The following is a 56,843-nucleotide window of genomic DNA, read 5'->3' as shown; positions in this document are numbered from 1 at the left end:
GTCTTACTTATCCTGACTGATTTTCCCCCTCTTTGCAAAAAACTGGGATGCTCCCGTGATAGTGAGTCAAATAAATTTCTTTCTACATAAACTGGATCGCTATCATCCAGGAAGAAATCTTGAACATCTTTACCTCTGATATACCGGAATTCTTCGTCTTCAACATAGTTATCTGTTGTAACAGTTGAGCCGAAAGGCCCAGCGATTAAATTGCATAACTTTCCTAGCCTGTCATGCTCCTTAGCTGTAACTAATGACTCATAAACTAGATGTAATGGATGGTAATACTCTGAATCTATGCGGAATTCTTCATTTTCGTAGCATACACGGTGGAAGTTGACTGCTGCTGCTTCCAGCCCATCCATTAACTGCTGATACCTCACAGCATCAAACGGCGTAACAGATGGGCTAGATTCAAAAAAACTGAGCTTCTCCTTTTTGGCAAACTCAATAAACGCTTCCGCAATGCCGTCTTCCGTCAGTCCTTCGTGGTTATACAAGTCATGATCTACCACTAAATGACCGTGAACATCTTGTAAAAAATCGCCCTCCACCCCCACCACTCGCTGCATCGGCGAAGGCGGCATCAATTCGCTCAGTTCATCATCAGGCGGTGAAGTAGACGATGAAATTTTGCGCCACATCTTCTCCCTAGAATTATCCTTCCCCGATTTCCGCATCGTCGCAAAAAAGATGTTGTAGTCATCCCGGCGAGGGCAGAGTGCGCCCGCCTTCGGGTCGTCATTCCACTTCTGCACAAACAGCACCGAAGTCTTTGTACCTGTGTGCGGCTTAAACGTATTGCCATGCAGCCCCACCACTGCCAAAATCCGGCAGCGTTCCGCAATGAAATCTCGAATATTCTTATCCGATGAATTGTTAAACCGTCCTTGGGGCAGCACGATCGCCATTCTACCCCCCGGTTTCAAAAAGTCCAAATTGCGCTCAATAAATAAAATATCGCGCCCTACCTTGTTTTGCCACTTACCATCCGGCTTCTTTGCCAAATCATAGCGGGCAATCATGCGCGGTTCCTTGATATCTCCGGCAAAAGGCGGATTCGCCATCAACACATCAAACTGAAACTCTCGAAAATCTTTACTGCCTTTTGGTCGCAACCGTTTCAGCCGTTTGAACCCAGCATTATAAACGTTATCCCATTCTTCTTGTTCCGTCACTTCATTCCACAGTTCATAGTCCAGCGTGTTCAAGTGCAATATATTTGTCTGCCCATCCCCCGCAATTAGGTTCAGTGTCCGCGCCACCCGCACCGCCTTCTCATCAAAGTCGATGGCAAATACCTTCTCTTCCACATATTCCTTGCAACGGGGCGGTTTGTCTTCTAGCGAAAACAAATGACTCGCCTGCAACCCCTCATCCACCAAAATCTGCCGCCATACATGAAAAATCGTATGCACCGGAAACCCAGATGATCCCGCCGCCGTATCGATCATGTACTCATCTTCTTGTGGATTGAGCATTTTTACGCACATATCAATCACATAGCGGGGCGTAAAAAACTGTCCTTTCTCACCCTTGCTGCTCTGGTTAATCAAATACTCAAAGGCTTCATCGATTACATCCAGATTGGAGTTAAACAGCTTCACATTCTCCAAGGATGACACACAGACCGACAAGTGCGAAGGCGTAAGGCTAATTTTAGCATCTTCACTAAACACCCCTTCCCACTTTTTCTTTGCCCCATCAAACAAATCCTGAATCTTGGTTTTGAGTGCCGCTTCTGTCTGTCCCGTATTGCGAAACTCTAGAGAACGGGTTTTACGGCGGTTGCCCTGCCCAGAATACCACTCATCATAGAGCTTCGTAAAAATCAGCTTAAACAGTTCCTCAAACACATCTACCCCAGCATTCGCCAGCACCTTGTCTTCCATTTCTTCGATCAGGGTTTTGAGAGATTTATTCTCCTTTATCAACTTGTCATTAGCGATCAAGTCTTCCAGCGTGAATTTGATCTGAAGAATATCTGCCAGGGTTTGATTAGCATTGGGCAAACCAGGGATATCTTCAAAATAATTGGGATCTTTGCGCTGGTAGTAAGAGATTTGATCGCAATTTGGACAAATGGCGATCGGCGCACCCGTGGCATTGCAGTAAGAGCGAAGCTGATCTTTCCCATCTTTTAGCTTTGGCTTCTTTAGCTCTACAATCATGTAGACTGTGTTTGGACGATCTTTGTCCATCACCACAATGTCTGCCCGTTTCACCTCCCGCCCAAAGTTCACCCCATACTCGACTTGAATCCGACTGAAAGGATAGTGTAGGCGTTCATTTAAAACCTGTAAATATAGCTGCCGAATTGCTTCCTCTGGCGTAAGCTTAATTGCCTTCTGACGCACTAAACAAATGATATAAGGCACTTCGTCACTTTTGGTTGTTTTCAGAGTAATGCTCTGCTCTAACTGCTCAATTTCCGCCGCAGTAAACTGAGACAGTTTGTAGTTTGAGTCTTTGAGGATATCGGCTAGGTTCATCAGGCGCTACAGGATCTACATAAAGGCTTAGTCCGTTATAGAGTGTAACGCTATTGTAGAAACCGACCTATAGGTTTTCTTAATACTAGACAACAAATTGTTGAAAATAGACTTGTGTTCTGAACGAATGGACTCGTGTTCTCAACGAAAAGACTTGTGTTCTGAACCAAAACTATCAAAATTCTTCCAGGTGCTTTGGTTCTCGTGGACGAAACTGTGGCAGAGGCGATCGCCTCTGGTCAAATATTTTGAACAGAATGAGAATGCGATGCCAACTCTTGGAGACGCTTTGCGAACGGCGGCAAGCTACGCCATTGGTTACGGTAATGAGTTGCATAGTGATGATGGCATTGGTCACTCCCCATTCTCAAACCACCAAGGGTCATTAGTAGCGTTAGTTTTAATCAAAATAGCTTTTTTTCGCATGAACCGTTTCAGCGCGGCTGCACCCATGCGTGACCCTCCCATACCGGAGAATTTGAAGGCGTTTTTCTCTCCCTCGTGCATGAGGGCGGTAAGTGCAGCATCGTTGATACTAATAGCACCTGCATCTATCTGCTGGGAAACTTCTAAGGCTTCGGCCTCCAAGGCAAAGACAGCAGCGCTTAATCCATAAATTGAGTCATTCGCTAAAGACACTGCTTCCTCTACTGTGGAAAAAGGCATGACTGGCATAATCGGGCCGAACGTCTCTTCGGTCATCACTTTCATGGAATGATTAACTTGGGTAAGCACTGTTGGACGACACCACCAACCCCCACCTAAGTCTTCAATTACACCGCCGCAGTGAATTACTGCTCCTTTTTCAACTGCATCTAGAAGATGATCGCTAATAACGGCTGCTTGTCTTTCGGCAATGATCGGGCCAATTTCTCCACTTTCAACTGTGGGATAGGCTAGCTCAAGGCGATGTGCTTTGGCTACTAATTGATGGTAAAACTTTTCAAATATCGATTCAGCAACATAAATTCGCTCAATGGAGAGGCATGACTGTCCGGTATTGACGACGGAACCCCACAATATTGCTGAGGTTGCTAATTCTAAATTGGCTGATTCTAAAACGATCGCAGGGTCTTTTCCTCCTAATTCCAAAAAAGCCGGAATAAACCGTTTAGCAGCCGCTTCTGCTACTTTTCGCCCCGTTGCTACACTGCCTGTAAAGCACACCAAATCTACATTTTCAATCAAAGCAGATCCAGTTTCGCCTGCTCCTTCGACAAAAGTTAATACGTCGCGCAATTCAGGAACGGCGCTGATTGCTGTTTTCAGTGGTGCTACGAAGCGGGGAGCAATTTCACTGGGTTTAACAATGACAGCACAACCCGCCAGTAATGCCGGAATGGTATCAATGGTCGACAGTAACAGTGGAAAATTCCACGGGCTAATTACCCCAACTAGGGGATAAGGAACGGATGTTTGTTGCAAAGCGATAAATGGAATGGCTGTATTTTTGGCAGAGTCTTGTAACAATTCCGGCGCTAACTTACACCAGCGATCAATGCTAGAGAGGAAGGAGTCTATTTCCAATACTGAGGTCGATAATCTTCCTGTATCATTTACCAAAGCCTCTGTCAAGCGATCGCGCCCTGATAATATCGCTTGCTTCCACTGCTGTAAGGCTTCAATTCTCCCCTCTAAACCCAGTTGCTGCCAGCTAACTTGCGCCCTGCGGGTGCGCTTACATTGCTGTGCCAGCAGCCTGGGAGGCGGCGGGATAACTACGTAGTCAAATTTGCCAGTTCGAGGATTGCGGACTTCTATTGGATTAGTCATTGGTCACTTGTACTGAGCGTTCGCGTAGCGTCTCGTAGAGAAGCCGAAGTATTGGTCATTTGTCATTAGTAAAGAGTTATTGATTATTTCTTGTTTATTTCCCCATGCCCAATGCTCCAATTCAAATAATTCCCAGTTTGGCTAACCGCTCAATGGTGGCTTGCTGCGTTTGCAGGAAGTGTTTGCGGTCTACTTCTCCCTCCAGCATAGTATTAGCTGGGTAAAAGTGTGATTGGCGATAACTTTCGGCGTATAGTTCAAATCGTTGGCGTGAAAGTAAATTATTTAACCCTGGTCGGCGGCGATCGCGGCGTAATGCTCCTAAATCAATCTCTGCAAATGCTGCCATACTCTCACCTGCACCTGTTTCTGCTAAAACGATTCCGCGATGGTCAATGATTTTAGAGCCACCATCAGCCGAAGCAATGGGGATAGCAATATTAGCGATGCCTGCGGTATTAGCTGAAACTACATAAGCCATATTTTCGACGGCGCGAGTGATTTTTGCCGCATCTTTGGGCGTGAGGTTTTTGTTATATACTTCCGAGGTGGAATGGACAAAAATCTCTGCTCCTCGCATCGCCAAACACCGCGCCACTTCTGGATACAAAATTTCTTCTGATGCTAAAGCCGCCAAATTACCGATCTCCGTTTTGACTACGGGGAAAACTCCCTCTAAACCATAGCAGTCAAGATATTTATCCCAAACATCATGGGGTGTAGGAGCAAATAAGGAATTCAGCCGCCGATATCGCAAAACAATTGAGCCAGAAGGGTCAAGAATAAAGCAGGTTTGGAAGTACAATCCGGGAAAGTTGGGGTCAACTTCGTAGGCGTTACCAGCCAAAAAGATTTTATGCTTTTGGGCAATTTTACCAAGTGCCTCATACTCAGCACCAGCCATTTCTATACAAGCTTTTTCTGCCCATCCTAAGAGAGAATCTCCCATCGGGAAACCAGTCAGGAAATATTCTGGCAGTACAATTAAACGACAATCGAAGCCGATGAAAGCGATACTGGCAGCAATTTGTTGTGCTAGGCGGTTGATGGAGTTTTGCATGAGCGATCGCGCTTCGTGGCGATGGCTTGTTTGGTTGACTGCATGACAGGTAACTTGCAGCGCTAAGGCACGGTATGTGTTGAGATTATCGGTGTTATTGTCCAAAATTCCCTCACCAAATTCTATAGAATGCGATGCCTACGGCGGGCTAACGCCTACGCCACCCCAGAGCGATCGGACTAATTTATCTGTCATTTCTGCTCCAAATAACCGCACAGCAATTTGGTTGTCTGGGTCGCGTTCAGCAACAGTACGGCGCACAAATAAGTCACGCTCAGATAAAGCAGCACGCTCGGATTCTGCTACTGGTTCAGCTTCATCTACCCAACCTAGCCAACGATCTATCATCTCATGCGCTACCGTGTGAACACGAGCTAGTGTCTCTTCTGTAACTGGACTGGTGTAACACAAACTAGTATGGGATTGTACCTGACGGATATACAGCGTTTTGCTAATATACTGCTGAAAACGTGAATCTTCAAGAAACCCCAGATATGTCTGGTTCACAGGTTCGTAGTAACGATCCAAATAATTTAGGTCAGTGAATAAATCAGTCCGAGGGACGTAATCTATAAAAAAGAACAGTTCTGGAACCGTGGCAAAGACAACAGCCAAATGAGGAACACGAATTTGCGACTTGAGCCAAACAGTTAGGTGCATATTGCAAAAGCCTGATTTAGGTTCGCGCAACCATGAATGCACTAGCCAATCAATTTCTGAACCAGAGAAGGTATTGAGCGAGCCGTGGGCTTCTCCAATCAAGGCAGAGTAGTTTTGAAAGTTCTTGGTAGACGGATCTGGATCTAATTCAAAACGAGCGTCTATTTTCTGGCGGAGTTCATTTGTCCAACCCCACAACTGCTTAAATAAGGCTGTACTGTCTACATTAGGTTGCTGCTCAAGCACTGTTTGTATGTATCCTTTTTAGATAATGAATGCAAACAAACATAATATAAAAGCAAAAATCCAGCATCTAGCTTCTGTCAGAGTTATTCTTAAATCTTCCACTGAGCCAGAACGACTGTAAGTAGCGTAGAATTATTGTTTGCTTCTCCTGTCTTTGGATAAACTTAATTTAAATAAAGAACTCCAGGTAGAACAGAGAATGTCAAATTTCCCCGATCGCACAGAGTCAAACACCGATAAAGTCTTACTCATCGGAGTTACTGGCGGCACAGGTGGAAATGTCGTCAAGGGATTTCTCGAACAGGGAGTTACCAACCTGCGAGTCATCACTAGAGAAATTGATCTTAATCGTCCAACTCTTGCAAAGCTCAACGATGCCAAAGTTGAACTGGTAAAAGCCAACCTCGACGATGAAGCCTCTCTCATAGCAGCCTTTGCAGGCATTTCGGCTGTTTACTGTCATGCTACTTCTGCGGACTCTCCTAAAATTGACCCCCTAGAGGTGGAGAGGGCAAAGCGAGTTGCACAAGTTGCAAAACTTGCTGACATCAAACACTTTGTCTACAATTCCGCAGGTGGGGTAGACAGGAATTCAGGAATCCCCCGCATTGAGCAAAAGTACCAAGTAGAGAAAATTCTCAAAGCAGCTGGCTTACCGACTACTATGTTGCGAGCCTGCTTGTTTATGGAGGAGTTTTGGAAGAAGTACACGCGCCCTTCTATCCTCAAAGGTAGTTTCCCATTTTCCATTCAGCCAGATAAGCCCCTTCATCTAATTACAACCAAGGACATGGGCCGCGTTGCTGCCTACGTAATTAAACATCCCACCAAGTACATCGGTCAAGAAATTGAGTTAGCTGGCGATATGTTGACTCCTCTTCAGATGGCAGAGGCATTTTCCCAAGCGCAGGGGATGAAAGTTATCCATAAAGAAACACCCGCCTGGATTTTCTTACTCCTGCTGCAAAAGGAACTATTCGATTTGATTCAGTGGTATCGCAAACAAGGTTATCAAGCCGATGTCCAGTGTTTACGAGAACAGGAATTTCCTGGACTTCTGACCACATTTAGAGAATTTCTGGCAGAAACCAACTGGGCAAACGCGGAACTCACCTACGAGAGTCTACGATTGGACTAGTACCGCAAGACGGAAGTCAAAAGTCAAAAGTCAAAAGTCAAAAGAAATACAGCGTAAACGTTTCGTTGATTTGAAATGGTGAGGCAGTCGCTCAGAGGGGGTTCCCCCCATGAGGAACTGCCGTTAGCGCAGCGTTAGCGAGCCTGCGAGCGTCACCCGTTAGCGCAGCGTTAGCGAGTCTTCGAGCGTCAGGGGTTGTTTATTTCCGCCGCGCTGTACTAGTACACTGTGGCGAAAGTTTGCCTTAAAAGTGAAGCTTGGAGTTCACAAGGGGAAGTTTCAGACTTTTTGCTTGGGTGTTGTAGTATTAATAGAAAATCCTCGACGCGTAGGTTTAATATTAGCTAACTCCACCTGAAAGCTTACTTTGTCGCTCATTTCCCCACTTCTCGCTTCCAAAGTCCAGTTACCAGGACGCAAATTCCAAAATAAAGAATTAGCTGAGTTTGTATTTAACTTTTCACCATTCAGCCACCACTCCACAGGCGCAGATTTATTTCCTGCTAATTTAAATTCGAGTTTTTGCTTCGCTTCTTCACCAGGATAAAGTAAAAATAAATCGCCATGATGCGGAGATAAAATTCTCAAATTGGTAGAAGTAAAATTTGACTGCTGTTGTTTTGCTAACCATTCATCATACTCTGGTGGCAAATTGAATTGATTGTCACGTTCGTAATTACTTTTATCTTCTGGATAGAAATATTCCTGCACGACTGAGGTACAATCTGGTGTGGGTCGTAACCCCGAAACTGCACAAACAGGTAATTGTACTAAACCTTCTGGAGATGGAAAACCTGCTGGTTCTTGATGTTCGTGCAGATGTAACATAATTCGATTCCATAAGGGTGCTGCGCCTGTCACACCTGAAACCTGTCGCATCGGTTCACCGTTGAAATTGCCTACCCAAGTAGCGACGGTGTAATCTGTAGTGAAGCCAACAGTCCAAGTATCTCGAAAATTGGAAGAAGTGCCAGTTTTAACAGCTGAAGGAAAGGGTAAATTTAACACCGAGTCTACACCAAATGCTGTTGCACGAGCATAGCTATCACTGAGTATGTTGGTGATTAATTGCCATATTGTCGTCGAATTTTGGATTGTATATTTGGGATTTTGGATTGGGGAATTGGAAAATGTGCTTACTAAAGGGGTAGCATTTCCTTGTCGTGCTATGGTTAAGTATGCACGGGCTAATTCCCAAAGGCTGACTTCGCCACTACCTAGAGTCAAACCCAAACCATAATGTTCTGGAGTTTGATTGAGGTGTTCAAATCCCAGTTTATGCAGTCGTTCTAAGAAAGTTTCCACACCGACTTTTTCTAATACGCGCACTGCGGGTACATTTAAAGAATTTGCTAAAGCGATTCGCACCCGCACAGGGCCAAGAAATCTTTCGGTGTAATCTGTGGGGCTGTAAAGTTTCGCGCCGGGAATTGCATAATGGGCGGGTACATCTGCCAAAATGGTATTTGGACGAATTAAACCTTTTTCTAAAGCTAGTTCATAGACAAAAGGCTTAAGGGTAGAACCTGGTTGACGTAGTGCTTGCACTCCATCATTGCCTCCCAGTTTGGCTTCATTAAAGTAATCAGGTGAACCGACATAAGCCAAAACTTCACCAGTGTGGTTATCAATCACCAACGCGGCTGCATCATGGACATTGTTAGAGGCTAGAGAAGAAATTACTTGTTGTACCTGTGCTTCGACAAACTGCTGCAAAAGGCGATTTATAGTCGTGCGGATGGGCGAATTTTGTTCTGTTTGCTTCTTATCAAACTGATTGGCTAACCAAAATAAAAAGTGTGGTGCAGCGATAATTCCCCCTTGGCGAGAACTGAAACACAACCTTTTCGGTGTGTGTTCGGGCTGCGATCGCCTCACTAATATACTTTTCCTGTACCATCCGATTAAGGACGTATTTTTGTCGCTGCTTCAGCCGTTCCCAATGCTCATAAGGATTAAAGTATGTGGGATTATTAGGAATAGCAGCCAATAAACTAGCTTGAGCAAGATTCAACTCATTAGCTGGGATGGAAAAATAAGTCCGCGCGGCGGCTTCCACACCATATATATTCCCTCCCATTGGCAGCCGATTGATATATGCAGAAAGAATTTCATCTTTGTTCATCCCTGCTGCTAACCGCCAAGATAGCCAAATCTCACTCAGTTTACCAGAGAAGCTGCGCGGCACTGGATCTAACATCCGCGCCAACTGCATAGTAATTGTGGAAGCGCCGGAAACAATTCTTTTGGCGTGGATGGCTTCTTTGCTAGCGCGGATAACAGCTTTCACATCCAACGCCCCATGATGGTAAAAGCTGCCATCTTCGGCGGCTAAAATCGCCTGGGTAAAATGGAGCGAAACCTGATTGAGTGGTACTACTGATGTATGCTCTTGATCGCGGGTGAGTAGTGTTCCTAATGGTAAACCATTGCGATCGCTAAATTGCATTGCCAACTTATTTTGGGCAATATCTGCGGCCCGAATGGGCGCAAAATAAGGGAGTAAGCGTACCACCAGACAGATTAGCAGCACAGCCAGGATAATCTTACTAGTGTGCTTAAGTTTGAGTAGCGATCGTAAAATTAGTTTCATCAGGGAATTCCCTGTCTAAGAAAACCTACCTTAATCTTGACGCAGCGATTACATCTACATCAGTAAATATTTCAAATCCTTAATAATTAATTTTTACTAACTTAGCAGATGTAAATTAATGTTTGCAAAATTTAAATACTTATTTATAGTTAAGAATTGTAGTCATTTTTGGAACAATAACACTAGATTAGTTATCTATGTAAATAAACATACGTTACATCCAAAGCTTGTGTAAAAATAACTAGTTATACTGCGTCCTTTATTAGTGTTGGCATTTTCGACTTCATGAGGTAATGCAAGTTTTTATTTGCTATAGTGTGTGAATTTTTTATTTTTAATTACTAGAAAGATGATTGTTAGAGTTTTACTGCGTTTCCAGCATAAAATAACCTATTGCGTTCTTAGCATTATTGGCAGTTCCTTAAAAAAAATTAGGCGTTCTTCAAGCCGGAAAAGAACAATACAGTTTCTTCTGATATTTACATTTATACTAGGGATGGCAGGGTGTAATTTTTTTGGTATCAATTCAAGTAAAGAACAACTTCCAACAGTATCCCCACTCACACCACCAAAATTACCAGGCTGGATTGAACAAATAAGTCCCATTGGAGATGCAAAACCCCTCAACCAAATCCGCATCCGTTTTAAAGAAGCTTTAATCCCAGTTGAAAGTCTTGATAGTCCAGAACAGCAAAAAATATTACAAAAATTTGCCCTTTGGCCGCCTTTACCCGGTCAATTTCGCTTTTTAACACCGCGTATGGTGGGATTTCAAGCTGAGAAAGCATTACCAATAGCGACACGATTTCAAGTCACTCTCAAAGCAGGTTTAGCCGATTTAAAAAATCATCGACTAGACAAAGATTTACCTTGGACTTTCAACACTGAATCCATAAAATTAACTAATTTACCCGGTATCAATCCCATCGAGAAGGCTGATATCGAACCAATTGATTTACAACAAAAGTTACAGTTTACTTCTAATGTCGAATTGGATTTAGCTTCTGTACAAGAACATTTACAGTTAATTCCTGAAGGTAAAAATAAAGGTATAGGTTTTAAAGTTGAGTTAAACAAGGAAGAAAAATCATTAAAAAATGAAGAAGACCCTTTAGAAAAATTTGACCCTTCAGCACGCAATTGGATTTATAACCTCATCCCACAGCAAAATCTTGAAAAAGCGACTAGTTATCGCCTAGTATTTTCTCCAGGAATACGTCCTGCTTATGGTAATCTATCTACAGAGAAAGAATTTGCAACGAAGTTAGCAACTTATTCGCCTTTGGCATTTCAGAAAATTAACTTTTACGGACAACCAGATGCAGGAGGAACTTTTGGAAGATTTATAAAAGGTAGTCCACAGCTAGAATTTAATAATGTTTTATTGCCAGATTCAGCTAAAGAAAATATTACCATTAATCCAGCACCAAAAGAAATTTCGAGAATTATCCAAATAAATGATGAAGATAAAATAGTCGGTATCAATCCTTATGCACTAGAACCTGCCAAGACTTATACAATTACTATCAGTGGAAATCTCAAAGATAAATTTGGGCAAACTTTGGGTAAACCCGTCGCACTTAAATATGATACTGGAGATTTAGCTGGAGATATCTGGGTACCATCAGATTTGAATATTTTTCCTACAAGTAAAGATTTACAGTTAAATATTAGTACAGGAAATCTACCAGAATCTAAATATAAAGCAGCTTATCGAGTAGTTAAACCTACAGATTTAGTTTATTTTAATAATAGCAGTGATTTATTACCACAACCTTCTGAATGGCAAAGCTTTAAGGTATCGGGTAAGAAAAATCAATCAGTTGATATTGCTGTTCCTCTGCGGGAAAAAATCAATGCTGCTACGGGGATGTTAGCTTATGGAGTCCAAGCCCGCACTAATAAATATCAAGAGAATGGTAAGGAACTGTGGCGCGAACCTACGACTTATGGCATGGTTGAATTGACAAATTTGGGCGTATTTACTCAGTGGTTTCCTGAGTCAGGGTTAATTCGCGTCAATCATCTTACAGATGGTTCACCAGTTAAAAATGGCGCTATCGAAATTTATCAATCAAAATTACAAGCAAAATCTCGCCCCGAACCAGTACCTTGTGCAAGAGGTAAAACAGATGAAAATGGAATTTTTAGAATTGTTCGTGAAGGATTACAGCAATGTTATTCTGGGAATGAAAGCTCTAGTAAATCACCACAACTATTAGTAATTGCCCGTGAAAATCAAGATTGGGCCTTCGCTAGAACTGAAGAGTATAGCGGTGTTTATGGATATGGCATTGATGCAGGTTGGCAAGATAATAAGCCAGAATCACGTGGGGTAATTTTCTCGGATAGACAGTTATATCAACCAGGTGAAAAAGCTTGGTTAACTGGTTTTGCAGATTATTTACAAAATGGTGTAATTCAGCAAGATAAAAATGCTGCTTACCAATTAACTTTGGTAAATCCCGATGGGCAAAAAACCAGCATAGGTACGCAAACCACAAATGAATTTGGCAGTTTTTCTCTGGAATTACCAATCAAAACTACTCAGCGCTTAGGCTACTATACAATCCAGGCGAAAAGTAAAAATGGGCAAGAAATTTCTGGAGAATTTCGGGTAGCTGAGTTTAAGCCACCCAATTTTAAAGTCGAACTCAACTTAGATAAAGAATTTGCATACATTGACGAGAAAGTAAATATTAATGCTACAAGCAATTATTTGTTTGGTGCGCCTGTGGAAGGTGGAGAAGCAAAATATTTTATTACTCGTCAGCAGGCTGATTTCGTTCCTAAAGGTTGGGAGGGATTTACTTTTGGTAGGCAATGGTTATGGCCAGAGGAAACGCCTACTATATCTAGTGATGTATTGCAAACTAATGTCCAACTAGATGCTAATGGTAAAAGTAATCAAACTGTAAATGTGGCAAATGATTTACCATATCCGATGACTTACCAAGTGGATGTGCAAGTTGCAGATGTTTCTAATCTGTCTGTAGCTAATTCCAAAACATTTACAGCCTTACCGAGTAATCGCCTCATCGGCTTAAAAAGTAATTTCATCGCTGATGCTGGTAAGCCTTTTCCCATTGAAGTGATTGTTACTGACCCTAGAGGAAAACCAATTACAGGTCAACGGGTGCAGCTGGAATTACAACAGATTAAATACAGCAGCGTCACGCAGTTGGTGGAAGGTAGCCGAACACCAAAAAATCAAGTTGAATATAAAACAGTAGGACAAGCAGAAATTACATCTGCGAGTAATCCGCAATCGGTAAATTTGACAGCACCGGAATCCGCTTCATATCGAAATTAGAGTTAATTTTAGCGATGCTAAAGGTGAATTAAGTGCTACAGATTTACAAATTTGGGCAACTGGAGAAAATCCAGTATTTTGGGGTTCTAGAGAAGAAGATGTTTTAGAAGTTAAATTAGATAAAAAAGAATTCAAACCTGGTGAAACTGCTACTGCCCTAATTCAATCTCCCTATCCAGATGCAGAATTGTACTTTGCTGTGATTAAAGATAAACCCCTTTATCAGCAAATTACCAAAGTTCAGGGAGGCGCACCACAAATTCAGTTTCAAGTCACTCCAGAAATGTTACCAAACGCAGCCATTGAAGCTGTCTTAGTAAGACAAGGTAAACCCATAAATCAAGTGGAAGCGGGAAGTTTATAAAACTTGGTGAAGATTGGTTTTACACCTTTTAAAGTTAACTTGGAGGATAAGTATTTAAAACTGCAAGTGAAACCAGCGCAAGCATCATTAGAACCTGGTGCAGAGGAAACAGTACAGTTAGAATTAAAGGACAATCAAGGAAACCCCACCAAAGGACAGTTTACAGTCATGGTGGTAAATGAAGCGGTGTTACAACTTTCTGGTTATCGTCCGCCCAATTTGGTAGATACAGTTTACGCAGAACAGCCAATATCTACCCGCTTTAGCGATAATCGCCCAAATGTTATATTACAAGCACAAGATGTAGCTAAACCCAAAGGTTGGGGTTATGGCGGTGGTTTCTCAACTGGTGCAGCCAATACTCGCACTCGCACCGATTTTCAAGCCTTAGCTTACTACAACGGTTCTATCCTTACCGATGCAAATGGGAATGCACAGATAACCTTTAAACTCCCGGATGACTTAACTACATGGCGAGTGATGGCTGTCGCTACCGATGGAAATCTGCGTTTCGGGAATGGGGACGCGACGTTTATCAGCACCAAGCCACTGCTCACTAATGCCATCTTGCCACAGTTTGCCCGTCCAGGCGATCGCATCCTCGCCGGTTTATCCGTAACTAACAACACTGGAAATACAGGAAATCTCTCAATTAATGGCGAACTTAGCGGTAATGTAAAGTTCGCTGATAAAAACCCCATAGCAACTTCTTTGCAAACCAAAACTGAATCTGCAACTCATGCTTATCGCTTTCCCATGCTGGCGGATAGGGTGGGAGTTGGTAAAGTTCGCTTTACCACTCAGTTAAATGGTACAGCCGCAGATGCTTTTGAAGTACCTTTGGAAATTAAGCCAATTGAAATTACAGAACAAGTCGTTGAATCTGGTGTCACTGAAAAACAGGTGAAGATTCCCCTGAATGTTGATAAAAACACCTTCCCTGATGCAGGAGGTTTAGATATTCAGTTAGCGAGTACTTTGATACCAGAAATTAAAGCACCAGCAAAACAAGTTTTAGAAGATGATGATTTGCCGTTTACAGAACCGGCGGCGAGTCAGTTAATAATTGCGGCAAATCTGCAAACTCTTGCCAAGAAATATGACCAGAACTTTGGAGAATTTAATCCTAGCCAACAAGCTAATCAAGCAATTGAAAAATTACAAAAACTCCAAATAGCCGATGGTGGTTTTGCTACTTTCCCTGGACAAGAAAAATCCGACCCTTGGGTTTCTTCCTATACAGGAGAATCTTTGGCTAAAGCCAGTCAGGTATTTCCTAATTTCGTCGATTCTGCAATGGTATCTCGTCTGAAAACTTATTTACAAAAAGTTTTAGCAAACCCTGGAGAATACGACTTTTGTAAACAACTACTCTGTAAAAGGCAACTGCAACTTAATGCTTTAATCGCTTTAGCAGAATTGGGAGATAAACGCAATACTTTCCTTGCAGATATTTATGAACAGCGCAATAACTTTGATGTCGCAACTCAAATTAAACTAACGCGATACTTATCTCAATTTCCAGAATGGCAAGATGAATCTCAACAACTAGTGAATAAACTGCAACAGAATATCTATGAAACTGGCCGCACAGCAGTCGTAAGTTTACCAACTAGTTGGGGGTGGATAAGTTCAGCTACTACGACACAAGCGCAAGCTTTACGCTTATTTATTGCCAAACAAAGTAAACCCGAAGTTATAGATAAGTTATTCCAAAGTCTTCTGGCATTACGACGCGATGGTACATGGCAAACTAACTATAATAATGCCCAAGCTTTAACAGCTTTGGTAGATTATAGTCAACTGCAATCCACACCACCTAATTTTATTGCCACAGTGCAATTAGCTGGTAATAAATTAGGCGAAAATCGGTTTAATGGCTACCAAAATCCTAGCTTACAGCTAAATGTGCCGATGAATAAATTACCTCGTGGGCGTAATGATTTAACGCTGCAAAAATCAGGTAATGGCACTTTGCACTATCTGGTTGCTTATAATTATCGCTTGCAAGGTAATCAAGCAGGCAGGTTTAACGGACTACGCATAACACGAGAGATTAGTCAAGTAAATGAAGAAAAAGTTTTGCAAAAAACAGGTCTTTACGCTTTTGATAAACCCTTGACTTTAGCCTCTGGACAGGTGTTTGATATTGGTTTAGAAATTATCGCCGATCATCCTGTAGATCATTTGGTGATAAAAGATCCGCTACCATCAGGTTTTGAGGCGGTGGATGCAAGTTTTCAAACTACTACTGCTGCATTACAAGCAAAAGCCGATAGCTGGGAACTTGGTTTTAAGAATGTGTACCGCGATCGCATTATCGCCTACGCCGACCACCTGGAACCAGGAGTTTATAGCCTACATTACTTAGTCCGTTCTGTTACTCCTGGTACATTTTCTTGGCCTGGTGCCCAAGTTCACTTGCAATATGCGCCAGAAGAATTTGGGCGTACTGCTGAGTCTACATTAATATTGGAAGATGGGAAATAATAATTGTACTTTATTGCATTTCTGCAACTGCAATTAAAGTACAATCAAACAAATCACGGTAAAATTCAGTCTGTTTAGCTTGGATAAACCCCAAGAATTAGTATTAACTAAGTTAGGAGAAGGACTACCCGCTATAACTCCATCTTTTGGAGCAGCTTTAGCAGAAGCTTGTGCGGTGTGTTTGGAGGATCGAGGTCATTTACAGGGTGTAGAACTCACAGTTAATGGGGACTTTACTACCACCTTCAGACTATATTGGCAAGCCGTTACACAGCAAATGCTCCGCTGCTGGAATGATGAAGAGTTCACCACAGAACAAGCAGCCTATGGTATTGCCTTTATGCTTATCAGACAATTGACTGAGTTTACAGTGATTGAGCGATCGCGTAAAGGCACTGGATTTGATTATTGGTTAGGTAGCGAAAATGAAGCAGGTAAACTTCCATTTCAAAATCAAGTAAGACTGGAAGTTTCAGGTATACGTAAAGCAGATGATAACAGGATTAGAGCTAGAGTCAAACAAAAAATCGAGCAAACTAATCCTTCCGATGGCGAATTTCCTGCCTACGTTATTATTGTTGAATTTAGCAGACCCATATCTTTTATTGTGGAAAAATGAGTCAGATTCAGGAGTTGCATAAACAAGCGATGGATTTAGCCGAAGCAGCTTTTACTGCTAAACTCAGAGGAGACTTAAAGCAAGCTAGTCAAGTTTCTCGACAAGCTTTTGAAAAAGAATCTCAAGCTGCTGCACTGATTGCCAATCAACTAGATGCCGAACCGACTCGTTCAGTATTGCATCGTAGTGCTGCAACTCTTGCAATAGACTGTGGTGAATTTCAAGCAGCAGAACGTTTAATTGCGACCGCATTATCAGGAAATCCACCCCAAGAAATTGCCCAAGAACTAAAAGATTTATTCATTAAAATAAATTTGCGCCCATATTTAGAACGTCATGGGCTTACTTTTGATGAAGAAAAGTTGAGGAATCTGACGGTAGATTAACAGTCAAACTTAGCCAAAGAATTATTGCGTAGTATTGATGAAGATGGTACTGAATACTTTACTATCAAAACTACTGGACAATCAGGAATGTCTCAGTCTGGACTAGCTAGATTTGTGGATACAACTCCAGCAGCTATAAGTAGATTAATTGCTAAAGTCAGACTATCCAATCCGACAGTTAATAACCTACCTCCATGCCTTAAACCTTTTGCAGGCATGAGGTTGACCTTTGCAGAGTATTCAGATACACAAGGGCGAGTTATTGTAGAAGATGCATTTTGTGCTGCGGTCGTTGAGTATTATGCTAAGTGGTCAAAGCCAAGACAACCAGGAGGTAATATTAAGGCGCAAGAGGCTTTAAGGCTAATTCAATATCTTGGAATACGGGTTTTTATTCACCACAAGACTGGTTGGAATAAACCTGTTGCTGAATCTACAGTGATACTTAGTCATTCAGCTAACAGTCTAGACTTGTCTGATGAAGCTTTGCGCCGTGAGAATATCTATGATTGACTATATGAGCTTTTGTAACAAGAACGATGGCACTACCGCTACTGAGAGAAGCGATCGCTTTTTTCTTGTGGATTCTTGCAAGATATAAATATTGAGTTTTAAAGCTTATCATAGCTTAATCTCAGTTCCTGATAAATTTGATAAAATAATTTCTTGGAATTTTGCAAGAAACTCAAGAATATGTATAATAGTTGTCATTATGGACAACAATTTGCTTCTCTCATTGTTAAAAAATAAACTTGCCCAGACTGAGGAAGATGCTGTAAGACTCAGAGAAATTGCTGCAAAGGCTCAAATCGAGGCATCTATCATGGAGGCTTTAGCCAAGAAAATCCAGTCAACTATTGATAGCTTAATGGCTACTCATGGCGAGGAATTGAATGCTAAAGATTACCAGCAGTACATCAAAGGTTTATCTTGTGTCGATGTTTCAATCAGTGAGGTTCATTCAACCAAAAGTCAATCTGTACAAGACTTTCGTCTTCCAAAAGATATGAAACGTCCTCAGTACAAAAGAACTAGAGGATATGTCACAATTGCAAGACAGATTTTAGTTAATTATCCAAGCGGATTACATATTAATCAATTGACCGAGATAATTTTTGAAACTTGTTCACCTGACGAGTTAGCTAGAGCTAGAAACTCTCTGCTTGCAGAGTTAAATCGGGGTGTAAAGGAAGGAAGACTAGCAAAACTTGATGACTCGGAGCATTTTCTAGTAGAGATAAAATCACCTGAAGCAAGTGCAGAGTTACCCCTATCAATTGATACGCCTACCAAGTCAATTTCGCAACTCAACAGCAAACATCTTTCAGTAAACCCTTAATTATATTTCATCCAAAGGAGTGTTTTGTGGGACAACTATTGAAAAAGTCTGGTAATGAGCATAATTTTTCCAAAGACTTATTACGTGGTGTGGATGAAGATGGTGCTGAATACTTCACAGTAAAAAGCACGGGACAATCAGGAATGTCTCATGGTGGATTAGCTAGGTTTGTAGGTAAAGGTCAAACTGGTGTAAGTAAATTGATTAGAAAAGTCAGAGCATCTGACCCTAACAATAATAATCTATCTCCATGTTTGAAACCTTTCGCTGGCATGATGTTAACTCTTACAGAGTATTCAGATGGACAGGGGCGAGACATTGTAGAAGATAGATTTTGTGCTGCGGTGGTTGAGTATTATGCAAAGTGGTCAAAACCAAGACAACCAGGAGGTAATATTAAGGCACAACATGCATTAAAGCTAATTCAACATCTTGGAATGCGGGTTTTTATTCACCAGAAGACTGGTTGGAAGGCTAATTCTGGCTCTTCCATACCTAATGATTTTGAGCAAGAATTTGCTGTACATAAAGAGCGATTTACTGTTAGACAAATATTAAAAATTGAAAACCATCCAGAGCTTATATCGGCTGTACAACTGTGGCAGGAAAAACATAGTACTTCTAGAATGATTTTTGCGGATACCAATGATGCGTTAAATAAATGTCTCCAAGGACTAAAGTCTAGAGAAATTAAAAAACAGAATAATCTTTCTCAAAATGCTGCTATCAGAGACTATTACGATACACGTCCTTTAATGGATTATTCAGCTATGAGTAAATTAGCAGCTAACCAAATTCGTTATCACGATGTCCATCCCGTGGAAGCTGTTTGTAAAGCGTTGGATTTATATATGCCTAAGCATAAAGCTGAACTTATACCAGTTATAGAGAATATTTACAAAGCAGACAAAAGATTAAAAGCTGAAGCCAAGCAAAAAAGACTTGCTGCTGGGATTCAGTTATCATTATCTCTAGGTATCTAAATACTGGTAGCATCACCATATATCTGCCTTTATTGTAAAGGCGATCGCATTATCGCCTACGCCGACCACCTGGAACCAGGAGTTTATAGCCTACATTACTTAGTCCGTTCTGTTACTCCTGGTACATTTTCTTGGCCTGGTGCCCAAGTTCACTTGCAATATGCGCCAGAAGAATTTGGGCGTACTGCTGAGTCTACATTGGTGGTTGAGGATAAGTCGTGACAACTTAAGATGTAAGAAAGGGAATCTATAAATGTTCAAAGCCTATGGGAGATCGAGGCAGTGACACATATTCTCAAAGTCAACGAACATGGCGATTTGTATTTACCATCTGAGGTGCTGGGAAAACTACAACCTGGGACACTCTACAGCTTAGAATTTCAGGGAGATGTACTGATTTTGCGTCCTGAACGTTCACGCATATTGTCTCCAGAAGAGAAAGCAGCAAAGTGGAGGAGGTGGGCTGCAAGTCATTCAGCTAACAGTCCAGGCTTGCCTGATGAGGCTTTGCGCCGGGAGAATATCTACGATTGACTATTCATTACTTGCTGGATACCAACATTCTATTGCGTGCTTGCGATCCTGCTTCATCAAGCTATGTGCTGGCGTTGGAAGCAATTGCTAGACTTTTAGCACAAGGCGAGGAGTGTGTCATTACTCCTCAAGTGCTGATAGAGTTTTGGGCAGTTGCGACTCGCCCAATTGCTGTCAATGGTTTGGGATGGAATGCCGAACAGACACACACAGAGGTGGAACAAATTCTTGATCAATTTACGTTACTTGAAGACAATCCGCAGATATTCACCTATTGGTTGAGTTACGTCACCACTTATAAAGTTATGGGTAAGCGTGTCCACGATGCGCGATTAATTGCTGTGATATTGACACATGGAGTAACGCATTTGCTGACTTTCAATACAGATGATTTCACCAGCACAGCAGGTATTGTCATTGTGCATCCACAGACAGTGATTGATAGTCAATGAGGTTTGGAAACAACAGCTATGTCTACAACGGGCTACGCCTACGCACTATCGGTACTCAGAGAAGAGAAGGCGATCGCATTATCGCCTACGCCGACCACTTAGAACCAGGAGTTTATAGCCTCCATTACTTAGCTTAATTTGTAATTTTTAATACATTTTGTTTAAATAATTAAGTACATTTGCAATATGCACCAGAAAAATTTGGGCGTACTACTGAGTCTACAGTAGCAGTAGAGTATTGGAAGTAATTATTGATACTATATTTAGCTATAACAAATCTAAAAGCCTTTCCAAGTATATACGAGTCTGCTTTCAAATCTTAGCTAGGGTAGAACGCTTAACTGACTGATTTGGTTTTTCTGGGTAAAGGAAACGCTCAGGTAAGACCATTTCTTAACCAGTCTACTTAAGTAAAAGCTGCGTTTATTACATAGAGATATTGAAGTTAAAATAAAAACAAATAACAGTAAATTAGCTGGTTACAATTTAGCGCTAGCCTTAATACGATATAACAAAATACAGTTCAGATAAGCATAAAACCCTGATGTAGAGACGCGACTTATCACCTCTTAAAAGACTAATTATCTACCAACCCTTAACTAACCTGTATTACCATATAACAAATTTGATATTATTTGTTATTCAAATAGTGGGTTTTGTTCTAATGACTATCAAAAAAAGTTTGGGGATTTAACAACCAAAACTGGGGTAGATTATCCTGACTAAAACAAAGCAGAAAATTTAATTTTACTTTCATCTTAAACATTAAAAATCGGTATGATTAAAAATGCAACAATTACTAGCATTAATTGAACAAAAAAAACAAGAATATGCTCAACTACCCTTATTTCATTTTATGCAAAACAAAAGTATAAACCCTATACAAAGGTTAGCTTGGGCACCATCTGCTGCTCATTTTATTATGAATTTTGGAGAACTTAATAAGTATTTTTTGCGAGTAGAACCAACAAACGATCCAATTCAGACATTAATTAACAAACATACTTATGAAGATGACCATCATTGGTTGTGGTTTTTGGAAGATTTGAAAAACCTAGAACTTGATAAATCATTAAAATTTAGTGATGCATTAAAATTCCTTTGGAGTGAAGAAACTAAGAATGCTCGCTGGCTAAATTATCAGCTATATCAATATACTTCAAATGCTACTCCTCTTCAGAAAATCATAGTTATTGAGGTTCTCGAAGCGACGGGTAATATAATGTTTTCAACAGCGGCAGAGATTGGCAAAGAAATTAAAGCAATTACTCAAAAACCATGCCGATATTTTGCAGATTTTCATCTGAATGTTGAAACTGGTCACATCACGGGTACATCTGGAATAGAGCAATTTTTACAAGATATTCAACTATCAGAAGCAACTCGACAAGAAGCTTTTGAATTAGTTGAGAACTTATTTACAGGTTTTACACAATTTACAAATGAGCTTTTGGTATATGCTGAAACTCACAAAATTGAGCAGCAATTGAAACCTGCATAAGTTATTAAGCAAGTTTTTTGAAATTGACTTATATATTGAAAGAGGAATTTTAAGCATGTTAAATAATATACAAAATATTGTAATTGTTGGTGGTGGTTCAGCCGGTTGGATGACGGCAGCTTATTTAAGTAAAGCACTAGATAAAAATATTAAAATCACTCTGGTGGAATCATCTAATATCACAAAAATTGGTGTTGGAGAAGCAACTTTTAGTACCATCAAAGTATTCTTTGATTTTCTTGGACTACAAGAATATGAATGGATGCCAAAGTGTAATGCCACATATAAAATGGCAATTAAGTTTGTCAACTGGAATGCAAAAGAGCAACACTTCTACCATCCTTTCCAGAGATATGAAGTAATCGACGGCTTTGATATCTCTGAATGGTGGCTGAAAATGAAGAAAGACCAAGAAGCATTTGATTATGCCTGCTTTCTAATTCCCTGGCTGTGCGACCATCAACTATCGCCGAGATATTTAGATGGTAAAGTTTTTGATAACAAAGTTCAAAATGAATTTTCTCAAGAGCATATCGCCAAGAAAAATATCTTGGATAAGTTAAAGATTCAGTACCCCTATGCCTATCATTTTGATGCGAATCTACTCGCAAGATTCATGAAAGATTATGCAATGGAAAGGGGAGTGAAGCAAATTGTTGATGATGTGGTGGATATTAAGTTAACTGAGGATGGGAGCATAGATAGTCTTACAACCAAAGAGCATGGCATTCTCAGTGGCGACCTTTTTATTGACTGTACTGGTTTCCGTGGTCTTTTGATCAACAAAGCGCTTGGTGAGCCATTCATTTCTTATTCAGATTCACTATTGTGCGATCGCGCGATCGCAATGCAGATACCAACTGATATCAAAAAAGATGGCATCAACCCTTACACCACCTCAACTGCACTTTCCTCTGGTTGGGTCTGGAATATACCTTTGTATGGTAGAGATGGTACAGGGTATGTTTATTCAAGTGCATTCATTTCTGCTGAGGACGCAGAACAGGAATTTCGCCAGCATTTGGGAGCCGCTGCTAATAATCGTCAAGCCTCTCATATCCAGATGCGGATTGGACGTAACAGAAACTCATGGGTGAAAAACTGTGTAGCAATTGGGCTTTCCAGTGGATTTGTGGAACCACTAGAATCTACTGGCATCTTTTTCATTCAACATGGAATTGAAGAGTTAGTTAACCACTTTCCCAGCAAATCTTTCAATCAAGAACTAATTCACAGCTATAACAAAGTTGTCGCTGACTGCATAGATGGTGTGCGAGAATTTTTGACACTTCATTATTATGCTAGCGATCGCACCGACACAGAATTCTGGAAAGCAACTAAGAACAATATCAAAGTTCCAGAAGAACTACAGGAAAAATTAAGGTTATGGAAAAATAGACTGCCAAGTAATAAGACTATTAACCCGAAATACCACGGCTTTGAGTCTTACTCTTATTCGGTAATGTTGCTGGGGCTAAATTACATGCCTGAAAGCAGTCTTCCCATTTTAGAACATATCAGAAATCACAACGCCGAGGCTGCATTTATGGAAATTAGGGAAAGAGCCAATTACCTAACTTCAACTTTACCATCTCAGTATGAATACTTAACTTATGTAATGAAGTCACAAGAACAGTCGGAGTATCTGAGTGTGGTTAGCGATCGCTCATATCAGATTCCTGCACTAATTTCATAATTTAGGAGAATCCAAGATGACAGTGAAACAAGTATGCGTGATTGGGGCTGGAGTCAGCGGATTAGTCTCAGCAAAGACGTTTCTTGAGGAAGGTTACGAAGTGACATTGTTCGAGAAACGGCAGGGACTTGGTGGTGTCTGGGAAAGATCGAGAACTTACCCAGGACTATCGATCCAAAATCCCAGAGACACCTATGCTTTCTCAGACTTTCCTATGCCTGCCTCTTATCCAGAATGGCCTTCAGGAGAGCAAATATGCGCTTACCTTGAATCCTATGCCCAACACTTTGGTGTCACAGAAAAAATTCACTTCGGTGCAAAAGTAACTAAAGTGGAGCGCAAATCAGCAAATACTTCTGGATGGATAGTCAATGTTAGCTTTCAAGAAGATGGTAAGGAGATCGGAAAACAAAATTACGAGTTCGACTTTGTGATTGTGTGCAATGGCACTTATGATATTCCCTACATTCCTAACTTGCCGGGGATGGAAGAGTTCATTGCTGCCGGAGGTCAAGTAATACATACTAACGACTTTAATGACGGCTCTGTAATTGAGGGCAAGCGAGTGGTTGTTGTCGGTTTTGGCAAGTCAGCCACTGATTTGGCAAATCTCGCAGCTAGCAAGGCCAAGGAATGTACCCTTGTCTTCCGTCAAGCGCTGTGGAAAGTTCCCAACTTCTTTCTCGGTCTGTTGAACATCAAGTATATTTTTCTGACTCGGTTTGCAGAAATTTGGATGCCCTATCATAAACTTCAAGGATGGGAAAAGTGGCTGCATAGTTTTGGGAAGCCACTGGTGTGGGCATTCTGGCGGCTAAATGAGACTATCTTGCGCTTACAGTTTCCCCTTGATGCTTGTGGAATGGTGCCCAAACAACCGATGAACAAATTGATTGGTTGTAGTATCGGTTTAGTACCTAAAAACTTTTTTGAATATGTACGCGCGGGTAAAATTCGTGCTGTGAAGACAAAAATCAACAAGTTTTTTGCTAGTGGCGTCGAATTGGATAACGGCGAGAAAATACAGACAGATGTTGTTGTCTTTGGCACGGGTTTTCTTCAGGATATCCCTTTTTTAGAAGAGAAATACCACAGACACGTATTTGATCACGAAGGTACTATCCATCTTTACCGCCATCTCATTCACCCCCAGATTCCACAGATGGGTTTTGTTGGTTATAACTATACTTTCTGTGCCCAGTTATCAGCAGAAATTGGTGCTAGATGGTTATCAGAGTATGTCAAAGGGAATTTACCTTTACCATCCCCGCAACAGATGCTAGAGGATGTAACAGCAGAGTTGGAATGGAGGAAGAAAGATAGACCCTATGCTTTCGTCAGTGGCGCATGTGTAACTCCTTTTACATTCCATTACATTGATGAGTTGCTTCAGGATATGGGTCTGAGTAGCCGCCGTCAACCAGGGAACTTGGTTGGGGAGTTTCTGATGCCAATTGATCCATCTGCCTACAAGCATCTGGGCGAGGAATTACAAGCAAAACAAAAACAACATCCATCTCTCAATGATTTTGCGATCGCGGCAAGTGTAGAGGTCAGAAAGAAGCGTTCGTTGATATTTCCCTAATAGGGTTTGGTAAAGTTCTCAACTGAACCATATTTTAAATTTTTAAAGAATATCTACCTCTCAATCTCAAAATTTACATCCTTCAATGGTTCTTAACTGAGGAAACCGAATCTAGCAGGTTGAAAGTAATTGAAGTACCAGGTTGTAAATCCATCACATTACCCCAGCAAATAATTTGGACGGATGATGAGTTAATTGGGTTTACTCTGGATATACTACCAGAATCCATTCCACACATTACCCCAGCAAATAATTTGGACGGATGATGAGTTAATTGGCGATGCGATTAGATTCAGATGACTGTCAATGACTTCAATTTCTAAATCGTTCCCTTGATGCTGAAGGCTAACGCGAAATCGCTTTAGTGAAGTTGGCAGGGATGGATCGAGGCGAATATTACCGTCGTAAGCGTGTAACCCAAGGTAGCGTTCGACAGAGCGTCCAGACTGCCATTAGGTTTGTGTAGGTATTATTGTTGATGCCGGGAGTTTTGGCATCTAGATAAGCAGTGTGATATTCATCAGACCCAACCACACCACAAATTTCGTAGTGATCGAGGTCAGGATTATAGGTGACAATACTCGCCCAAAAGCGGGTAATCTCAACCATCATCTCTGCCCCGTAGTCCATTAGGAAGGCAAGATCGTTCGTCAGGTTTCTGATTTAAGCCAAAAGGTAGGGTCATTCTTTAGGGTCTGCATTTACGCTAAAGAAATCTGTGAACTAAAAGAAACTGCCACTCAATATATTTTTTAATGAGTCCAAAAGGAATGATCGCCTTTGATATTCTTAATACTTGCTTTAGCCCTACTAAATTGGGTGGATTTAATGCTTGCTTTAAAATTTCAGGTTGACAGCGACACCTAGAAGACAAAGACAGATCCATCCGTAGATAAAAACAACGGGAACGAGTTTGGCAAACTTAAGGCTTTCTCTCTGTATTATGTCCGTTCTCTGTTCAACTTCTCTGTGAGAGCTAGACTTTACCTTTTCGTATGCCCTTTTGATCTTAAAATCTTTTAAATCTTCATTTTGCAGCACTTCATATTCCTTAACTCCCCATTTATTGATAATGGCGATCGCTCCATCAATAGAAGGCTTTATCAGTATGGAGGTAATAATGCCAAGTGTAGGAAGTATGAAACCTATGCCTAACCTAAAATAGACATTGGAATTACTCATCCCTGATGAAAAGGCAATGATTAGAAACGATTGACAAGTTACATACCAACTCACTCGTTGTCCTAATAGGCTAAACTCGTGTCTAGTCTCCGCACGGTAATACTCTAGTTTCGTCAAGTTATCCATTTGGGCTTTTATTACCTATCCGATACTCTAATTAAGAGACTTTATTTAACTATTTCCGTGGGTTTAAGTCCTCGGTTCTATAATCGGCAAGTTTTGTGTTAGGATTAAATACCCATTACAATTAATTACGAATTACAAATTATTTAATGCTTCATTTTAGTGATAGATAAAGCACAAAATCGCTCCAATAACTAAAAGCTGAATGAAACCATGTATATCTAGCTAAAGTTTTGTATCGAGGTCTTATTAAGCATTACTTTAGATAGATTTGCCATGAGATAAATTCTCAATTTATTTAAATACATTTGTATTCGGAAACACACAGCAATAATTTACAACTAATCTCATTCTAAAGTTAGAGGTTGGGTAAAAGGATACATAGTTTATTGTTAACTAGCAAGAACAAAGAATCAAACGTCCTCTAATCAGTGGAGCGAAATCCAAGTTAAGAAACCTAATATGGAACAAAAAAATATCTTCAAAAAAGCCTCACGCCGTCAAGTTCTCGGCGGGCTATCCATTGGCGTTGTCGCAGCGCAAACGGTACCAGTCTTCGCACAACAAACATCTACCCCAGTAAACGAACAAGTGACACCCAAACAGGAAACACCCAACCAGTCTGTCAAGCAGAACCCAGTTAAGCAATATCCGACTCCGCCCTTTTCGCAACAACCGCAGGAGCCACCTGGTCTTGCCAGCAAAATGACCCCGCGACCCGATCACGGTGAGACAAGTTATCAGGGTTCTGGACGGCTAGTGGGACGCAAGGCGCTCGTCACAGGCGGCGATTCTGGCATCGGTCGGGCAGCAGCGATCGCCTTTGCGCGTGAAGGCGCTGATGTTGCGATCAATTATCTCCCTGCCGAGGAGCCAGATGCCCGCGAGGTGATCCAACTGATTCGGGCAGCAGGACGCAAGGCGGTGGCGATTCCAGGCGATATTCGGAACGAAAACTTCTGCAATCAGCTCGTCGAATCCGCCGTGCGCGAACTCGGCGGACTCGATATTCTGGTCAACAACGCTGGTAAACAGCATTCTGTTAACTCAATTCTCGATCTCACGACCGAGCAGTTCGATTCAACATTCAAGACGAACGTCTACGCGATGTTCTGGATCACCAAAGCTGCTGTGCCGCACCTCAGTCCCGGTGCAAGCATCATCAATACCTCCTCAGTCCAAGCCTATGACCCTAGCGAGAACCTGCTTGACTATGCACAAACCAAGTCGGCGCAGGTAGCCTTTACCAAGTCACTGGCAAAACAGCTTGCTAAAAAGGGCATCCGTGTAAATGCGATCGCACCTGGGCCTTACTGGACACCGCTCCAGGTCAGCGGCGGTCAACCGCAGAGTAAAGTCGAGAAGTTCGGCGGTGACTCACCGATGGGACGTCCCGGACAGCCAGCGGAGCTTGCCCCCATCTACGTGCTCCTTGCCTCACAGGAGTCGAGCTATGCTACCGGGCAAGTGTACGGTGCGGCGGGTGGAAGCGGGAATCCTTAGGGACTAACAAGAAATAAATTATCCCATCGCTGTGTAAGCAGAGGGAGCAGAGGAGGAAGACTTTGAATCATCGTCTTCGCTGTTCATTATTGGATAATTTATTTTCTGGAAGTCCGTTTCTTCTATCCACCGGAGTGTTATTCTTAAGGTTTTCGAGTATCCACTCTATGCATATCTGAAAGTTGCAAGAATGAACTTGGATTGATTGGACTCTGACGGATGGGCCGGAACATGGCAAAGGTCGCTGGAGTGCGATCGCTGTGGTAGATTTTTAACAGTGCTGTCTGTTCGCCCCATCTCCTCAATATCCACACTATGAAAATCGACCGATTGCAGGAACTTAAGCAAAAACTGACGAATGACGCAGACTTGTCTTGCATCTGGTTATTTTATATGGATCATTTTGCGGATCTGCCGGAATTCACTGACCTGGGTGAGCCTGCCTATAATGAATACCTAGATGCTGTCCTCCAAAAAACTTGTCAGCAGATGTTTGGCAGGGCAATAAAGATTACTGACTTTTTCTCGATCTACATAGCTGCGTATCGTTTCTTTCATGGAGCTTTCCAAGTTGAAGGACGTATTGGGGGTGTGATTTATTTCGAGGATATAAAAATTGGGTTACTTGCAGTGTCGGCGGATTATCCCCCTAACGATGCGGTTAAATATTCACGTTTTTCTGAGATGATTCAACTGTCAGCACCTAATTATAACGATCGCAATTGAGATTCAAGGTTAATGTACAGTCAAAGGAATCCCATTATCTTTTGGTTTTAACTTGAGAATAAATGGCACAGCTTTCAACACCCAATCGGACACGGGTGTATAATTAGCGGCTTCTTCTCCAAAGCTAATAGAGAGCATATCTGTATGAATAATCCCTGGATTAAGAGGTATAGCTGCCATCCCAGTTGGCAATTCTTGTGCCAAAGAACGAGTTAATCCTTCTATTGCCCACTTGGAAGCACAGTATGGTGCAACTTGGGCTGAAGTAGAACGTCCCCAGCCAGAACTAAAGTTAACAATAATACCCCGTTTGTTTTTTACCATTGCTGGTACGAAATGGCGAATTATATTCACTACTCCTTTAATATTGATATCTATTAGATCGGAAAACTCTTCGGATGGTATTTCCCACAAAGGTGCTGGGTAATTAGTAATTGCCGCATTATTTATCACTATATCTGGCGGTGCATATTTTTGAAGTACGTGTTCTGCCCATTTTTTTACAACCTGTTCATTTGCCACATCTACAGATGTGAAATCGTTGGGTGCGCTAAACTTCTGGCGTATTTTATCGATAGCATCTGATGAACGAGCGCAACCAATAACAGTATGTCCCTCTTGAATAAAACCTTCGGTCATCGCATAACCTAGACCTTTGCTGATACCTGTAATTAAGATGAGCTTAGTCATATTTTTCTGCTATTCCTGCTCTTTTAGAAATAATTCGTGGGAAAAAATAACCACTACCTCTTGCTGTGACGATCTCGACGCCGAAAACTCTTAAACCTTCATTATCCGCTTATTAAGGCTCAAAAACGCAAAATAATCTTTACTTCTAGAGAATGATGAAGAAGCGATCGCTGTAAACCATCTATTTGGGATGTTCCAGTTTCGCAATGATTCATACCGTCATTATGCAACGCCAAATTTTTCAGTAACGGTAGCTTGTCTCACTGTTGCATTGGAATCTCAATCACAAACTCAGTTCCCTCTCCCGGAGTTGATTTGCAGCTTAACTGACCCTTGTGTTTGTCCACTACCACTTGATAGCTAATTGACAACCCCAACCCTGTACCACTTCCTACTGCCTTAGTGGTAAAAAATGGATCGAATATTTTCTGCTGCATTTGTGCAGTCATACCATAACCGTTATCAGCAATCCGAATCTTCAACGTGTTTACTTCTCCTAGTTCAGTACGAATACGAATCTGAGGATTTTTGCTGGGAGAATTTTCTCCATAGTTATAGTCCTCTAAAGCATCGATCGCATTACTTAAAATATTCATAAACACTTGGTTGAGTTGACCGGCATAGCAAATAACATTCGGCAGTTGTGCATATTCTTTAAAGACCTCAATTTCTGGGCGATGTCTATCGACAAGCCGCTTTGCGTCTACGCTTTTTTCTTTGAGTCGGTGCTGCAAAATCATTAAGGTACTGTCGATGCCTTCATGAATATTTACAGCCTTCATTTCCGATTCATCTAGACGAGAGAAATTACGTAAGCTCAGAATAATATTTCGGATACGGGAACTTCCTACCTTCATAGAATCGAGCACCTTTGGGAGGTCTTCTTTCAAGAATTGTACATCCATTTGCTCAATTTTTTGCTCCACTATTGCTGAGGGATGGGGATATTGTTGCTGATAGATATTAATTAAATCTAGCAATTGTTGAACATAATCACTTGCGTGAGTAATATTACCATGAATAAAATTGATCGGGTTATTAATTTCATGGGCAATTCCCGCCACCATTTGCCCTAAAGAAGACATTTTCTCACTTTGGATTAATTGACTTTGGGTACTTTGTAATTCTTCTAGAGCTGCTTGCAGATGCTGATTTTTTTCGTTAAGTTCTGCTGTTCTTACTACCACCCTTTCCTCTAGTACATGACTGTATTCCTCCAATTGCTCATTCGCTTCAGTCAAATTATTGTAGAGAATGGCATTTTCTAAAGAGATTGCAGCTTGGATAGTTAAGAGTTTGAGAACTTCTAGGCGATCGCGTGTAAATGCTCCTGTAGTTAAATTATTTTCTAGATAAATCAGCCCCAGCAATTTACCTTGATTAAGCATCGGAATACATAATATACTTTTTGGTTCCTCACGGTTAATATAACTATCTACTGCAAAAGCAGCTTTAGATTTAATGTCATCAATTACTAATATTTCTTGGGTTCGTTTGACATAATTAATCAAAGAGATAGGAACAAGATCGCTAGATTCTAAAGGAATATATAAAAACTCTGTATGAGTATCTCTAAAAGTAGAACCAGAACTAATTGCAGCAACAGTTAAGTCTAAGTTATTAGGTTCACTTAATATCAGCACACATTTAGAAGCTCCTACATTTTCCATCACAACTTCCATTAAAGTAGAAAGGAGTGCCTCCAATTCAATCTCTCCAGACACTGCTTGAGAAGCTTTTATGACAGTTTCCAAATCTAACATATCTGAAATGCTAGTGTTAGAGCCAATGACAGTTTCATTCGTCACTAGAGTAGATTTATTGCTAAGTGTAGATAGATGTAGGCTCAGTTCAGGTAGATTCTTTTCACTGTTAGAATAGCTAAGTTCTTCTTGCTGAATCATGGAAAGAAGTAATTGAGGATAGCGTTTTTGTAAGTCATAAACTTTGGCTAATGCTCCCCAGCGAACATAGCAATAGTAGGCATCAGTGAGGTATAGTTGGGCAATTCTTTGTTTGCCCCATTCAAGATAAAATTTAGCAGCTAATTCACAGGCAAGAGCTTCTTCGTTAATGTACTCATTTTTTTTACTAAGGGAAATAGCATATTCATAATTATCTATCGCTTCCAGATATTGACCAAGAACTCGATGCAGTTCTGCCTCTACTAAATAAAATTTATGCAAGTGATTCATGGGAGCCTGATCTGCCCAGTTTTGCATTTTTTTCTGATTTTCTGTCACTCTATGAAGGACTTCTTTTTGTTCAGGTTCATCGAAATCAGAATATACTGCTAGATGCGTCAATGAATCGTAGAAATAAAATTGAGCAGTTACGAACATGCCGACACCAGCATATAAGTACTTTTCTGCCATGACTGTATTTTTAAGAGCTTGAGAGTAATCAGCCAGCAGATAAGATATGTGAAGTTTACAGAAATATAGGAAAAAAAGTGCTACTCCATCTTGAGCTTTCAGATGAAGTGGTAGCATTTTATCTTCATCATAGACTTCACCGATTAAACTCTGCGGATTTTGAACATCTCCAAGAAGATTCAAAATTGTCTGCCGAAATATTTCATTCCAATAAAATACTCTTTCTTGCTTTATTTGCTTAATAGTATTGCTATATATTTCTATATCTTGTTCAAGTTTTATTAGTTCTTGTCCTGTAAAGTATGCATGTTGAGAGTAACCATAAAGAGCATAAGCTGCAAATTCCATATCTCCTACTTCAAGATTAGTCATATAAGCCTCAAGTAAAGGTTTCAATGTTTCCTTCAGATGCTCTTTCCAATGTCTGACAAGATGATTAAATGTTTCCACAACCTTCCCAGTTACTTCTCTTGTTTGGAAATTAGGCAACAAACTATCAGCTAGTTTCCCAAATTTATATCCAGAATCAATGTCTCCTATTACCCCACACAACATTACTCCATACATCACATACGCAAAAGCAGACAAAGGAGAATTACCAAATTTGATTGATAAATTGATCTGTTTTAGAATAATAAATAGTAATAATTCCGGCGCAACTGTATAAGCAAGACCAATTGTACTAGATAGAATACGCATGATTATCAGTGGTTGCGCTTCTGTAATTTCTGGCAGTTCAATTAAGTCTTGAATGGATTTATTAGCCAATTTTGCAGATGTTGTCTCTATTGCTAACTGAATATCTGATTGACTGGGATTTGTAGGAAACTCTACTCCCAAAGTTTTCAAAAATATTTTTGCAATATGGACAGCTTCCAGTTCTTTTCCTTGTGCACCATAAGACTGTATTTTAACTTCATAAGCTTTCACTCGATCTAGTGGAGTTTTCGCTTTTAGCAACACAACCTGGACACATTTTTCTGTATATTCAAAGTCACCACTGAGATATGCCGCTTCTGCTGCCGTATTATATAAAGCTAAGGTAATATTATATTTACTATCCCAACTATCATCTGCTAGTAGCTCAATTCCAGTAGTTAAATATTTAAGTGCTGAAGAATAAGCTGTTGATACTAAAGCTTTACGTCCAGCAATTAGACTCATTTCAGCCAACTCATTACGTTTAGCTTGATGGGTGATAAATTCAGCTGCAATATTGAAATGATTGACAAGCTCAAAAATATTTTCTTCCCGTTCGGTAACTGGGGTATTCTTCAAGAGAAGCAACCCAATTTTTAAGTGCATTTGCTTGATTTGGTCTTTGGAAATTAGAGAATAAGCTGCTTGCTGAACTCTGTCATGTACGAATTTATATTTAGGTATTTGGGAATTAGTAGTTGATAAATTTTCTGATTCTCTAGTTGAAAAGCTTAATAGTTGTCTATCATTTTCTGGTGCAAAACTATAACCATCTTTCTGAGGAACAATCAATCCTTCAAGTAATGCTTGCCATAAGTCAGATGCAGTATCTATTAAAGATTTTTCATTAACGAGTGACAATGTTTTTAAGTCAAACTCATTACCAATACAAGCAGATATTTTTAATACATTTTGTACATTTTTAGGCAATTTTTCTATTTGTATGCCCATAAATTCTACTACATCATCTGTAAGAGATAAAGTTTTAATTTTGGTAATATCATACTTCCAATGACCAGCATCAGAATTTAATTCAATTAATCCATCATCATACAATAACTTGAGAAATTGAGTTGCGAAGAAAGGGTTTCCTTTAGTTTTGAAAAACACTATTTGAGTCAGAGGCACAGCAATGGCTTCTGGACAACGCAGCATGTCAGCAATTAGATGATTTAAATCAATCTGACTTAAAGGTAAGAGTTTAATTGTATTAATTATTCCTCCTGTCTTAGCAATTTCTTGTAGTGTTAAATGTAGCGGATGTAGATTTGAAACTTCATTATCCCTATAGGCGCTAATGAGTAGTAAACTACCTTTACTTTCAGATATATTCTCTGTATCCTTAGCAAAGCGAGAAGAAGTTCCATCCATTAATAATTGAATAAACTTCAAGGAAGCCGTATCAGCCCATTGCAAATCATCTAAAAAGATCACCAGAGGATGATCTTTAGTAGAGAACACTTGGATAAATCTCTGAAACAATAAATTGAAGCGATTTTGAGCAGCGCTACCAGTAAGTTCAGCAGATACAGGTTGTTTGCCAATAATTATTTCAAGTTCAGGAATTACATTAATGATTACCTGAGATTGCGTACTCAATGCCGATAAGATTTTGGTTTTCCACTGTTGAATTTGGGCATCTGTTTCGGAGAGTATTTGCTCAATTAAATCCCGCAAAGCTTGTACCAATCCTGACAACGGGATATCACGTTGGAATTGGTCAAATTTTCCTTTGATGAAGTAACTACGCTGTTTAGCAATGGGTTTGTGGACTTCGTTCACCACAGCAGTTTTACCAATCCCTGAGTAACCAGAGACTAAAACCATTTCCGTGTTTCCCTTTGTCACCCGGTCAAAAGTAGTAAGTAGAATTTCAATCTCTCTTTGACGACCATAAAGTTTTTCAGGAATGGCAAAATAATTTGAAATATCCCGACTTCCTAATTCAAAGACTGTAAGATTTTGTTTCTCTAGCCATTGGTTTTGACATTTCTCTAAGTCATACCTGAGTCCATGAGCACTCTGATATCGGTCTTCGGCATTTTTTGCTATCAGCTTGCCGATCATATCAGATAAAATTGTGGGAATATTGGAGTTAATATAGCTGGCTTTTGGCGGTTCTTTGGCTATGTGAGAGTAGACTAACTCCATCGGTTCAGTTGTACTAAAGGGTAACTGCCCTGTTAAAAGTTCAAAGAAGGTGATACCCAAGGAATAAAAGTCGGTACGGTAGTCTATACCTCGATTCATGCGTCCTGTTTGTTCAGGGGAAATATAAGCTAGAGTTCCTTCTAGGACGTTGGGATTTGTGAGAAATTGAATTTCTTTTGGTAATAGAGTAGCAATACTAAAATCGATGATCTTGGTTTTACCTGTTATCGGATGAATCAAAATATTAGCAGGTTTAATATCTTTGTGAATGATCCGATGGTGATGTAGCCGTTCCAAAGTTGCACTAATTTCAATGGCAATATCAAAAAACTCACTCAAGGAAATAGAATTTTTTCCTTTTTTATGCTCTTCTTGCTGCCAGATATTAAGGGCAATACTCCCAAAATATTCCATTACTATAATATATCTATTGTCGTATTTTTCTAGGCTTATTGGTTTGACTATGCCTGGAATTTCAAGATTTTTGGTAATGGTGTATTGATTCTGAAACTGATTAATTTCAGCAAAACTAGGATTTTCATTACGCATCAATTTTAAAATAACTGATTGCTGATCTTTTTCTCTGATAGCCCGATAAACTAAGGTTTTTTTACCTGAATATAATTGCTTAATAATGCGATAGCCAAGTATTATAAATAGTTCGCTTGATTCTATTAACATTGCATCTAGTTATGATAATTTTCTTTCTATGGTTTAGTATACCCAGAACAGAGTTACTACTATCAGTGAGCACAGCGATTTTGTGATGTGCTAAAAATTAAGTGTATTAATCACCAATTTACAGCAGATTATAGGTATAGCAGATATTCATTTTGCTGTATTATGTAGAGGTAGAGAATATACTTATAATGCTTTATGGTCTTAGCAAAATACATTTTACAAACTATACCGCGTATAACAAGGCAAGAATTTACGTAAGTTATAACCAAATTACAAAAGCGATGTCTGCGATAAGACGAAGCGTCTACGCACTTATAACTTTAACTATTGAATTTTTAAGACTTCACTACTACCCATTGCGTCACAGCCGCCATTGCTCGCCAACCTAAAAATTTACCAATAGGTTCCGCTCGCTGAATGGCAATACGAGTTAAATTGCCTCCGACTCGTTCATGCCATTTAAATAAAGTTTGCTCACCTTCTACCGTGACAACATTTGCTACTAAACGTCCACCCGGCTGTAGTGCTTCCCAGCAAATATCAAAAAGTCCCGTTGCTGTCACCCCACCACCAATAAAAATGGCATTTGGTGCTGGCAAATCTTTCAGGGTATGGGGCGCTTTACCTTCAATGATTTGCAGATTTGGAGTTCCGAGAGTGGCGGCATTATCGGCAATATACAGTAGTCTAGAGGAGTTTTGTTCGATCGCGATCGCTCGACATCGAGCATTACTCCGCATCCATTCAATTGAAATTGAGCCGCAACCCGCGCCCACATCCCACAATAATTCTCCCGGTGTGGGAGCCAAAGCTGCTAGGGTAATTGCCCTAACTTCACGCTTCGTTAATTGGCCATCGTGGTGGTAGGCGTTATCTGGTAATCCTGGTAATCTTGGTAATCGGATAACTCCAGTATCAGCAATACAATCAACTGCGATCGCATTCAACACTGCAACTTCAGTTTCACCCCAAGATGCAGCCGTAGCTTCCACAATTCTTTCATGAGTGCCGCCCATACGCTCCAATACAGCGATCTTACTGCCACCATAGCCGCGATTTGTCAAAATTTGAGCAACAAGCGTTGGTGTGTCTTTCCCCTCACTCAAAATCAACAGCCGCGCTCCCGGATAAATGTAAGACTGGAGTAGGGAGGATGGACGACCATTCAAACTCAAGGTTTCCACCTCAGTTAAAGACCATCCCACCCTGGCACAGGCGAGGCTGAAGGCTGAAGGTGCGGGAATAATCGTCATTTCAGAGACGGGAATTCGCCGGATTAAGGTGACACCAATGCCATAACACATCGGATCGCCGCTTGCAAGTACGCAGATTGACTGACCCCGACGTTGGATGATTTCCTCTACCGAAGCACTAATGGGAGATGTCCAGACTAGTTTCTCACGTCGATCGTCTGTAGGGAGCATTGCTAAATGGCGATCGCCTCCTACAATTACTTTGGCTCGATCGAGTAAAGAAAGAGCGATCGCGCTTAACCCCTGTAATCCATCTTCCCCAATGCCAACAATAGAAAGCCATTTGTGTATCATGCTAATTCATGATTAATTACTTCATAACGTTGTTGGCAGGAACTTTTAACTAACAATTCCTAGATTGTTGTAGATTTCGATGAGATTGCCATCAGGATCGCGCAAATGAGCTGTGCGGATTCCCCAGCTTGGGCGATCTTGTGGTTGAGTCACAACGACCGCATTCTGAGCCTTTACTTGCTCATAGACTTCATCCACGTTATCGACTGCCAAAATCAAGACAATTTTATCTCGATTGACAACATACGAAGGCTGTTCAATTCTTGGGACTACTTCAGCCATTAATTCTTTTTTGAACAAACCCAGCTTGAGATATCCGGCATTAAACTCAGCATATCCGCTATCTTCATCGCCCCAATCGACATCAAATTTCAGCAGATCCCGGTAAAACAGAAAAGAATCTTTGTAGTTGGAGACAAGCAGTCTCAGGTGTGTTAGCTGAAGCTTCATATCTGTTGGGTTAGTCTACTAACTGTGAATTCTAGGTTCTGGGTGCAAAGTCGCTAGCAACTCGCTTTCGACAATTGCTAATTCATCAAGCCGTTGCATGACAATTTCTTTGTCGAAATAAGTAGCAGCTAAAACCCAATATATACCGTAGTGACGCGCTTCGGATGCCATTAGCCCACGATAAAATTTTGCTAACTCTGGCTCTGGACAGTGAGCAGCTAATAGTCCCAGGCGCTCGTGAGAGCGAGCTTCAATTAAACCAGTGACTAGTAAGGAATCCAGAAATCGCTCAGGTTCTTTGGGGCGTACTTGAGATTTTAAACCCGCGCCATATGGAGGCGGTGGTAGGGGAGCTAAGGGAATATTTCGGCGTTCTAACCATTGGTTAACTAACTCAAAGTGTTCTAGTTCTTCGCGGGCGATCGCAGTTAACTCCCGTACCATTTTAGTATTGGAAGGGTAGCGAAACATCATGTTCAAGGCCACGCCTGCTGCTTTGCGTTCACAGTGGGAGTGGTCAAGTAAGATAATATCTAAGTTAGCGATCGCTTGTTCAACCCAAGCAAAGCTAGTGGGCTGTTTCAGGACGTTGATAGTTGGTAACTGAGTAAGCACAGAGTTAAAAAACTCCAGAATTTAAATTTCGCTGAGTATCCTAGCAAATTGATTTTAACGGAATTATTTTTTGGACAAAGTTCAATAATTGATCAGTGGTGAAGGGTTTCGCTAAAAAGCCTTGGATACCAATAACCATAGATTGTACCAATGCCTCATATCATGTCCGGCTGAGGCTGCGATCGCCACTATATCAAAGGCAGCATTAGTAAAGTGAGGTAGATGCTTTTTGGCATTTTCTGCCATCTCAATCATAATTTTGCGCCTATAACTATCTGCGTAACTTCTTTAGTTACAAATAGCATTAATTAAGTTATAATTTTTTTATTCGTATTTACATATATTATACAGTATATTTTAACTATTTCGGTATTTTTTTGCCTTTACCTTTCAAATTCACAGGTTAATCTTCCTGCTCTAGAATACGTTTCGCCTCCAAAAGTTGCTGCTTATGTTCCTCACTAACTGTTGGGTATTGCAGATTTAGTTCCTCTAATTTTGTGCAGATAATATTGGCAACGGTCAGGCGGGTAAACCATTTGCGATCGGCAGGAATAATATACCACGGCGCCCATTTAGTACTAGTATTATTAAAAACCTCTTCATAAGCATTCATATAATCATCCCAAAAAGCTCGTTCTCGGACATCATTATCTGAAAACTTCCAATTTTTATCAGGAGAGTTAATCCGTGCTAAAAAGCGTTTTTTCTGCTCTGATTTAGAGACATTTAGAAAAAACTTCAGAATGATTACACCATTATCAACCAAATATTTTTCAAAGTTATTGATTTCTTCAAAACGCTGTTTCCATATCTTTTTTCCATTAGTCAAGTGAGGAAGTTGCTGTTTTTGAAGCATTTCTGGATGGACGCGAACCACTAGTACTTCTTCATAGTACGAACGGTTGAATATGCCAATTCTTCCTCTTTCTGGCAGAGCTTTCATTGAGCGCCACAAGTAGTCATGGTCTAATTCTTCCGCACTAGGGCCCTTAAAACTAAACACCTGAAATCCCTGCGGATTAACACCAGAAGTCACGTGTTTAATTGTGCTGTCTTTGCCAGCAGCATCCATTGCTTGAAAAATAATCAACAGAGCATAGGTATTTTGAGCATAGAGAATATTTTGGTAATTAGCTAGTCGTTCAACATCTACCTGTAATTTAGTTGCAGCATCAGTTTTTTCATGAAAATCAGTTTTATAAGCTGGGTCATAGTTTTTTTTCAGAGAAATCTTTGAACCTGGCGAAACAATGAAAGCATCATGATTCATGTATAAAATCTCCTAGCAGCTAATTATTAATACATAAGTATGTTTTCGAGCGTTAATTCATGAAAGTTATAATTTATTAATAGTAATACCAATTTGAAAAAAGAATGCGATAAATAGACCATTTGTAGAGAAGCGATGAATCGCGTCTTTACCCAAGGATGTGTTGCAATCATTAATTGAATTGGTATAAGAATTCAGTACCCAAGATTTAGGAGTCAGAATTGATCGGTAATTTAGAATAATTGGTATATTTATTCACCAAAGCTCATCCTGATTTTTTAACCATTATGCCTTATCCAGAAACCTTGTAGAGAGTTAGCACTGCTACCTCTCTACATTCTTTTTCACCAAAACAGTGCCTCAGCAAGCGAGTAACTCGGCTTAGAGTAAAAAGTAAAATTAATTGCACTCAGCATATAGGGTCTGAGAGCAACTAAATTTATTTATGAAAAAAATAAAAATATTTTTTTGAGACACGACATGCTGTGAAAAAGCGAAAAACGCGGTCTTGGGCAAAGCCCCAAGTGGAGCGATTTTTCAAGACAATATGTCCAAGTTTTCAATCCCCTAGTTTTAACTATGGGATTATACTCGCTTGCTGAGGCACTCAGTACTCACCACTACTGAATCATCTTTCTATGACAAAACTTAGTTACGAATTAGTTCCGTCGTTTTGGCATAGGACGCATTGTTTCACGTCCCAAGATAAACATCCCCGTGATACCTAAACAGACAAACCAAATATATTGATACCAATATTGCCGAATCTGCTCAACTGTACTGGTTTTTGGATGCAATGTATTTAAGTATAGCAACAGCACCAATATCATGAGCGCTCCAAAACCAACAAGGCTCAAGCCAACAAGAATTCGTGCCGGACGCAGTTCAAAATCACTAATAGTATTTAGGTCAATTTCTGCCAGTTCTTTAAAGGAGTCATCCGCCAAAGATGAGGTTGCTTGGAATCTATTGCTCAGTTTTGGTGGCAAAATCGGCAACAGTTTTGCAACAGTTGGGCGACGAAGCAAAGCCTCAGTATCTCGCAGCAGTTCCAGCGGCTTACGAGTATTAGTTGGTTGAGCAAACTCTATGTTGTCTGTAGGGGGTGAGGCATTAGCTTTGCTTTCAAAATCCATAGTATACTTCGGAAAAACCAGGATATATAGCCTAGCGAATCAAAAGACAAATGCGTGAAAATAATTCGTAATTTGTAATTAATTGATTTATGGGAAAAAATATATTTTTTACTCAAAGTAAATGAATTTGGGCGTTGGATAATTACAAATTACTCGTCCATCTCTTTTAATGTAGCTAATGCCGATGGAGATAAACGACTGAGATAGCGGAATATCCAGTATTTAAAGATAGTGTTTAAAATCACAGGAAATGTAGCAATAAATAAAAATATTACATTTCTAGTGGCTGGTAGACCTAAATGCTCTGCCAATCCCGCAAGAAGGACTTCCCACCCATCTGGTGAGTGAAATCCGACAAATATATCTGTAAACAGAATAATAAAAAAAGCCTTGGCACTATCGCTGAGACCAGAGACAATGGTATCCATAAAAGACTTAAGAATCACAATTTCTCTTTTGCTCATGGCGATAACTATACCAAAAGAAAAGAGTGATATTAAATCAGCAAGAGCATTACTAATACTACTATTACTTTTTCTAATAAATTCTTCATAAATTTCAATTGCTTTACTTTTGATTTTTTCTTGTGTTAGCTCTGAAGAAAGTGGTGGTGCTTGATTAATAAAATATTCAAATCTCAATTCTGCTTGAAAATTATGTAATTCATGGAGAGCTTCTTTTTCCATGTCAGAATTGATGAATATTTTAGTTGCATTATCTCCTCTAACCCTTTCTAATATTGGAGTTACTATAAATTCCTTAGATAAATATTGAGTTAAAAGCGGTACAAGAATGAGAACTATCAAAAATCGCAGTGCAATTATTGTTCTACCTTTAGAAATGCGATAATTCCTGACAAACTCTTCTTCTGTCTGCGGTGCAAAATCTGCTTGAATTTTATTAATTCTTCTGCCAATAGAACTTTTAGCCAGTCTAGGTTTTTGAGTTGGAGCGTTAACTTGAGTATCATTTATGTTAGATGAATTTAGCTGTTTTTTTATTTTGGTATCATTAATGTTTAAAGGCTGATAATTTGATCTTAACGGAGTATTGTTAATTAGTTCATCTTTGATAGCATACTTCTCCACTACTTCATCAATAACCTTCAACTTTTCTAATAAAACAGAATTCGAGATATTGACAATTCCCCGACTAAGGTGGAATTCTGCAAGCCTGATCTTAATAATAGTTAGGTTCTTATTAAGATATACTTGCCAATAAGACATTACATTTTCAGTATATTTTACTGATTGTAAAGATATTTTTTTCTGCTCAAAATGTTCGTTCTCAATATTTTTAATTCTCTGAGCTGCTTGGTAAGCTTCTAAAAGTGCCCTTTCTGGTGTATTTGAAAACCAACGGTTAAGCGATCGCAAATATTTTTGGAAATTTTGGCGGAGTAGTTCTGCTGTTCTGGTAAGTGAGTTTTTCATTACATATATGACTTTTAGATAATGTGTATTATAGTTATATAATCATAAAAAATGGGTAATAACAGCTAAATAGTTAGTACAATCCAGATTTAGTTAATATTCCCTGATGCGATGTATCCGACGGGCTACGCCTACGCTAGCAATTTTATCAAAATAGAATTCAGTAGTCAGGAGCCAGAATTCATGTTGGGTATTTTGTGCTAAAAAGCGGATGAATCAAGGGCGTTTTTACACCCCCACGCTTATCTTCTCTTTCAGAGACGCTCTTGCGTTCTATTTAGTGGTCAACTTTCGTAGTGGCGGGTTCCAATCCCCCACTGATAGCGCCGGCGGCAAGCGAGTCCGCGATAGCAAAGCGGTAGCGAGTATTTTCGAGTCGCGTCTTGATTCTGACCGGAATTTCGGAGTCTCCGGCTTTGCTCCTGAATTCAGAATAGCTGAATTCTTTTTCAAATTACCTGTAAACTCAGATAGATCAGCATAAATTGACACTGGTTATTTATATTGGCAGTTTATCGATTACACTGTCATAATTAATACCATTTGTTAGTATTTCTGCTTGATACAAAAGCCTTGATTGTAACATTTCATAATCGAGGCAAATCTTCCACTATGCAGAGTCTATCACTGTTAAAGAGAATAGAAAGTAAAGATGTTGCTTTCTCATTTCCCTTATCCCTCTATTCACTACTCCCCACTCCCAAGTTTTAAATTATGAGTTTGAGTCTATGCATGATTGTGAAAAACGAAGCAGCAACATTGCCTAAATGCCTGAGCAGTGTGAGAAAAGTAGTGGATGAAATGATAGTCTTGGATACAGGCTCAATTGATCGCACTCCCAACATTGCCCAACAACTCGGTGCAAAAGTCCATCATTTTAAATGGTGTAATGACTTCAGTGCTGCTCGCAATGCAGCTCTCAAATATGTCACTAGTGATTGGATTTTGGTATTAGATGCTGATGAAACTCTGACTACAGCAATTGTACCGCAGTTACGAGAGGCGATCGCAATAGATGAATATCTGCTCATCAACCTCGTCCGTCAGGAAGTTGGTGCAGAACAATCTCCCTACTCTCTGGTTTCCAGGCTATTCCGCAATCATCCAGATATTTATTTTGATCGTCCTTACCATGCTTTGGTAGATGATAGCGTCTCAGAAATTTTAACCAGAGAACCCCATTGGCAAATAGGTTATTTACCTGGGGTTGCCCTTGTACACACAGGATATCAAAAAAGTGCGATCGCTCAAAATAACAAATATGCCAAAGCCGCTACGGCGATGGAAGGGTTTTTTGCAACTCATCCTAACGATCCCTATGTTTGCAGTAAATTAGGGGCGTTGTATGTGCAAACTGGGAAAATTTCTCAAGGTATGGATTTACTGAGACGAGGAATCACCGTTGCTGAAGACAACTACGATATTTTATATGAACTCCACTATCATTTAGGAATAGCCTACAGTCGGTTGCAAAAATCCCCACAGGCAATTTCTCACTATCAAGCTGCCATTAAATTGCCAATTTATCCCATGCTCAAACTAGGAGCATACAACAACTTGGGTAACTTACTCAAAGCAGCAGGAGATTTCAACGGTGCGAAAACTGCTTATATCACAGCTTTGAAAATCGATCCTACTTTTGTTTTTGGACATTATAATTTGGCGATGACATTTAAGGCTTTGGGTTTATTTGCAGATGCGATCGTATATTATCAACACGCAATCACCTTAAATCCTAACTATGCCGAAGCATATCAAAATTTGGGGGTAGTGTTGCTGAAAATTGGCAATCATCAAGATAGTTTAACAGCTTTTAAAAAAGCGATCGCCCTTCATGAAAGGTATAATCCCGAAGAAGCGAAGAGACTACGCCAGGGGTTGCAGGAGATGGAGTTGATGTAGAGGTGAGGGGGCATGGGGGAGAATAACAAATGACAAATGACAAATGACAAATGACATTAGGATATTATTATCAATACTTCAGAGGTTTCGATGAGCCAAAGCATTGATGAACGGATACGCTGGACAAGTGCAGACTTAGAGTTATTGCCAGATAACGGTAATCGCTACGAAATTATCGATGGGGAATTATTTGTGACTAGGGCACTGCATTGGGGACATCAAAAAGCTACTGGTAATATTTGTGGAGAATTAAGAACTTGGTCACTCTCAACAGGTCTTGGTGAGGCTGTCCCAACACCAGGAATTATTTTTAGTGATGCAGATAACGTTATTCCCGATGTGGTTTGGGTAAGTAAAGAACGCCTCGCCATTTTACTTGATAATGAAGGACATTTAACGGGAGCGCCAGAACTGGTTGTAGAAGTACTTTCCCCTGGAGTCCAAAACGAGCGACGCGATTGCGAAATCAAGCTAAAATTATATGCTTCTAGAGGAGTTCAAGAATATTGGATTTTGAACTGGCAATTACAACAAGTTGAAGTGTATCGCCGAGAAAAAGCAGTTCTGAAATTAGTAGCAACATTATTCGCAACAGATGACCTCTCTTCACCTCTGTTACCAAATTTTGTTTGCAACGTGGGGCGATTGTTTGTGTGAATACCTGACAATTTAAGCTTGGTTCTCGAAAGTTCCAGTTCGGAACATGAAACTTCAGCTTCGCAAGCTGAAATTTTAGTCTCAGAACTCGGAACTTCAGGCTTAGAACTCGGAACTTCAGGCTTAGAACTCGGAACTTCAGGTTTAGAAGTTGGAACTTCAGGTTTAGAAGTTGGAACTTCAGCTTCAGAACTCGGAACTTCAGGCTTAGAAGTTGGAACTTCAGCTTTAGAACTCGGAACTTCAGCTTCAGGACAGAAAACATCAGGCTGAGAACCCTGAACATCAGGTTAAAAGACTTGCAATTAAAAAAATGCCCAGTAGCGTAATGCACGATCTTACATATTGTGGTGCTTAGAGACAAATCGCCGTAAAGTTCCTTAGTAAGCCTGTATTATTTTGTATAAACACTCAACAATAACATTTATTTTTTATGTTATTTATAAAACAATTCTTGTTAACTCAATTGTCGATAGGGGTTGCAAAAACCTTCGCCATAGCAACCTTGACTACATTTACCACTACTGCGACCATCAATCAGCCCAGTTATGCTAGCGACATAAATTTCTTGGGAATTCGTCTAACTGATGCTTCCAAAGTTGCAACACTCACGGCTAAAGACTTGTTTAATCAGGGTTTCGATAAGCAAAACAAAGGAGATTTGCAAGGAGCAGTTGCAGCTTATACTGAAGCAATTCGCCTCAATCCTAAGTATGCTGAAGCTTACAGCAACCGGGGTGTTGTCCGCGCTCGATTGGGAGATAACAACGGGGCAATCGAAGATTACAACCAAGCTTTGCGGATTAATCCCAACTATGCCTCAGCCTACATCAACCGGGGTGCTACCCGCGCTCGATTGGGAGATAACAACGGGGCAATCGAAGATTACAACCAAGCTTTGCAGATTAATCCCAACTCTGCCTCAGCTTACGGCAACCGGGGTAATGCCCGCTCTAAATTAGGAGATAAAAAAGGGGCAATTACTGACTTGCAGCAAGCCGCAGATATCTTTAAACAACAAGGACAAATAGAGAACTACCAAAAAGCGCTGGAAATCATTAACCAACTTCAGAAGTAGATCCTTGAGGCGTTGCATCTGTTTAGCCTTGCATCAAAATTCCCACTAAAATCTGCATCAAGATTTCCAAATCAGTTGGCACTCGATATAACATTAAATCTTGACTCACTTTCCTCTTTTGGCGATCAAAACTACCAAACTGCCAAATATCCCCAGTAGTCACAGCACCATACAAGATTGGCTCATCTGATTCTACCCACGTATCCAAGGCAATCAACTCTGTCGCTAACTGGGTAAACCCCCGTGTTAAATCTGCCTGTTTTGCTTCTACCACTAAAATATTGTGTTCTGACTGAAGATAGTAGTCTAAGTCACCTCTGAGATACTGGTTAACTTCAATGGGGTACTCAATATTAACTATTGCTTTTGTGATATGGGCTACTTCTAATAAAATGGGTGCGATTAATACTTCGCGTCTAGCCGCTTCACTAGTTAGACTAACACGAGCGATCGCTTCTTCTAGGCGTTGGTGTAAGTCTGATAGTCGAGTCAGTAATTCTGAAGCAGCGACAGGTAAATTAATTGAAGATTTAGTTAAAGTTACTCCTAATTCTCGCAAAATATCGGCGGGAGCAAATTTCATTAGAAAATAACTGCGAAATGTATAGAATTCATTTGGTTTAAGTATCGGCGGACGCTGACGTTCAGTCATGATAAAACCCACAAACTAGCAAACGATAAAAGGAGGTAGGAGTAGGATAACGTAGATGCAACAAGTATTTGAGACAATAATATCTATGCTTGAAACCCGTCCAATCCGCACCGAAGCTGATTATCGAGCTGCGCTTGATGAAATTGAAAAATTGATTCAACCATACCCTTTGATGCAAAATTCAGCTTGATGGTGCTGGAATTAATTGACATTAACTAAGCCCAAAACCCTTTTGACGTTTTTGCTCCCACCATTCATCTGAAACTTCAAGCTTAGAACTCGGAACTTGAGCTTCGGAACATGAAACTTCAAGCTTAGAACTCGGAACTTGAGCTTCGGAACATGAAACTTCAAGCTTAGAACTCGGAACTTGAGCTTCGGAACATGAAACTTCAAGCTTGGAACTCGAAATTTGAGCTTCGGAATATGAAACTTCAAGCTTGGAACTCACAACTTCGAGCTTAGAACTCGGAACTTCAAGCTTAGAACTCGGAACTTGAGCTTCGGAACTCGGAACTTCGAGCTTGGGACAGAAAACATAAGGCTGAGAACCCTGAACATCAGGTTAAAAGACTTACTAAAAAAATGTTCACTAGCGTAATGCAGTATCTTACATATTGTGGTGCTTAAAGATAAATCGCCGTAAAGTTCCTTAGTAAGCCTGTATTATTTTCTATAAACACTCAATAATAACATTTATTTTTTATGTTATTTATAAGACAATTCCTCTTTCCTCAATTGTCGATAGGGGTTGCAAAAACCTTGGTCATAGCAACCTTGACTACATTTACCACTACTGCAACCATCAATCAGCCCAGTTATGCTAGCGACATAAATTTCTTGGGAATTCGTCTTTCTCAAGCCCCCAAAGTTACAACGCCTACGGCTGAAGACTTCTATAATCAGGGTTTGGATAAGCTAAAGAAAGAAGATTTGCAAGGAGCAGTTGCAGCTTTTACCCAAGCTATTCGCCTCAATCCCAACTATTTCAACGCTTACTACAATCTGGGTGTTGCCCGGATAGGATTGGGAGATAACAAGGCGGCAATCGAAGATTTCAACCAAGCTGTGCGGATTAATTCCAACGATGCGAATTCTTACTACAGTCGGGGTGTTGCCCGGATGGGATTGAGAGATTACAAGGGGGTAATCGAAGATTGCAACCAAGCTATTCGCCTCAATCCCAAGAATGCCTATACCTACAGCATCCGGGGTTTTGCCCGAATGTTATTGCAAGATAACAAGGGGGCAATTGAAGATTACAACCAAGCTTTGGGGATTAATCCCAAGGATGCCGATACCTACAGCAACCGGGGTTTTGCCCGAATGTTATTGCAAGATAACAAGGGGGCAATTGAAGATTTCAACCAAGTTTTACGGATTAATCCCAAAGATGCCCAAGCATACAAGCTCCGGGGTTTGGCCCGCATTAAATTGGGAGATAACAAGGGGGGAATAGAAGATTTCAACCAAGCTTTGCGGATTAATCCCAACGATGCCGATACCTACAACAACCGAGGTTTAGCCCGCATTGAATTGGGAGATAACAAGGGGGGAATAGAAGATTACAACCAAGCTTTGCGGATTAATCCCAATTTTGCTCAAGCATACAGCAACCGAGGTTTAGCCCGCATTAAATTGGGAGATAAGCAAGGGGCAATTACTGACTTGCAGCAAGCCGCAGATATCTATAAACAACAAGGAAGAATACAGGATGCCCAAGAAGCGCTAGAAAGAATCAGCAAACTTCAGAAATAGGTACTTGAAGTTTTGTATTTGTGCAGGTGATTACAGAAAGCGATCGCTTTTGATTGTGGAGTGTCAGCATTAAAACACGAAGCTTCAGCATTGAAACACGAAACTTGAGGTTTAAAACTCAAAACTTCAAGCTTGAAACACGAAACTTGAGGTTTGGAACTCAAAACTTCAAGCTTGGAACACGAAACTTCAGCTTCGGAACACGAAACTTCAGCTTCAAAACTCGGAACTTCAGCTTCAGAACTCGGAACTTGAGGTTTAAAAATGAACTCCACCCCTTCTGAGTCGAAAAGGTGGAGTTAAGAAGTTGGAGAGTTGGTAAATTCTCCTCACAAATGACAAATGACAAATGACAACTGACAACTAACTAAATACGCGACTTGACAAATTTCTCTAATCTATCCATTCCCTTTTCAATCGTCGCCATATCTGTGGCGTAGGAAAGGCGAATGTTGTCATCAGCGCCAAAAGCAATTCCGGGAATGACTGCAACTTGATGTTCTTCCAACAAAGCGTCACAAAATTCTAGAGATTTTAGACCGGTTTTGCTGATATCAGGGAACAGATAAAAAGCGCCATCTGGTGAGGCGGTACTCAATCCGGGAATGGCGTTGAGTCTGTCTAGCATTACCTGTCGGCGTTTGGCGAAGGCTTGGCGCATTTCTTCGACACAATCTTGAGAACTTTGTAGTGCCGCGATCGCACCATATTGAGCAAAGGTACACACGTTAGATGTACTATGTCCTTGAATGGTACTCGCTGCTTTAATAATTTCCACTGGCCCCGCTAAATAGCCGAGACGCCACCCAGTCATGGAATAAGCTTTCGCAAACCCATTACTAATCAAAGTCCGGTCAAAAATTTCCTTCCCCACAGAACCGATGCTGATATGTTCTGCACCGTCGTAGAGAATCTTTTCATAAATCTCATCTGAGACGACAAAGATATCTGCATCAACTACTACCTGCGCCAGTGCTTTGATTTCGTCTGGCGTGTAAACCATCCCTGTGGGATTAGATGGAGAGTTGAGGATAAATAACTTGGTCTTTGGCGTGATTGCTTTACGGAGTTGTTCGGGAGTAATTTTATAACCCGTTGTGGCATCTGTAGTGACAATTACCGAAACTCCACCAACCAAAGTCACCATTTCGGGATAACTTAGCCAGTAGGGTGCAGGGATAATTACTTCATCACCTGGATCGATCAATGCCACAATTAAGTTGTACAGAGAATGCTTACCGCCATTGGTGACAATCACATTCTCTGACTTGTAATCAAGACCGTTGTCGGTTTTAAGCTTGTGGGCGATCGCTTCCCTTAACTTTGGTTCTCCGGCTGCTGCACCATACTTGGTTTTGCCTTCATCCAAAGCTTTGACTGCTGCGGCTTTAATATGCGCTGGGGTATCAAAATCTGGTTCTCCAGCGCTAAAACTACAAACGTCTATTCCTTCCGCCTTCAGTGCCTTAGCCTTGGCTGCGATCGCTAAGGTTAATGAAGGTGTTACCTGACTTACTCTTGCTGCCAGCTTCATTCTTACTATTTTTGGCAAATCTTTCACTTATCTAAGGATATCCCAGAATCCCTACCAAGATTTGCTTTTTCTGAATTCGTTGATAATCGGGGAGATGAGGGAGCAGGGGAAACAGGGGGGGCAGGGGGAGCAGGGGAGAATAATAATTTCTGACAAATGACTTTGCAAAGCAGTTTGATTCTTGACTCTTAACAATGTATCGTATATAACTTTATTTGTAGTGGAAACTAACTGTTTTTATGCAGATTAAGAAACTTTTAATTGCATCTTCTCTGCTAATTACTGGTATTTTTATACCTAATGCTGCCATTGCTCAAAATCGCGGTACTCCGGGTAAATTTGATTTTTATGTCCTGACACTCTCTTGGTCGCCGGATTATTGTGCGACAAATGGTAATCGTGACCAGCAGCAATGCGGTTCTGGAAGGAAACTTGGTTTTGTACTACATGGTTTGTGGCCGCAATATCAAACTGGTTATCCTGCTAATTGTTCCACGCAAAAATTACCGTCGGAAGTAAAGCGACGGTTTCCTAATTTGTTTCCTAGCAATAAACTTTATGATCATGAATGGGAAAAACATGGTACTTGTTCGGGGAAAACTCCTGCGGAATACTTGGGATTGAGTAAACAATTAAAAGATGCGATCGCTATTCCCGCAGCTTATAATCGCCCTAATCAACCCGTGCGTACCACAATTACAAATTTTAAAAATTCATTTGTGAGTGCGAATAATCAAATTACTGCTGATGGTGTAGCACCTTTTTGTTCAGGTTCGGGAAGATTTTTGCAAAAAGTCTTCTTTTGTTATTCCAAAAACGGTGAACCTGGTATTTGTAGCGCTGAGATTTTGAAGCGATCGCAAAAAAGTTGTGGTCAGCCTGATTTCTTATTAAGAAACGTTAGATAGCAATGGGGCATTGGGCATTGGGGAAATAATTGTTGTTATAACTGCTAACTCCCCAGTCCCCAGTCCCCAATCCCTAAGCTATCGTCACATCTGGCGACAAATAAACATCTTGAATGGTGTGAAACAGTTTTACACCTTCCTCAAAGGGACGTTGGAAGGTTTTTCGCCCAGAAATTAATCCTGAACCACCAGCGCGTTTGTTGATTACGGCGGTGCGTATTGCTTCGGCGAAATCATTTTTACCAGTCGCGCCACCAGAATTAATCAACCCCACACGCCCAGAGTAGCAATTCAGTACTTGGTAACGAGTTAAATCAATTGGGTGGTCGGTTGTCAATTCTGTGTAAACCCGCTCATCAGTTTTGCCGTAACTCTTACCAGTGGCTTTAGCAACTCCTCCGTAACCATTGTTATTTTCGGGTAACTTTTGTTTAATAATGTCGGCTTCAATGGTTACACCCAAATGATTCGCCTGTCCGGTGAGGTCAGCCGCAAGGTGGTAATCTTTGTCTTGTTTAAAAGCGTTATTCCGCAGATAACACCAAAGTATAGTCACTAAACCAAGTTCATGGGCGCGTTTAAAAGCTCGGCTGATTTCTTGGATTTGTCTGGTAGACTGCTCTGAACCAAAGTAAATTGTCGCACCGACGGCGGCGGCCCCTAAATTCCAAGCTTGTTCGACATCAGCAAACAATACTTGGTCAAATTGATTGGGGAAAGTCAGCAATTCGTTGTGATTGATTTTGGCAATAAAGGGAATTTTATGGGCATATTTGCGCGAAACTATACCTAATGTTCCCAAAGTGGTAGCAACAGCATTGCAACCAGCGGCGATCGCTAATTTGACAATATTTTCTGGATCGAAGTAAATCGGGTTGGGTGCAAAAGACGCGCCTGCTGAGTGTTCAATCCCTTGGTCTACCGGTAGAATCGAGAGATAGCCTGTGTTTGCCAGACGACCAGTAGAATAAAGTAACTGGAGATTACGCAATACTTGAGGATTGCGATCGCTGTTGAGCCAGATTCGATCTACAAAGTCTGGGCCCGGCAAATGTATTAAATCACGAGAAACTTTTGCTTTGTGGGTAAGCAGGTCTTCTGCCTCTTTACCTAGCAATGACTCAATAGAATTAGCCTCTTTGAGCGTTGTAGTCATAGTATTATCCTCAAAGTTTGAGCAAATGACCTTGTTTTTAAGATAGCATTTCTAATATTGCTAACTGGTTGTACGGAGATTAGTAATATGTCTTCTTTCTAAAGATATAGTAATTTTATTATATAAGTGAAAATCAAAAGGCTCCGATTACCCAGTTACTATTAAGAAGTCGGGAATCTTGTTGTGAATGATTAAGTAGGGCTATACTACCGGAAGTATTCAATCAACTTTCGGAATTAATGTTTTCAACTCAGTTATCAATTTCAAACAGTACAATCATACTATATTGGGGTTGTGGCTGAAATTTGAAAACCCATCTTCCCCCAATTGTGGTAATAATTTTGAACAGAATAAATACAATTATATGAGTAACTTTGAAATCGATATCGACTTCAGCAATATAGATTTAGCTTCCCTTGAGACAGAAGAAGATTTTCAACGAGAGGCAAAAATGTTACTCCCAAAGGCACTGGTCAAACTAGGTGAAAGTGTGGGTGAAAAGACTTGGGAAGAATTACAGCAAAAACTGCAAGGAACTGGAGGTAAACTCAAATCTTCTCCCAGCGAGAAACGTAGGTTTATTCAAGAAACCGGGAGAACTTATCAACGAAATGCTAGTAACAAAGAAAAACGAGAACTAGAAGACTATATAGTAGAGCAATTACGCCAGCACAAGTAGTATTTGTCATAATTTAACTTACCGGACATGATTCAAATAAACCAGCGGCGAATTAACTCCACTTGGAAGCGATAGCCGGCGTCAACTTCCTCAATTAACTCACGTTGCAACAGCAAGTTGAAAGTAATATCAGCATGAGGGAACTGTTGCAATAGAGTTTGGCGGCTAACTATAGCCCCTTCCCCTTGAGCGGCGATAAAACGTAGAATAGCTTGTCCGGTGGCGTCTACTTGGTTGTTTTGAATGTCAGCGAAGAAAAAGCCCCCACTTTGCAAAGCTTCTGGTATCGCGGCTTCCACATCCGCTAAAGTTGCCAATCGCCGGATAGAGGGGTGTTGTTCGTTCTTAAGAACGATAATTTCTGCACATAGTAGTTGTACTAGAAATGGGTGACAGCGGGTGAGTTGTAGCACTCGCTCAACAGCGTTGGGTTCATAGCGGAGAGTCAAATCTTTGACAGGACGTTCAATTAATTGTCGTGCTTCCGCTTCTTTGAGATAGGAGATATGCACTACTTGGACATTAATTAGATAACTAGCCCAGCGCTGATATTCTTCGATAGTATGAGAGCCAGCGAGTAAAACCTTGAAGCGGGGATGATGTTGGATGAGGTGACGTAACATACCCAAAACATCCTGTTCATCAAATCGACCTTTGGCTATAGCTTTGTCTAGCACCTCGAATTCATCTAGCGCTAGTAAAGCAGTATTTTGTTCTAGAGCTTGTTCTACTTTATCTAGCCATTCATAGAAATAGGTGAAAGGGTCAGATTGTAGCACTTCGCGGGCTAGGGACGGTAGAGTTAGACCTTGCTTTTTCGCTGACTTTTCCATCTCTCTAGCCAGGTTGTAGAGAAAACCTGCATGGTCACTAGCTGATGAAGGTGCGCCTTGCAAGTCCACAAACATGGGGATGATGGTATTAGGTAGTAACTTTCCGATGTTATTGAGGAGAGAAGTTTTACCCATACGTCGCTGACCATACAGTAGCAGAGGTGGACGACGGCGATCTAAAAGTAACTGCTCTATGCGTAAGCCAATGTCATCACGCCCTGTGAAAATTTCTTGCTCTAGTGTGAGCGGTACACCAATAATATAAGGGTTGTCAATTTCTTTATTTTGTTCAACTTTGATAGCTAGTTCTTCTATATATCTATTGATTACATTCAGCCATATTTTCGCAAAAGGTAGAAAAAAAGAAGCGTATTTATTATTAATGCGGTTGAAATTTTCCAGTTGTCCATTTAACTTTTCTGCTACAGCTTTAAGAGCTATACGCTTGTTGTAATTATTTTTTTGTTCTAATGCTGCGTTTACATCCTGACTGATGCGAGTAAAGATACGTAGAACAGAATTAATTGAGTTCCCTAATTCCTCAATTTCTATAGTGCGATGAAGCTGACGTATAGCTTCTATATCACCACATTTTCTTAGGCTAAGTGCATCTTTGCAAATTTGAACAGCCCAATTTTGGTGACTTTTATTGATATAATCAATGGCAGCTTCACCCTCGTTTGGGTTATGTTCTATGACTAAAAGTAAGTACTTATCTAAGCCATATAAAGGTATGCGTTGAAATTGATCCCAAAAGGCTGAATGATAACGCAACGAACTTGAATACTCATCTTTATTTTTATCAATAAATTCATAAGGCAAACGTAAGATTGACTCTATAAATGTCTCATTGGTGCGTCTTTGGTTAATTCGATTTCGAGAAGGAAATATATTAGACAATCTTAATAAAATAGAAGGCTGGTTGATGCGATTTTTTTCCAACCGATAAAGTGCTAAATTCCATAATTGGAGTGATGGGTATAAAACTATTGGTCGCCATAAGTTGATAGTTATACCCAGAAATAACAGCACAGCAAACGCCACGCCTTCTGCCACTCCAAACGTCACACCTTCCGCCACGCCAAACGCCACGCCAAACGCCACGCCAAACGCCACGCCAAACGCCACGCCTTCCGCTATACCAAATGCCATACCAAACGCTACGCTAAACGCCATGTCAAATGCCACGCCTAACGCCATGCCAAACGTTACACCTTCTGTAACGCCTACCGCCACGCCTAACGCCACGCCTAACGCTACGCCAAACGCCACGCCTAACGTTACGCCAAACGCTACGCCAAATGCCATGCCTTCTGCCATGCCTTCTGCCATGCCTTCTGCCATGCCTTCTGCCATGCCTTCCATGCCTACTGCCACGCCAAATGCCACGCCTAACGCCACGCCAAATACCACGCCTAACGCCACGCCAAATGCCACACCTAACGCCACACCTAACGCTACGCCAAATGCCACACCTAACGCTACGCCAAATGCCACGCCAAACGCTACGCCTTCTGCCACACCAAACGCCACGCCTTCCGCCACACCAAACGCCACGTTTAATGCTACACAACACCCTAAGCTTGAGGCCACAATAGACAAAATATTTGGTAATGGCTGACCTAATCCCCAAAGTACTAAACCAAGGATAAAATTAGCCCAGAGAGGTACAATTAAATACCCTTGTAGCACTGGCTGCCATACAGATGGTTTGTTCAAGTCTGCTAAAGAGGTAATCTCGTTTTTAATATGTAAAGTGTGCTGATACCAAGCTACAGGACGAAAAAATAGCCAAAACAATAGTTGCAAACCACCTACAATCAAATTAGAGTGTGGTTTAGGTGCATCAGTGTAGATTTCAGCATAATTAGTGGGTGAGTTTTGAGAAGGCATAATTTGCCTGCTTAGCTTAATAGTAGAGATATTGAAGATATTGTTGTCATTGCAAACGCAGTCATTACAGCACTTCCCAATCTTCTATGGAACAGGCTCAATTGGTTCATTGTAATGAATAACCTTTCCTTGTAAAGGATAAGGGTTAGAGTCTGAAGCTTGGGAAGAACGTTCTAAGATTAGAATTTCTACTGCTTCACTTGCTTGAAATGGTAAATCCTCAAGAATCAAGGTTCCGTTTTTAGTTAACTTTGTTTCAGTTCGGTGTGCTTTCATAGTTACTCTGCTAGTTATGAATTTAATAAATGAGTAAATGATTTCATTTGTCGTAATCCTTCCTCACGCCAATTATCATCATTCTCCCCTTCTTCTAAGTTAAATAATTTTTCTCTACACAGAATTTGTAACAACAGTGGCCAGCAGCAACTTTGTGTCAAAATCCACTCTACATCTTCATCAGTGAAGGCAATGGGCGAACTAGCTATCAATTCCCGCGCTTCTGTCTCAGTCAATGCTCCCAGATATGCGGTGTAGCCGAAAATATTGAAAAAGGGTGAACTGTGTCCTGTGTTTCGCGCTAGTTCCATCGGTGATTCAGGGGTAGCCAAGACAAATGCTAGATTGCCCCCTGTATGGTTAGTCGCCAAAGACCGCAAACATTCCCAAAAGCCATCATCTAATTCTGGACAGCGTTGCAATCCAACACTAATTTCATCCAATAAGATGACTGTGGGAGAATGCAAATTATCGCTGACTACATCCATGAAACGATCTAAATCGCAAGGTGTAGGCATTTGCATCTTCAGTGATTCTAGGATGTACTTTAGTAGTCCGTCTCGACTTTGCATTCGTGCGTCTTGCAAGTCTACAAAAATCCAACAGTAATTTTCTGGATGCGGTAGCCAGTCATATTTTTGAGTAGGACGCAGCTGTTCTGCTGGGGTGGTGGTGATATTTTTTAGGTAGTGCAGCAAGGATGTTTTACCACTGCGCTTTTTACCGATAATGGCGGCGTTTTGTAGGGGATGGCGTTTGAGTAAGTTGAAGAGGCGTTTTAATTCTTTCTCTCGTCCAAAAAAGTAACGCGGCTGGGTGATGGGTGTGCCAATGATGAAGGGTGATGCTTCCCCGTTAGTTGGCTGAGGTTTAGGCGGTTGAGTTTCTGGTTCTTTGTATGCAATGTCTTGCCAGTCTAAACCCAGTTTTTTGCTAAGTTCTACAAAATTTAGATAGTCAACAGGTTTACCAGTGAGAAAGCTTTTGACTGTGGAGAGAGAAAATCCTGTGTCAGTAGCCAAAGACTGCTGGCTAGGATAGCCGTTACGCTGAGGTGCTGACTTGACTTTTTCAATATACTCTGGGGCTACTCGGAGCGATCGCGCCATCATTCCTCATGGAGAATCTGCTGTGAGTATATCAGGTTTTTATACTAGCTAAATAACCTTGCTGTTGAGCGATCGCCTCTTGCACTCTACTAAATTAGAGTCATCCTGAACTTAACCGATAATCAACTAATAACTCGTCTATGGATGACTATTTCTCAACTCCTTTCTCAGCCAGCACCAAGTTGTAATGGGAATGTAAGGAATTAAGGGCTTTAAAAATGAAACGAGAATTGGGAATTCTGCAAATTACCTTATCGCTTTGCGGAGTGATGATGTTTGGTACAGTCACTTACACTGCGATTAATATGGTAAATGGTCAATACCAAGTTGAAATGGCGCTCAATACTAAGGGACTCATCATTAAGTCAGATATTGACAAAAGGCAATGCGAAGCAGTAAAAAATATTGCCCAAAAGCAGGAAAGCACAAATTCCAACCAGAAGACGATTAGGTAAGAGTAAAAATCAGTGATGAGTTAGAATCAATAACTTCTAATTTATTGTAAATGAGTCTTTAATACTCGCGGACGAGTCTTTAATACTCGCGGACGAGTCTTTGATACTCGTGGACGAGTCTTTGATACTCGTGGACGAGTCTTTG

General features: G+C 40.7%; 47 protein-coding genes and 2 pseudogenes. 25 read left to right on the top strand and 24 right to left on the bottom strand.

Annotated features, from left to right (window positions below; genetic code table 11):
* From HWQ58_RS00650 to HWQ58_RS00630, 5 genes are all read right to left on the bottom strand, one after another.
* Positions 1-2,492 (bottom strand): N-6 DNA methylase (locus HWQ58_RS00650; RefSeq protein ID WP_292856575.1); only part of this gene is annotated, 2,492 nt, incomplete at its 3' end.
* A 175-nt stretch (positions 2,493-2,667) separates the two neighbouring features.
* Positions 2,668-2,829, bottom strand: coding sequence for a hypothetical protein (locus HWQ58_RS00645; RefSeq protein WP_292856573.1), 162 nt, complete (start codon positions 2,827-2,829; stop codon positions 2,668-2,670).
* Positions 2,830-2,846: 17 nt separating this feature from the next.
* Entirely contained in the window at positions 2,847-4,265 is a 1,419-nt protein-coding gene (locus HWQ58_RS00640; RefSeq protein WP_292856572.1) for an aldehyde dehydrogenase family protein, read from the bottom strand.
* 121 nt (positions 4,266-4,386) lie between these two features.
* The gene (locus HWQ58_RS00635) at positions 4,387-5,430 is read right to left on the bottom strand and encodes a nitrilase-related carbon-nitrogen hydrolase (RefSeq protein ID WP_292856571.1); all 1,044 of its coding nucleotides are present in this window, start codon (positions 5,428-5,430) and stop codon (positions 4,387-4,389) included.
* 33 nt (positions 5,431-5,463) lie between these two features.
* A complete protein-coding gene (locus HWQ58_RS00630) occupies positions 5,464-6,231 on the bottom strand; it encodes a red chlorophyll catabolite reductase (protein WP_292856569.1) in 768 nt (255 codons plus the stop codon).
* Positions 6,232-6,385: 154 nt separating this feature from the next.
* Between HWQ58_RS00630 and HWQ58_RS00625 the strand changes: the two genes are divergently transcribed.
* The gene (locus HWQ58_RS00625) at positions 6,386-7,369 is read left to right on the top strand and encodes an NmrA family NAD(P)-binding protein (RefSeq protein ID WP_292856567.1); all 984 of its coding nucleotides are present in this window, start codon (positions 6,386-6,388) and stop codon (positions 7,367-7,369) included.
* Positions 7,370-7,648: 279 nt separating this feature from the next.
* On the opposite strand, the pseudogene pbpC reads toward HWQ58_RS00625, so the two are convergent.
* Positions 7,649-9,962 (bottom strand): annotated as a pseudogene (gene pbpC, locus HWQ58_RS00620) (penicillin-binding protein 1C).
* 496 nt (positions 9,963-10,458) lie between these two features.
* Here pbpC and HWQ58_RS00615 point away from each other — a divergent pair.
* The 13 genes and pseudogenes from HWQ58_RS00615 (at position 10,459) to HWQ58_RS00560 (ending at position 25,224) form a co-directional block, all read left to right on the top strand.
* A pseudogene (locus tag HWQ58_RS00615) lies at positions 10,459-16,129 on the top strand (alpha-2-macroglobulin).
* Between the two features lie 79 nt (positions 16,130-16,208).
* The gene (locus tag HWQ58_RS00610; protein ID WP_292856565.1) at positions 16,209-16,748 is read left to right on the top strand and encodes a hypothetical protein; all 540 of its coding nucleotides are present in this window, start codon (positions 16,209-16,211) and stop codon (positions 16,746-16,748) included.
* On the top strand, positions 16,745-17,134 hold the full coding sequence (locus HWQ58_RS00605) for a hypothetical protein (RefSeq protein ID WP_292856563.1): 390 nt from the start codon (positions 16,745-16,747) through the stop codon (positions 17,132-17,134). Before HWQ58_RS00610 ends, HWQ58_RS00605 begins: the two co-directional genes overlap by 4 nt.
* Positions 17,135-17,158: 24 nt before the next feature.
* A complete protein-coding gene (locus HWQ58_RS00600) occupies positions 17,159-17,647 on the top strand; it encodes a hypothetical protein (protein ID WP_292856561.1) in 489 nt (162 codons plus the stop codon).
* A 91-nt stretch (positions 17,648-17,738) separates the two neighbouring features.
* Positions 17,739-18,473 (top strand): hypothetical protein, encoded by a 735-nt coding sequence (locus HWQ58_RS00595; protein ID WP_292856559.1) that lies wholly within the window; start codon positions 17,739-17,741, stop codon positions 18,471-18,473.
* Positions 18,474-18,499: 26 nt separating this feature from the next.
* Entirely contained in the window at positions 18,500-19,456 is a 957-nt protein-coding gene (locus HWQ58_RS00590; protein ID WP_292856557.1) for a hypothetical protein, read from the top strand.
* Positions 19,457-19,678 (top strand): hypothetical protein, encoded by a 222-nt coding sequence (locus HWQ58_RS38275; protein ID WP_366837110.1) that lies wholly within the window; start codon positions 19,457-19,459, stop codon positions 19,676-19,678.
* A gap of 60 nt (positions 19,679-19,738) precedes the next feature.
* Positions 19,739-19,990, top strand: coding sequence for a hypothetical protein (locus HWQ58_RS00585; RefSeq protein ID WP_292856555.1), 252 nt, complete (start codon positions 19,739-19,741; stop codon positions 19,988-19,990).
* Positions 19,987-20,442 carry a type II toxin-antitoxin system VapC family toxin gene (locus HWQ58_RS00580; RefSeq protein WP_292856553.1) on the top strand — a complete coding sequence of 152 codons (456 nt, stop codon included), beginning with the start codon at positions 19,987-19,989 and terminating at the stop codon, positions 20,440-20,442. Before HWQ58_RS00585 ends, HWQ58_RS00580 begins: the two co-directional genes overlap by 4 nt.
* Complete coding sequence (locus tag HWQ58_RS00575) at positions 20,439-20,579, top strand: hypothetical protein (protein ID WP_292856551.1); 141 nt, start codon at positions 20,439-20,441, stop codon at positions 20,577-20,579. Before HWQ58_RS00580 ends, HWQ58_RS00575 begins: the two co-directional genes overlap by 4 nt.
* Before the next feature lie 650 nt (positions 20,580-21,229).
* The gene (locus HWQ58_RS00570; RefSeq protein WP_292856549.1) at positions 21,230-21,943 is read left to right on the top strand and encodes a hypothetical protein; all 714 of its coding nucleotides are present in this window, start codon (positions 21,230-21,232) and stop codon (positions 21,941-21,943) included.
* A 55-nt stretch (positions 21,944-21,998) separates the two neighbouring features.
* The gene (locus tag HWQ58_RS00565) at positions 21,999-23,639 is read left to right on the top strand and encodes a tryptophan halogenase family protein (RefSeq protein ID WP_292856548.1); all 1,641 of its coding nucleotides are present in this window, start codon (positions 21,999-22,001) and stop codon (positions 23,637-23,639) included.
* A 16-nt stretch (positions 23,640-23,655) separates the two neighbouring features.
* The gene (locus tag HWQ58_RS00560) at positions 23,656-25,224 is read left to right on the top strand and encodes an NAD(P)/FAD-dependent oxidoreductase (RefSeq protein WP_292856547.1); all 1,569 of its coding nucleotides are present in this window, start codon (positions 23,656-23,658) and stop codon (positions 25,222-25,224) included.
* A gap of 215 nt (positions 25,225-25,439) precedes the next feature.
* On the opposite strand, the gene HWQ58_RS38270 is transcribed toward HWQ58_RS00560, so the two are convergent.
* The 3 genes from HWQ58_RS38270 to HWQ58_RS00550 form a co-directional block, all read right to left on the bottom strand.
* Positions 25,440-25,601 carry a hypothetical protein gene (locus HWQ58_RS38270; RefSeq protein ID WP_366837108.1) on the bottom strand — a complete coding sequence of 54 codons (162 nt, stop codon included), beginning with the start codon at positions 25,599-25,601 and terminating at the stop codon, positions 25,440-25,442.
* A gap of 19 nt (positions 25,602-25,620) precedes the next feature.
* Positions 25,621-25,878, bottom strand: coding sequence for a hypothetical protein (locus HWQ58_RS00555; protein ID WP_292856581.1), 258 nt, complete (start codon positions 25,876-25,878; stop codon positions 25,621-25,623).
* 183 nt (positions 25,879-26,061) lie between these two features.
* Positions 26,062-26,532, bottom strand: coding sequence for a hypothetical protein (locus tag HWQ58_RS00550; RefSeq protein ID WP_292856545.1), 471 nt, complete (start codon positions 26,530-26,532; stop codon positions 26,062-26,064).
* Positions 26,533-26,991: 459 nt separating this feature from the next.
* Here HWQ58_RS00550 and HWQ58_RS00545 point away from each other — a divergent pair, with 459 nt between their 5' ends.
* Positions 26,992-28,032: an SDR family oxidoreductase gene (locus HWQ58_RS00545; RefSeq protein WP_292856543.1), complete on the top strand. Its 1,041-nt coding sequence runs from the start codon at positions 26,992-26,994 to the stop codon at positions 28,030-28,032.
* 315 nt (positions 28,033-28,347) lie between these two features.
* Positions 28,348-28,758, top strand: a complete 411-nt coding sequence (locus HWQ58_RS00540; RefSeq protein WP_292856541.1) for a hypothetical protein — start codon at positions 28,348-28,350, stop codon at positions 28,756-28,758.
* Positions 28,759-28,767: 9 nt separating this feature from the next.
* On the opposite strand, the gene HWQ58_RS00535 is transcribed toward HWQ58_RS00540, so the two are convergent.
* From HWQ58_RS00535 to HWQ58_RS00495, 9 genes are all read right to left on the bottom strand, one after another.
* Positions 28,768-29,448: an SDR family oxidoreductase gene (locus HWQ58_RS00535; RefSeq protein WP_292856539.1), complete on the bottom strand. Its 681-nt coding sequence runs from the start codon at positions 29,446-29,448 to the stop codon at positions 28,768-28,770.
* Between the two features lie 260 nt (positions 29,449-29,708).
* Entirely contained in the window at positions 29,709-35,354 is a 5,646-nt protein-coding gene (locus HWQ58_RS00530; protein ID WP_292856537.1) for an ATP-binding sensor histidine kinase, read from the bottom strand.
* Positions 35,355-35,689: 335 nt separating this feature from the next.
* The gene (gene cbiE, locus HWQ58_RS00525; protein ID WP_292856535.1) at positions 35,690-36,901 is read right to left on the bottom strand and encodes a precorrin-6y C5,15-methyltransferase (decarboxylating) subunit CbiE; all 1,212 of its coding nucleotides are present in this window, start codon (positions 36,899-36,901) and stop codon (positions 35,690-35,692) included.
* Between the two features lie 45 nt (positions 36,902-36,946).
* Entirely contained in the window at positions 36,947-37,351 is a 405-nt protein-coding gene (locus HWQ58_RS00520; protein WP_292856533.1) for a VOC family protein, read from the bottom strand.
* A gap of 18 nt (positions 37,352-37,369) precedes the next feature.
* Positions 37,370-37,966, bottom strand: a complete 597-nt coding sequence (gene miaE / locus HWQ58_RS00515) for a tRNA isopentenyl-2-thiomethyl-A-37 hydroxylase MiaE (protein ID WP_292856531.1) — start codon at positions 37,964-37,966, stop codon at positions 37,370-37,372.
* 111 nt (positions 37,967-38,077) lie between these two features.
* Positions 38,078-38,221, bottom strand: coding sequence for a hypothetical protein (locus HWQ58_RS00510; protein WP_292856529.1), 144 nt, complete (start codon positions 38,219-38,221; stop codon positions 38,078-38,080).
* A 148-nt stretch (positions 38,222-38,369) separates the two neighbouring features.
* Positions 38,370-39,239, bottom strand: coding sequence for a polyphosphate kinase 2 family protein (locus HWQ58_RS00505; protein ID WP_292856527.1), 870 nt, complete (start codon positions 39,237-39,239; stop codon positions 38,370-38,372).
* Positions 39,240-39,898: 659 nt separating this feature from the next.
* Positions 39,899-40,375 carry a hypothetical protein gene (locus HWQ58_RS00500; RefSeq protein WP_292856525.1) on the bottom strand — a complete coding sequence of 159 codons (477 nt, stop codon included), beginning with the start codon at positions 40,373-40,375 and terminating at the stop codon, positions 39,899-39,901.
* Between the two features lie 149 nt (positions 40,376-40,524).
* Positions 40,525-41,808: a proton extrusion protein PcxA gene (locus HWQ58_RS00495; RefSeq protein WP_292856523.1), complete on the bottom strand. Its 1,284-nt coding sequence runs from the start codon at positions 41,806-41,808 to the stop codon at positions 40,525-40,527.
* Positions 41,809-42,540: 732 nt separating this feature from the next.
* On the opposite strand from HWQ58_RS00495, the gene HWQ58_RS00490 reads away from it, so the two are divergent.
* The 4 genes from HWQ58_RS00490 to HWQ58_RS00475 all read left to right on the top strand — a co-directional run bounded on the left by HWQ58_RS00490 (position 42,541) and on the right by HWQ58_RS00475 (position 45,445).
* Entirely contained in the window at positions 42,541-43,710 is a 1,170-nt protein-coding gene (locus HWQ58_RS00490; protein ID WP_292856579.1) for a tetratricopeptide repeat protein, read from the top strand.
* A gap of 90 nt (positions 43,711-43,800) precedes the next feature.
* Entirely contained in the window at positions 43,801-44,367 is a 567-nt protein-coding gene (locus HWQ58_RS00485; RefSeq protein WP_292856521.1) for a Uma2 family endonuclease, read from the top strand.
* A gap of 18 nt (positions 44,368-44,385) precedes the next feature.
* Positions 44,386-44,640, top strand: coding sequence for a hypothetical protein (locus HWQ58_RS00480; RefSeq protein WP_292856519.1), 255 nt, complete (start codon positions 44,386-44,388; stop codon positions 44,638-44,640).
* A gap of 232 nt (positions 44,641-44,872) precedes the next feature.
* Complete coding sequence (locus HWQ58_RS00475; RefSeq protein WP_292856517.1) at positions 44,873-45,445, top strand: tetratricopeptide repeat protein; 573 nt, start codon at positions 44,873-44,875, stop codon at positions 45,443-45,445.
* 22 nt (positions 45,446-45,467) lie between these two features.
* On the opposite strand, the gene HWQ58_RS00470 is transcribed toward HWQ58_RS00475, so the two are convergent.
* Positions 45,468-46,097 (bottom strand): hypothetical protein, encoded by a 630-nt coding sequence (locus tag HWQ58_RS00470; protein WP_292856515.1) that lies wholly within the window; start codon positions 46,095-46,097, stop codon positions 45,468-45,470.
* Between the two features lie 55 nt (positions 46,098-46,152).
* Between HWQ58_RS00470 and HWQ58_RS00465 the strand changes: the two genes are divergently transcribed.
* Positions 46,153-46,287 (top strand): hypothetical protein, encoded by a 135-nt coding sequence (locus HWQ58_RS00465; protein WP_292856513.1) that lies wholly within the window; start codon positions 46,153-46,155, stop codon positions 46,285-46,287.
* A gap of 587 nt (positions 46,288-46,874) precedes the next feature.
* Complete coding sequence (locus HWQ58_RS00460) at positions 46,875-47,855, top strand: tetratricopeptide repeat protein (RefSeq protein WP_292856511.1); 981 nt, start codon at positions 46,875-46,877, stop codon at positions 47,853-47,855.
* A 367-nt stretch (positions 47,856-48,222) separates the two neighbouring features.
* On the opposite strand, the gene HWQ58_RS00455 is transcribed toward HWQ58_RS00460, so the two are convergent.
* Positions 48,223-49,389: a pyridoxal phosphate-dependent aminotransferase gene (locus HWQ58_RS00455; protein WP_292856577.1), complete on the bottom strand. Its 1,167-nt coding sequence runs from the start codon at positions 49,387-49,389 to the stop codon at positions 48,223-48,225.
* Positions 49,390-49,628: 239 nt separating this feature from the next.
* Between HWQ58_RS00455 and HWQ58_RS00450 the strand changes: the two genes are divergently transcribed.
* Entirely contained in the window at positions 49,629-50,297 is a 669-nt protein-coding gene (locus HWQ58_RS00450) for a ribonuclease (RefSeq protein WP_292856509.1), read from the top strand.
* 73 nt (positions 50,298-50,370) lie between these two features.
* Here HWQ58_RS00450 and HWQ58_RS00445 read toward each other — a convergent pair whose 3' ends face one another.
* Entirely contained in the window at positions 50,371-51,453 is a 1,083-nt protein-coding gene (locus tag HWQ58_RS00445) for a class I fructose-bisphosphate aldolase (RefSeq protein ID WP_292856507.1), read from the bottom strand.
* A gap of 364 nt (positions 51,454-51,817) precedes the next feature.
* Between HWQ58_RS00445 and HWQ58_RS00440 the strand changes: the two genes are divergently transcribed.
* Positions 51,818-52,132 carry a hypothetical protein gene (locus HWQ58_RS00440; RefSeq protein ID WP_292856505.1) on the top strand — a complete coding sequence of 105 codons (315 nt, stop codon included), beginning with the start codon at positions 51,818-51,820 and terminating at the stop codon, positions 52,130-52,132.
* A 32-nt stretch (positions 52,133-52,164) separates the two neighbouring features.
* On the opposite strand, the gene HWQ58_RS00435 is transcribed toward HWQ58_RS00440, so the two are convergent.
* The 3 genes from HWQ58_RS00435 to HWQ58_RS00425 all read right to left on the bottom strand — a co-directional run bounded on the left by HWQ58_RS00435 (position 52,165) and on the right by HWQ58_RS00425 (position 56,246).
* Positions 52,165-54,858, bottom strand: a complete 2,694-nt coding sequence (locus HWQ58_RS00435) for an AAA family ATPase (protein ID WP_292856503.1) — start codon at positions 54,856-54,858, stop codon at positions 52,165-52,167.
* A gap of 84 nt (positions 54,859-54,942) precedes the next feature.
* The gene (locus tag HWQ58_RS00430; RefSeq protein ID WP_366837094.1) at positions 54,943-55,134 is read right to left on the bottom strand and encodes a hypothetical protein; all 192 of its coding nucleotides are present in this window, start codon (positions 55,132-55,134) and stop codon (positions 54,943-54,945) included.
* A 14-nt stretch (positions 55,135-55,148) separates the two neighbouring features.
* Positions 55,149-56,246, bottom strand: coding sequence for an ATP-binding protein (locus HWQ58_RS00425; RefSeq protein ID WP_292856501.1), 1,098 nt, complete (start codon positions 56,244-56,246; stop codon positions 55,149-55,151).
* A gap of 215 nt (positions 56,247-56,461) precedes the next feature.
* On the opposite strand from HWQ58_RS00425, the gene HWQ58_RS00420 reads away from it, so the two are divergent.
* Positions 56,462-56,698, top strand: coding sequence for a hypothetical protein (locus HWQ58_RS00420; protein ID WP_292856499.1), 237 nt, complete (start codon positions 56,462-56,464; stop codon positions 56,696-56,698).
* The last annotated feature ends 145 nt before the right edge of the window (positions 56,699-56,843 follow it).

The organism is Nostoc sp. LPT (genome assembly GCF_017115165.1).
In the GTDB taxonomy this organism is placed as follows: domain Bacteria; phylum Cyanobacteriota; class Cyanobacteriia; order Cyanobacteriales; family Nostocaceae; genus Nostoc.
The sequence above is the reverse complement of the archived record's forward strand: the minus strand, read 5'-3'. Positions and strand labels throughout refer to the sequence as shown.

Excerpts from the sequence above, each read along its gene's own strand:
- HWQ58_RS00425 (WP_292856501.1), bottom strand. The coding sequence starts at position 56,246 with ATGATGGCGCGATCGCTCCGAGTAGCCCCAGAGTATATTGAAAAAGTC.
- HWQ58_RS00560 (WP_292856547.1), top strand. The coding sequence starts at position 23,656 with ATGACAGTGAAACAAGTATGCGTGATTGGGGCTGGAGTCAGCGGATTA.
- HWQ58_RS00445 (WP_292856507.1), bottom strand. The coding sequence starts at position 51,453 with ATGACTACAACGCTCAAAGAGGCTAATTCTATTGAGTCATTGCTAGGT.
- HWQ58_RS00465 (WP_292856513.1), top strand. The coding sequence starts at position 46,153 with ATGCAACAAGTATTTGAGACAATAATATCTATGCTTGAAACCCGTCCA.
- HWQ58_RS00450 (WP_292856509.1), top strand. The coding sequence starts at position 49,629 with ATGCAGATTAAGAAACTTTTAATTGCATCTTCTCTGCTAATTACTGGT.
- HWQ58_RS00510 (WP_292856529.1), bottom strand. The coding sequence starts at position 38,221 with ATGATTGAGATGGCAGAAAATGCCAAAAAGCATCTACCTCACTTTACT.
- HWQ58_RS00435 (WP_292856503.1), bottom strand. The coding sequence starts at position 54,858 with ATGCCTTCTCAAAACTCACCCACTAATTATGCTGAAATCTACACTGAT.
- HWQ58_RS00575 (WP_292856551.1), top strand. The coding sequence starts at position 20,439 with ATGAGGTTTGGAAACAACAGCTATGTCTACAACGGGCTACGCCTACGC.
- HWQ58_RS00430 (WP_366837094.1), bottom strand. The coding sequence starts at position 55,134 with ATGAAAGCACACCGAACTGAAACAAAGTTAACTAAAAACGGAACCTTG.
- HWQ58_RS00530 (WP_292856537.1), bottom strand. The coding sequence starts at position 35,354 with ATGTTAATAGAATCAAGCGAACTATTTATAATACTTGGCTATCGCATT.
- HWQ58_RS00535 (WP_292856539.1), bottom strand. The coding sequence starts at position 29,448 with ATGACTAAGCTCATCTTAATTACAGGTATCAGCAAAGGTCTAGGTTAT.
- HWQ58_RS00470 (WP_292856515.1), bottom strand. The coding sequence starts at position 46,097 with ATGACTGAACGTCAGCGTCCGCCGATACTTAAACCAAATGAATTCTAT.
- HWQ58_RS00540 (WP_292856541.1), top strand. The coding sequence starts at position 28,348 with ATGAAAATCGACCGATTGCAGGAACTTAAGCAAAAACTGACGAATGAC.
- HWQ58_RS00495 (WP_292856523.1), bottom strand. The coding sequence starts at position 41,808 with ATGAAAAACTCACTTACCAGAACAGCAGAACTACTCCGCCAAAATTTC.
- HWQ58_RS00420 (WP_292856499.1), top strand. The coding sequence starts at position 56,462 with ATGAAACGAGAATTGGGAATTCTGCAAATTACCTTATCGCTTTGCGGA.
- HWQ58_RS00440 (WP_292856505.1), top strand. The coding sequence starts at position 51,818 with ATGAGTAACTTTGAAATCGATATCGACTTCAGCAATATAGATTTAGCT.
- HWQ58_RS00500 (WP_292856525.1), bottom strand. The coding sequence starts at position 40,375 with ATGGATTTTGAAAGCAAAGCTAATGCCTCACCCCCTACAGACAACATA.
- HWQ58_RS00605 (WP_292856563.1), top strand. The coding sequence starts at position 16,745 with ATGAGTCAGATTCAGGAGTTGCATAAACAAGCGATGGATTTAGCCGAA.
- HWQ58_RS00485 (WP_292856521.1), top strand. The coding sequence starts at position 43,801 with ATGAGCCAAAGCATTGATGAACGGATACGCTGGACAAGTGCAGACTTA.
- HWQ58_RS00645 (WP_292856573.1), bottom strand. The coding sequence starts at position 2,829 with ATGCAACTCATTACCGTAACCAATGGCGTAGCTTGCCGCCGTTCGCAA.
- HWQ58_RS00565 (WP_292856548.1), top strand. The coding sequence starts at position 21,999 with ATGTTAAATAATATACAAAATATTGTAATTGTTGGTGGTGGTTCAGCC.
- HWQ58_RS00505 (WP_292856527.1), bottom strand. The coding sequence starts at position 39,239 with ATGAATCATGATGCTTTCATTGTTTCGCCAGGTTCAAAGATTTCTCTG.
- cbiE (WP_292856535.1), bottom strand. The coding sequence starts at position 36,901 with ATGATACACAAATGGCTTTCTATTGTTGGCATTGGGGAAGATGGATTA.
- HWQ58_RS00490 (WP_292856579.1), top strand. The coding sequence starts at position 42,541 with ATGATTGTGAAAAACGAAGCAGCAACATTGCCTAAATGCCTGAGCAGT.
- HWQ58_RS00520 (WP_292856533.1), bottom strand. The coding sequence starts at position 37,351 with ATGAAGCTTCAGCTAACACACCTGAGACTGCTTGTCTCCAACTACAAA.
- HWQ58_RS00640 (WP_292856572.1), bottom strand. The coding sequence starts at position 4,265 with ATGACTAATCCAATAGAAGTCCGCAATCCTCGAACTGGCAAATTTGAC.
- HWQ58_RS00570 (WP_292856549.1), top strand. The coding sequence starts at position 21,230 with ATGCAACAATTACTAGCATTAATTGAACAAAAAAAACAAGAATATGCT.
- HWQ58_RS00550 (WP_292856545.1), bottom strand. The coding sequence starts at position 26,532 with ATGGATAACTTGACGAAACTAGAGTATTACCGTGCGGAGACTAGACAC.
- HWQ58_RS00455 (WP_292856577.1), bottom strand. The coding sequence starts at position 49,389 with ATGAAGCTGGCAGCAAGAGTAAGTCAGGTAACACCTTCATTAACCTTA.
- HWQ58_RS00545 (WP_292856543.1), top strand. The coding sequence starts at position 26,992 with ATGGAACAAAAAAATATCTTCAAAAAAGCCTCACGCCGTCAAGTTCTC.